General features: G+C 71.3%; 49 protein-coding genes (2 of these 49 cut by a window edge). 29 read left to right on the top strand and 20 right to left on the bottom strand.

Features of this window, described 5'->3' with window-relative positions:
• The 5 genes from PV734_RS08455 to PV734_RS08435 form a co-directional block, all read left to right on the top strand.
• Positions 1 to 603: the 3' portion of a glycosyltransferase gene (locus tag PV734_RS08455; protein ID WP_319289126.1), read on the top strand. 708 nt of this gene lie to the left of the window's left edge; 603 of the gene's 1,311 nt are visible here — the last part of the coding sequence; its start codon lies beyond the left edge, outside the window; its stop codon occupies positions 601 to 603.
• Positions 600 to 2,807 (top strand): ArnT family glycosyltransferase, encoded by a 2,208-nt coding sequence (locus PV734_RS08450; protein WP_319289125.1) that lies wholly within the window; start codon positions 600 to 602, stop codon positions 2,805 to 2,807. Before PV734_RS08455 ends, PV734_RS08450 begins: the two co-directional genes overlap by 4 nt.
• Positions 2,808 to 2,878: 71 nt before the next feature.
• On the top strand, positions 2,879 to 3,622 hold the full coding sequence (locus tag PV734_RS08445) for a response regulator transcription factor (protein WP_319097341.1): 744 nt from the start codon (positions 2,879 to 2,881) through the stop codon (positions 3,620 to 3,622).
• Positions 3,619 to 5,157 (top strand): HAMP domain-containing sensor histidine kinase, encoded by a 1,539-nt coding sequence (locus PV734_RS08440; RefSeq protein WP_319289124.1) that lies wholly within the window; start codon positions 3,619 to 3,621, stop codon positions 5,155 to 5,157. Before PV734_RS08445 ends, PV734_RS08440 begins: the two co-directional genes overlap by 4 nt.
• A gap of 334 nt (positions 5,158 to 5,491) precedes the next feature.
• A complete protein-coding gene (locus tag PV734_RS08435; protein WP_319097339.1) occupies positions 5,492 to 6,730 on the top strand; it encodes a winged helix DNA-binding domain-containing protein in 1,239 nt (412 codons plus the stop codon).
• A 128-nt stretch (positions 6,731 to 6,858) separates the two neighbouring features.
• Here PV734_RS08435 and PV734_RS08430 read toward each other — a convergent pair whose 3' ends face one another.
• From PV734_RS08430 to PV734_RS08420, 3 genes are all read right to left on the bottom strand, one after another.
• Entirely contained in the window at positions 6,859 to 7,650 is a 792-nt protein-coding gene (locus PV734_RS08430; protein WP_319097338.1) for a serine protease, read from the bottom strand.
• A gap of 263 nt (positions 7,651 to 7,913) precedes the next feature.
• A complete protein-coding gene (locus tag PV734_RS08425) occupies positions 7,914 to 10,742 on the bottom strand; it encodes a helix-turn-helix transcriptional regulator (RefSeq protein ID WP_319097337.1) in 2,829 nt (942 codons plus the stop codon).
• 164 nt (positions 10,743 to 10,906) lie between these two features.
• A complete protein-coding gene (locus tag PV734_RS08420; RefSeq protein ID WP_319097336.1) occupies positions 10,907 to 11,743 on the bottom strand; it encodes a response regulator transcription factor in 837 nt (278 codons plus the stop codon).
• 145 nt (positions 11,744 to 11,888) lie between these two features.
• Here PV734_RS08420 and PV734_RS08415 point away from each other — a divergent pair, with 145 nt between their 5' ends.
• Together PV734_RS08415 and PV734_RS08410 are read left to right on the top strand one after the other, a co-directional pair.
• Complete coding sequence (locus PV734_RS08415) at positions 11,889 to 13,559, top strand: AMP-binding protein (protein WP_319289123.1); 1,671 nt, start codon at positions 11,889 to 11,891, stop codon at positions 13,557 to 13,559.
• 5 nt (positions 13,560 to 13,564) lie between these two features.
• Positions 13,565 to 15,148 carry an AMP-binding protein gene (locus PV734_RS08410; protein ID WP_319097417.1) on the top strand — a complete coding sequence of 528 codons (1,584 nt, stop codon included), beginning with the start codon at positions 13,565 to 13,567 and terminating at the stop codon, positions 15,146 to 15,148.
• Between the two features lie 30 nt (positions 15,149 to 15,178).
• On the opposite strand, the gene PV734_RS08405 is transcribed toward PV734_RS08410, so the two are convergent.
• Entirely contained in the window at positions 15,179 to 15,943 is a 765-nt protein-coding gene (locus PV734_RS08405) for a hypothetical protein (protein WP_319289122.1), read from the bottom strand.
• A gap of 233 nt (positions 15,944 to 16,176) precedes the next feature.
• On the opposite strand from PV734_RS08405, the gene gcl reads away from it, so the two are divergent.
• Entirely contained in the window at positions 16,177 to 17,961 is a 1,785-nt protein-coding gene (gcl, locus tag PV734_RS08400; protein ID WP_319097332.1) for a glyoxylate carboligase, read from the top strand.
• A gap of 238 nt (positions 17,962 to 18,199) precedes the next feature.
• On the opposite strand, the gene PV734_RS08395 is transcribed toward gcl, so the two are convergent.
• Together PV734_RS08395 and PV734_RS08390 are read right to left on the bottom strand one after the other, a co-directional pair.
• Positions 18,200 to 19,090 carry a 2-hydroxy-3-oxopropionate reductase gene (locus PV734_RS08395; protein ID WP_319289121.1) on the bottom strand — a complete coding sequence of 297 codons (891 nt, stop codon included), beginning with the start codon at positions 19,088 to 19,090 and terminating at the stop codon, positions 18,200 to 18,202.
• A 31-nt stretch (positions 19,091 to 19,121) separates the two neighbouring features.
• Positions 19,122 to 19,961: a TIM barrel protein gene (locus tag PV734_RS08390; protein ID WP_319289120.1), complete on the bottom strand. Its 840-nt coding sequence runs from the start codon at positions 19,959 to 19,961 to the stop codon at positions 19,122 to 19,124.
• A gap of 272 nt (positions 19,962 to 20,233) precedes the next feature.
• On the opposite strand from PV734_RS08390, the gene PV734_RS08385 reads away from it, so the two are divergent.
• The 7 genes from PV734_RS08385 (at position 20,234) to PV734_RS08355 (ending at position 25,324) form a co-directional block, all read left to right on the top strand.
• Positions 20,234 to 21,154 (top strand): hypothetical protein, encoded by a 921-nt coding sequence (locus tag PV734_RS08385; protein WP_319289119.1) that lies wholly within the window; start codon positions 20,234 to 20,236, stop codon positions 21,152 to 21,154.
• A gap of 124 nt (positions 21,155 to 21,278) precedes the next feature.
• Positions 21,279 to 21,533, top strand: a complete 255-nt coding sequence (locus PV734_RS08380; RefSeq protein WP_164415567.1) for a hypothetical protein — start codon at positions 21,279 to 21,281, stop codon at positions 21,531 to 21,533.
• Between the two features lie 65 nt (positions 21,534 to 21,598).
• Positions 21,599 to 21,910 carry a helix-turn-helix domain-containing protein gene (locus PV734_RS08375; RefSeq protein ID WP_319097415.1) on the top strand — a complete coding sequence of 104 codons (312 nt, stop codon included), beginning with the start codon at positions 21,599 to 21,601 and terminating at the stop codon, positions 21,908 to 21,910.
• A gap of 155 nt (positions 21,911 to 22,065) precedes the next feature.
• Positions 22,066 to 22,578, top strand: a complete 513-nt coding sequence (uraD, locus tag PV734_RS08370) for a 2-oxo-4-hydroxy-4-carboxy-5-ureidoimidazoline decarboxylase (RefSeq protein WP_319097325.1) — start codon at positions 22,066 to 22,068, stop codon at positions 22,576 to 22,578.
• A gap of 5 nt (positions 22,579 to 22,583) precedes the next feature.
• Complete coding sequence (gene uraH / locus PV734_RS08365; protein ID WP_319097324.1) at positions 22,584 to 23,000, top strand: hydroxyisourate hydrolase; 417 nt, start codon at positions 22,584 to 22,586, stop codon at positions 22,998 to 23,000.
• Positions 23,001 to 23,007: 7 nt separating this feature from the next.
• Positions 23,008 to 23,937, top strand: a complete 930-nt coding sequence (pucL, locus tag PV734_RS08360) for a factor-independent urate hydroxylase (protein ID WP_319097323.1) — start codon at positions 23,008 to 23,010, stop codon at positions 23,935 to 23,937.
• Between the two features lie 13 nt (positions 23,938 to 23,950).
• Positions 23,951 to 25,324 carry an 8-oxoguanine deaminase gene (locus tag PV734_RS08355; protein WP_319289118.1) on the top strand — a complete coding sequence of 458 codons (1,374 nt, stop codon included), beginning with the start codon at positions 23,951 to 23,953 and terminating at the stop codon, positions 25,322 to 25,324.
• Between the two features lie 124 nt (positions 25,325 to 25,448).
• Here PV734_RS08355 and PV734_RS08350 read toward each other — a convergent pair whose 3' ends face one another.
• The 4 genes from PV734_RS08350 to PV734_RS08335 all read right to left on the bottom strand — a co-directional run bounded on the left by PV734_RS08350 (position 25,449) and on the right by PV734_RS08335 (position 28,504).
• Positions 25,449 to 25,871, bottom strand: coding sequence for an acyl-CoA thioesterase (locus PV734_RS08350; protein WP_319289116.1), 423 nt, complete (start codon positions 25,869 to 25,871; stop codon positions 25,449 to 25,451).
• Between the two features lie 122 nt (positions 25,872 to 25,993).
• Positions 25,994 to 26,641: a hypothetical protein gene (locus PV734_RS08345; protein WP_319097320.1), complete on the bottom strand. Its 648-nt coding sequence runs from the start codon at positions 26,639 to 26,641 to the stop codon at positions 25,994 to 25,996.
• A 60-nt stretch (positions 26,642 to 26,701) separates the two neighbouring features.
• Positions 26,702 to 27,247: an HAD domain-containing protein gene (locus tag PV734_RS08340; protein WP_319097318.1), complete on the bottom strand. Its 546-nt coding sequence runs from the start codon at positions 27,245 to 27,247 to the stop codon at positions 26,702 to 26,704.
• 48 nt (positions 27,248 to 27,295) lie between these two features.
• A complete protein-coding gene (locus PV734_RS08335) occupies positions 27,296 to 28,504 on the bottom strand; it encodes a pyridoxal phosphate-dependent aminotransferase (protein WP_319097316.1) in 1,209 nt (402 codons plus the stop codon).
• An 86-nt stretch (positions 28,505 to 28,590) separates the two neighbouring features.
• On the opposite strand from PV734_RS08335, the gene PV734_RS08330 reads away from it, so the two are divergent.
• On the top strand, positions 28,591 to 29,235 hold the full coding sequence (locus PV734_RS08330) for a helix-turn-helix domain-containing protein (protein ID WP_319289115.1): 645 nt from the start codon (positions 28,591 to 28,593) through the stop codon (positions 29,233 to 29,235).
• 61 nt (positions 29,236 to 29,296) lie between these two features.
• On the opposite strand, the gene PV734_RS08325 is transcribed toward PV734_RS08330, so the two are convergent.
• From PV734_RS08325 to PV734_RS08315, 3 genes are read right to left on the bottom strand one after another with little or no spacing between them, the layout of a single operon-like run.
• The gene (locus PV734_RS08325; protein ID WP_319289114.1) at positions 29,297 to 30,124 is read right to left on the bottom strand and encodes a hypothetical protein; all 828 of its coding nucleotides are present in this window, start codon (positions 30,122 to 30,124) and stop codon (positions 29,297 to 29,299) included.
• A 26-nt stretch (positions 30,125 to 30,150) separates the two neighbouring features.
• Entirely contained in the window at positions 30,151 to 31,419 is a 1,269-nt protein-coding gene (locus PV734_RS08320) for a VWA domain-containing protein (RefSeq protein ID WP_319097311.1), read from the bottom strand.
• A 47-nt stretch (positions 31,420 to 31,466) separates the two neighbouring features.
• Entirely contained in the window at positions 31,467 to 32,984 is a 1,518-nt protein-coding gene (locus tag PV734_RS08315; RefSeq protein ID WP_319289113.1) for an IucA/IucC family protein, read from the bottom strand.
• 137 nt (positions 32,985 to 33,121) lie between these two features.
• Between PV734_RS08315 and PV734_RS08310 the strand changes: the two genes are divergently transcribed.
• From PV734_RS08310 to PV734_RS08295, 4 genes are all read left to right on the top strand, one after another.
• Positions 33,122 to 34,636, top strand: a complete 1,515-nt coding sequence (locus PV734_RS08310; protein WP_319289112.1) for an IucA/IucC family protein — start codon at positions 33,122 to 33,124, stop codon at positions 34,634 to 34,636.
• A gap of 169 nt (positions 34,637 to 34,805) precedes the next feature.
• Entirely contained in the window at positions 34,806 to 37,055 is a 2,250-nt protein-coding gene (locus PV734_RS08305) for a protein kinase domain-containing protein (protein ID WP_319289111.1), read from the top strand.
• A gap of 44 nt (positions 37,056 to 37,099) precedes the next feature.
• A complete protein-coding gene (locus PV734_RS08300) occupies positions 37,100 to 38,011 on the top strand; it encodes a HipA family kinase (RefSeq protein ID WP_319289110.1) in 912 nt (303 codons plus the stop codon).
• 5 nt (positions 38,012 to 38,016) lie between these two features.
• Positions 38,017 to 38,304, top strand: coding sequence for a SelT/SelW/SelH family protein (locus PV734_RS08295; protein WP_319097305.1), 288 nt, complete (start codon positions 38,017 to 38,019; stop codon positions 38,302 to 38,304).
• A 4-nt stretch (positions 38,305 to 38,308) separates the two neighbouring features.
• On the opposite strand, the gene aceB is transcribed toward PV734_RS08295, so the two are convergent.
• Together aceB and PV734_RS08285 are read right to left on the bottom strand one after the other, a co-directional pair.
• Positions 38,309 to 39,940 carry a malate synthase A gene (gene aceB, locus PV734_RS08290; RefSeq protein WP_319289109.1) on the bottom strand — a complete coding sequence of 544 codons (1,632 nt, stop codon included), beginning with the start codon at positions 39,938 to 39,940 and terminating at the stop codon, positions 38,309 to 38,311.
• Positions 39,941 to 40,071: 131 nt separating this feature from the next.
• Positions 40,072 to 40,671: a nucleotidyltransferase family protein gene (locus PV734_RS08285; RefSeq protein WP_319097302.1), complete on the bottom strand. Its 600-nt coding sequence runs from the start codon at positions 40,669 to 40,671 to the stop codon at positions 40,072 to 40,074.
• 195 nt (positions 40,672 to 40,866) lie between these two features.
• Here PV734_RS08285 and PV734_RS08280 point away from each other — a divergent pair, with 195 nt between their 5' ends.
• Positions 40,867 to 41,154 (top strand): DUF5955 family protein, encoded by a 288-nt coding sequence (locus PV734_RS08280; protein WP_319097301.1) that lies wholly within the window; start codon positions 40,867 to 40,869, stop codon positions 41,152 to 41,154.
• Positions 41,155 to 41,425: 271 nt separating this feature from the next.
• Here the strand turns inward: PV734_RS08280 and PV734_RS08275 are convergent, their stop codons facing one another.
• Entirely contained in the window at positions 41,426 to 42,232 is an 807-nt protein-coding gene (locus PV734_RS08275) for an IclR family transcriptional regulator (protein WP_319097300.1), read from the bottom strand.
• A 282-nt stretch (positions 42,233 to 42,514) separates the two neighbouring features.
• Here PV734_RS08275 and allB point away from each other — a divergent pair, with 282 nt between their 5' ends.
• Positions 42,515 to 43,855 (top strand): allantoinase AllB, encoded by a 1,341-nt coding sequence (gene allB, locus PV734_RS08270; RefSeq protein ID WP_319097299.1) that lies wholly within the window; start codon positions 42,515 to 42,517, stop codon positions 43,853 to 43,855.
• 78 nt (positions 43,856 to 43,933) lie between these two features.
• The gene (gene alc, locus PV734_RS08265) at positions 43,934 to 45,073 is read left to right on the top strand and encodes an allantoicase (protein ID WP_319289107.1); all 1,140 of its coding nucleotides are present in this window, start codon (positions 43,934 to 43,936) and stop codon (positions 45,071 to 45,073) included.
• Positions 45,074 to 45,618: 545 nt separating this feature from the next.
• Here the strand turns inward: alc and PV734_RS08260 are convergent.
• Complete coding sequence (locus PV734_RS08260) at positions 45,619 to 46,014, bottom strand: ribonuclease domain-containing protein (protein WP_319097295.1); 396 nt, start codon at positions 46,012 to 46,014, stop codon at positions 45,619 to 45,621.
• A 399-nt stretch (positions 46,015 to 46,413) separates the two neighbouring features.
• Here PV734_RS08260 and PV734_RS08255 point away from each other — a divergent pair, with 399 nt between their 5' ends.
• Together PV734_RS08255 and PV734_RS08250 are read left to right on the top strand one after the other, a co-directional pair.
• Positions 46,414 to 47,115, top strand: coding sequence for an SDR family oxidoreductase (locus tag PV734_RS08255; protein WP_319097293.1), 702 nt, complete (start codon positions 46,414 to 46,416; stop codon positions 47,113 to 47,115).
• 75 nt (positions 47,116 to 47,190) lie between these two features.
• Positions 47,191 to 48,069 carry an alpha/beta hydrolase gene (locus tag PV734_RS08250; RefSeq protein ID WP_319289106.1) on the top strand — a complete coding sequence of 293 codons (879 nt, stop codon included), beginning with the start codon at positions 47,191 to 47,193 and terminating at the stop codon, positions 48,067 to 48,069.
• Positions 48,070 to 48,122: 53 nt separating this feature from the next.
• Here PV734_RS08250 and PV734_RS08245 read toward each other — a convergent pair whose 3' ends face one another.
• Positions 48,123 to 50,786, bottom strand: coding sequence for a discoidin domain-containing protein (locus PV734_RS08245; RefSeq protein ID WP_319289105.1), 2,664 nt, complete (start codon positions 50,784 to 50,786; stop codon positions 48,123 to 48,125).
• A gap of 330 nt (positions 50,787 to 51,116) precedes the next feature.
• Between PV734_RS08245 and PV734_RS08240 the strand changes: the two genes are divergently transcribed.
• Both PV734_RS08240 and PV734_RS08235 read left to right on the top strand, forming a co-directional pair.
• On the top strand, positions 51,117 to 52,793 hold the full coding sequence (locus tag PV734_RS08240) for a glycosyl hydrolase family 28-related protein (protein WP_319289103.1): 1,677 nt from the start codon (positions 51,117 to 51,119) through the stop codon (positions 52,791 to 52,793).
• A 98-nt stretch (positions 52,794 to 52,891) separates the two neighbouring features.
• The gene (locus PV734_RS08235; protein WP_319289102.1) at positions 52,892 to 54,181 is read left to right on the top strand and encodes an alginate lyase family protein; all 1,290 of its coding nucleotides are present in this window, start codon (positions 52,892 to 52,894) and stop codon (positions 54,179 to 54,181) included.
• A 35-nt stretch (positions 54,182 to 54,216) separates the two neighbouring features.
• On the opposite strand, the gene PV734_RS08230 is transcribed toward PV734_RS08235, so the two are convergent.
• A complete protein-coding gene (locus PV734_RS08230; protein WP_319097287.1) occupies positions 54,217 to 54,417 on the bottom strand; it encodes a hypothetical protein in 201 nt (66 codons plus the stop codon).
• A 169-nt stretch (positions 54,418 to 54,586) separates the two neighbouring features.
• On the opposite strand from PV734_RS08230, the gene PV734_RS08225 reads away from it, so the two are divergent.
• The gene (locus PV734_RS08225) at positions 54,587 to 55,915 is read left to right on the top strand and encodes a histidine kinase (protein ID WP_415924171.1); all 1,329 of its coding nucleotides are present in this window, start codon (positions 54,587 to 54,589) and stop codon (positions 55,913 to 55,915) included.
• Positions 55,916 to 55,962: 47 nt separating this feature from the next.
• Here PV734_RS08225 and PV734_RS08220 read toward each other — a convergent pair whose 3' ends face one another.
• On the bottom strand, positions 55,963 to 56,997 hold the full coding sequence (locus tag PV734_RS08220) for an aldo/keto reductase (RefSeq protein WP_319097284.1): 1,035 nt from the start codon (positions 56,995 to 56,997) through the stop codon (positions 55,963 to 55,965).
• A 97-nt stretch (positions 56,998 to 57,094) separates the two neighbouring features.
• Between PV734_RS08220 and PV734_RS08215 the strand changes: the two genes are divergently transcribed.
• On the top strand, positions 57,095 to 57,671 hold the 5' portion of the coding sequence (locus PV734_RS08215) for a response regulator transcription factor (RefSeq protein WP_319289100.1). 104 nt of this gene lie beyond the right edge of the window; only the first 577 of its 681 coding nucleotides appear in the window; it begins with the start codon at positions 57,095 to 57,097; the stop codon falls past the right edge of the window.

Below are 57,671 nucleotides of genomic sequence, written 5' to 3'. Positions count from 1 at the left end.
TGGGTCGAGGACGTCGACACCCGGGTGGACGTGGTGAGCACCGCCACCGACGACCTGCGGGGCCTGTGGCGCATGGCGCGCCTCAAGGCCTCCGGCGGCGCCCGCGTCGACATCCGACCGCGCCCCGCACCCTCCGCCGAGCACCCCGACGCGGTCCTCGCACCCCCCACGGGGCGTGGCGTGCTGTCGTGGGAGGTCGGTTGCTTCATCGCGATCGGCGTCGTCTCCACGGTCGGGCAGGCCCTCCTGTACTGGCTGGCGCGCGGCTGGTGGACTCCCGCCGTCGCCAACCTGGTCTCGCTGTCCGTCCTCACCGTCCTCAACACCGAGGCGAACCGGCGCCTCACCTTCCGGCACTCCTCCACCGCTCCGGCTCGCGCCCATCTCGGTGCCGGAGGCCTGTTCGTCCTCGGCTACCTGGTGACCTCCGGGGCGGTGCTGTGGTTCAAGTGGCTCGATCCCGGTGCCGCACCGGCCGCCGAGACCGCCGTCCTCGCCGCGGCTTCCGTCGCCGTCACCGGCGTGCGCTTCGCCGCCCTGCGGCTGGCCGTCTTCGCCGGCCCCCGCAGCCGTACCAGCCGACGAGAGCGAAACGAGACATGAGCAACTACGCACACATCACGTCCGTACCGGCGGCCTCGGAGCACGCCGGGAGACGTACGTCCGTCCGCTCGCTGCCCGCCTGGGCGGCACCCGCGGCACTCGGGGCCGTCATGGTGCTCGCGGCGGTCCTGTACGGATGGGCACTGGGTTCCCTGGGCTGGGGCAACAGCTACTACTCGGCGGCCGTGAAGTCGATGGGGAAGAGCTGGACGAACCTCCTTTTCGGCTCCTTCGACCCGGTCGGCGTGGTCACGGTCGACAAGCCGCCGGCCGCGCTGTGGCCGCAGGTGATCAGCAGCAGGATCTTCGGGATGCACGGGTGGGCGCTGATCCTGCCGCAGATGCTCGAAGGAGTGGCCGCGGTGCTGGTGCTGCACCGCACCGTGCGCCGCTGGGCGGGGGAGGGCGCGGCGCTGGTGGCCGCCCTGGTCCTGACCCTCACACCCATCACCGTGGCCATCAACCGGGACAACAACCCCGACACACTGCTGGTCCTGCTGCTGGTGTCGGCGGCGTACGCGCTCACCCGGGCGCTGCAGGCGGAGGGCAGGGCCGCGACCTGGTGGCTGTCCGCGAGCGGCTTCCTGATCGGGTGCGGATTCACCACCAAGATGCTCGCCGCCTGGATGGTCGTCCCCGCGTTCGCCGTCGCCTGGCTCGTGGGAGCGAGCGGCCCCTGGATACCGCGGGTGCGGCGTCTGCTGGGCGCGGGAGCCGTCCTGGCGGCGTCCTCCCTGTGGTGGGTCGCCATGGTCGCCCTGTGGCCGGGCGACCGCCCGTACATCGGCGGCAGCGAGGACGGCTCGGCCTGGGACCTCGTGATCGGCTACAACGGCCTCGGGCGGGTCTTCGGCTCCAGCGACGGAGCACCCCAGGGAATGGGGGGCGGTGGCGGTGGCGGGTTCGCCGGCGGGTTCGGCGGTGAGTCCGGCCCGACCCGGATGTTCGACACACAGGTGGGCGGTCAGATCAGCTGGCTGCTGCCCCTCTGCGGGCTGGCTCTGGCCGGCGCGGTCGTCGTGGCGGTGCTGCACCGTCGCGGGAAGCTGCCCGCCTCCGTCCCGCTGCCGGCCTCCGGCTGGCTGCTGTGGGGAACCTGGCTGGTGGTCTGTGCGGCCGTGTACTCGACCCAGAAGGGCATCTTCCACCCCTACTACACCACCCAGCTCGCCCCGGCCGTCGCCGCCCTGTGCGGCGGGCTGACGGCCGGCCTGGTCCGCCTGCACCGTGCGGGCCTCCGCTGGGCGCCACTGGCCGGCGCGGCCGGGGTCGTGGTGAGCGTGGTCTGGGCTGTGGTGCTGGTTCGTCGTGCACCCGACTGGAACGGCTGGCTGGTCTGGCCGGTGCTGCTCGTCGGCTGCGCCGCCGTACTCCTGCTGGTGCTGGCACGACGGAACGCCCGGCTGCTGACGGCCGCCGTCGGCGCGGCGGTGGCCTCGGTCCTGGTGGCTCCGGGAGCCTGGGCGCTGACCGTGCCCGCCTCCACCGGCATGGGCGGCTCCAACCCGACGGCAGGTCCGACGACGATGGGCTTCGGCGGAGGCGGCGGCATACCCCGACAGGGTGGGAACGGCGGAGGCCTTCCGTCGGGCATGCCGTCCGGGATGCCGTCGAACATGCCGGGCCTCCCCGGCGCCGGCGGGTCCTCGAACGGATCCGGTGCGCCCTCGTCCGGCGGACTGCCGTCCGGGATGCCTTCCGGCATGCCCACGGGTGGCGCGGGCGGCATGCCCGGCACCGGCTCGGGCGGTGTCCCGGGTGGGCGAGGCGGTCCCGGCGGCGGTGGGGAACTCACCGCTGACCAGCGCAAGATCCTCCAGTACGCCGTCAAGCACGCACCCGAAGCGCGCATCAAGCTCGCCGTCGAGGGCGGCGCCCTGTCCGCCGGCGGCTTCATCCTGGGCACCGACGAGAACGTCATCGGCATGGGCGGCTTCACGAACAGCGACAACGCGCCGTCGGTGGCCCAGCTGAAGAAGTGGACCAAGAACGGGGAACTGCGCTACATCCTGGGTTCCGGCACCAACGGCGGCGGGCCGGGCGGCCTGTCCGGCGGATACGCCGAGCAGCGCTCCGACTGGATCGCCGACAACTGCACGAAGGTGCCGGCGTCGTCCTACGGCGGCACGTCCTCGGAGGAGGACAGCGGCGGTGTGATGGGATTCGGGGGAGCCGGCGTGCTCTACGACTGCGCCGCCGAGTAACCCGGTCCGGAGCGAGCACCGCCGGACACCAGGCACCGGACACCGGACGGCAGAACGGATCCGCAGACGTCATGACCGACAGGCCCCCAGCGGCGAGGCCGGGACATCGGCTCCTCGTGGTCGAGGACGAACCCAGCATCCGTACGCTGCTGGAGGCGACGCTCCGCCTGACCGGATACGAGGTGAGCAGCACCGACACCGGGCGGTCGGCCCTCCTGGAGGTCGAACGCCTGGAACCGCACCTGGTGCTGCTCGACGTGATGCTGCCCGACCTGGACGGCTTCGAGGTGACCCGCAGGCTGCGGGCGGCGGGGAACGACTGCCCGATCCTGTTCCTCACCGCCCGCACCGGCACCCACGACCGCGTCAGCGGCCTGCGCGCGGGCGGAGACGACTACGTCTCCAAACCGTTCAGCATCGAGGAGGTCCTGCTGCGCATCGAGGCCATCCTGCGCCGGACGGCTCCGGCCGTCACGGCTCGGGTGCTGCCGAGCGTCCTGAGCTACGCCGACCTGGAACTCGACGAGGGCGCCCACGAGGTGCACCGCGCGGGCGAGTACATCGCGCTGTCACCCACCGAGTTCAAGCTCCTGTCCTACCTCCTGGCGAACGCCGGACAGGTGGTCAGCAAGATGCAGATCCTCGATCACGTCTGGAGCTACGACTTCGCGGGCGACGTCCGGATCATCGAGACGTACGTCCGCTACCTGCGCAGGAAGGTCGACCGCTTCGATCCGCCGCTCATCCAGACCGTGCGCGGGGTCGGCTACAGCCTCCGGCTCTCCCGCGACCACGGAGGGACGCCGGAGCCGTGACCCGCTTCCTGCCGCGGCCGTCCGGATCACTGAGACGACGTCTCGTCCTCGGCGTCACCGTCCTCGCCACCGCGGCCGTCCTGGCCTCCCAGGCCCTCGGCTTCGTGGTGATCCGCTCCTGGCTGCTGGACCGCGTCGACGAGCAGCTCGTCGAGTTCCACCCACCGGCGCCGGCCTTCTACGACGCTCTCGACGGGACACTGCCTGCGCCGGCGGAACAACCGGACATACTGCCCTCGGACTTCCACGTCTACTTCTACGACGGCTCCGGGCGCCTCCTGAACGGCTCGCTGGGCTCCGAAACGAGGCCAGGGCCCCGGTTGACCGACGACGTGCGGGACCTCGGTCTGCGGGACGGGCATCCGGAGACCGTGCCCGCCGCCAGTGGTGACGGCCGCTGGCGAGTGATGCTGAACCCCGGCCCCGGGGGTATGAACGCCGTGGTCACCCTGCCGCTCGACACCGTCGACGGTGCCGCCTCGAAGATCCTGTGGCTGAACGCGGTCCTGCTCGCCGTCACGATCGTCGCCCTGGTCGCGCTGGGCCGGTGGGTGGTCCGGCTGGGGCTGATGCCTCTGACCAGGATGGAACGCACCGCCCAGGACATCACCGAGGGCCGGCTCGACCTGCGCCTGCCCGACACCGATCCGCGCACCGAGATCGGACGCCTCGGCCGGGTCCTGAACTCCATGCTCGACCGCCTCCAGAAGGCGCTGCTGGCCCGTGAGGCGTCCGAGGCCCGGCTGCGTCGGTTCGTCGCCGACGCGGGGCACGAACTGCGCACCCCGCTCACCGTCATCCACGGCTACGCCCAGCTCGCCCTTCGCCCGGAGCGACGCCCGGCGCGGGACGTGCGGGAGGCCAACCGGTTCATCGCGCAGAACGCGGAACGCATGAGCCTGCTCGTCGACGACCTCCAACTGCTCGCCACCCTGGACAAGGAGCCCTCCTACCGGAGGGAACGGGTCGACCTGCTGTCCCTGGCGGCGGACGCGGTCACCGCGACCGTCGGCCACAGCGCCTCCCACCCCGTCGACCTCGGCCCGCTGCACACCCCGGCCGATCCCACCGGAGCCGAGGAACTCGACATCGCGGAGACCGTCGGTGACCCGCACCGGTTGCGTCAGATCCTCGAGAACCTGCTCTCCAACGCCCGCATCCACACCCCGCCGGGCACCCGTGTCCATGTCCGCGTCGGCAGGACCGAGGCTGCTCCGGGAGCCGGCGGCACGGACCGGCCCGGACGCAGCACCGCCTCGCCGCCCCTGCCGGAGGGCCTGCCGATCAGCGTGATCGAGGTCGCGGACGAAGGGCCCGGCCTCGAACCCGTCGACGCCGAGCTCGTCTTCGAGCGCTTCTACCGGGCCGACCCCGCCCGCTCCCGCCTCCACGGCGGCAGCGGCCTCGGCCTGGCCATCGCCGCGACGATCGCCGAGGGCCACGGAGGCCGCCTCGAACTCGACACGGCCCCTGGCGGCGGCTGCACCTTCCGTCTGGTCCTGCCCGCCGCCGACTCCGGTCAGGAACCTCGCTGATCCCGTACGCACCGCCGGCCCGTCGCCGGGAGGGCGTCGACACCGAACGGATCCGCCTCCGCAGACGGCGGGGCTGCTCAGGCCGAACCATGCGAAGTCGGCCGTGGGGATCAGTGCCGTCGGGCTGCCCGACGCGGAGGGGAGAACAGGTGCAGGCCGCATCGTCACCGGTCGAGCCTGTGGACGTGCGTTCAGATGCGACCGGGTGGATCACGGAGCAGGATGTACGGGGCAATCGGCACCCACCCCGAGCCCGGGCCAACTTCCCGGGGCGGGGTCCGGCGGCAGGAATCGCGGACCGAAACTGTCCGCAAGTGGAGCTAGCGTGCGGAGCATGCAGAACACGGCGAAGCAGAACAAGGCGACGACGGTCTCGGCGAAGACGAAGACGGCTTCGGCGAATGCGACCGCGTCAGCCACCCCGACGACGAGCACCGGGCCGGCGTCGACAGCCGTGCCCGCGCCCGCGCCCGCAGCCGCCGCCGCGGCTCCCGTCCTCGGCCCCCGCGCCCTCAACCGCGCGACTCTCGCCCGGCAACTGCTCCTCACCAGGTCGCCGATGTCCGCCAAGGACGCACTCACTCACCTTCTCGGTCTCCAGGCGCAGAACGTGAAGCCCCCGTACTACGCCCTCGCCGCCCGCCTCGACGGGTTCGTCCCCGAGGACCTGTCCCGGCTCATGGCCGACCGGGAGGCCGTCCGCATCGTCACCATGCGCTCGACCATCCACACCCACACCGCCGACGACTGCCTCACCCTGCGCCCGCTCGTCCAGCCCGCCCGGGACCGCGAACTCACCTATTTCCGCAAGGGACTCGTGGGCGTCGACCTCGACCGGCTCACCGCTCTCGCCCGTGACCTCGTCGAGGAAGCGCCACGCACGATGGGGCAACTGCGCGAGGCGCTCCTCGTGGAGTGGCCGGACGCCGACCCGCAGTCCCTGTCCGTCGCCGCCCGCTGCCGGCTCCCGCTCGTCCAGGTCACGCCGCGCGGCCTGTGGGGCCGCAGCGGCCAGGTCGCCCTCACCACCGCCGAGCACTGGCTCGGCCGGGCAGCCGAACCGGACCCGGCCGCGCCGCTGGACACGACCGTGCTCCGCTATCTCGCCGCCTTCGGACCGGCCTCCGTGAAGGACATGCAGACCTGGGCCGGGCTGACCCGGTTGCGCGACGCCTTCGAACGCCTCCGCCCGCGGCTGCTCACCTTTCGGGACGAGCACGGCACCGAGCTCTTCGACCTCCCCGACGCTCCCCGCCCCGACCAGGACACCCCGGCGCCACCGCGTTTCCTGCCCGAGTTCGACAACCTGCTGCTCTCGCACGCGGACCGCACCCGGGTCGTCCCCGCCGACCTCAAGGGCCGTAGCTGGTCCGGCAATCAGGCGCACCGCGTCCTGCTCGTCGACGGTTTCCTCGCGGGCCTGTGGCACCTCACGGACGGCACGCTCACCGTCGAGCCCTTCGGCGACTTCACGAAGGACCAGCGGGCGGCGGTGGCCGAGGAGGGCGAGCGGATGCTCGCGGTGCTCCACGAGGGAACGGCGTACGACATCCGGTTCGCCCCCGCCTCGTAGGGCCTGTCGTAGGCAGCCGGGAGAACGTGGATAGAGGGCGCTGCGGACCGCTCGTGGCCGGTCCGCAACGCCCCCTGGCACTCACCCGAGGGGTACTCGGGAGACTGTGGTGGCTGTACCGCTGGTGGTTACGACGCGACCTGCGTCGCCACCAGGCTGGAGAAGGTGGTCAGCCGGGTGTAGACCCCGGGGTAGCCGGCCTCCGCGCAGCCCTCACCCCAGGAAGTAATACCTGCCAGGACGCCGCCGATCATCAGCGGGCCGCCGCTGTCGCCCTGGCAGGTGTCAACGCCACCGGACGTGTATCCGGCGCAGACCATGTCGCTCGCGATGTAGCTGGAGCCGTACGAGCTGGAGCAGCTGGAGTTGGAGACGGTCGGGACCGTCGCCGTGCGCAGCTGGTTGGAGGAACTGCCGTTCTCGGAGGTGGTGCCCCAGCCGATGATGCGGGCGGTGGTGCCGGCCGCGTACACGCTGGTCTGGGACGAGGTGACGTACGACGCCGTGGTGTACGGCATCGAGGTCGCGAGGGTCAGCACGGCCACGTCGTCGCCGTTGGTGGCGTCCGTGTAGCTCGGGTGGATCCAGATCTTGGTGACCTTGCTGACGGTGCCGTTCGTGCCGTTGAGGTAGGTACGGCCGCCGACGACTCTGACGCTGCTCGTCGTCTCGCCGACCATACAGTGGGCGGCGGTCACGACCTTGGTCGCCGAGACGAGGGTGCCACCGCAGAACTGGTTCTGCGAGGCGTCCGTGATCTGCATGACGTACGGGTAGGCCGACGCGGTGGTGGTCGTACCGCCCACGATGGGCTGGGGTGCGGCGACCGCTGTGGGGGCGGCGATCAGCGCGGTAGAGGCGGCAGCAGCGGTGGCCACCAGAACTGCGGCGGCCTTCTTGGCACGGGCGAGCCCGAACATGGGTTCTCCTCTTGTGGGGATTGCCGGTGGGGGACGCGCGGGTGTGGGGGGTGGTGAACGGAGCGTTGGGGGCTGCTCCGTATGCCCGGCGAGCGGCACATCCACAAGGTAGGAGCCGGATAAGGCCCGTCCCAATGAGGGAACCCCCTAGGGGAGTTGGGGGAGGGAAAACCCTCGGTGGTACGCGGTCGACGGCACGGTACGGTGAGAGCGCAAGGATGGATCGCGCACAGGCACACGACCGTACGGCGGGTACGCGGGCGTCAGTTGGTGTGGCGTCCCGCCGCCAGCCGGACGATGTCCACCCGGGACCGGATCCCCAGCTTCCGGTACACCCGGGTGAGGGTCGCCTCGACGGTCTTGACGCTGATGAACAGGCGTCCGGCGATCTCGCGGTTGGTCGCGCCCTCCATGACGAGCGCCGCGACCTGACGTTCCATCGCGGCGAGCCCGTCGAGCGCGGCGACGGCCTGCGGCTGCTGTACGAGGGGCTGCGGGGCGGGATTCGGCACGGTGGCCGCGTCCACCCGGCGCAGCCAGGGCAGCGCGCGGGACCGTCTGAACAGACGCGCCGCCTCGTCGTACGAGGTAGGGGCGGGGGTGAGCCCGGGCCCCGGTGGTCCGGTGCGCAGCTCCGCCAGGGCGAGGGCGGCCCGCGCCTCCTCAAGTCCGTAGCCCAACTTGGCGAGTCGGTCCTTCGAAGACGTCAACTGGGCCAGAGCCGCATCGCGTTCACCGCGTGCCGCCCGCACCAGCGCCTCCGACCGGTCGAGCACCGCGAGTACGCTCTCGCGCCCCAGCCGCAGCGCGTGGGCGCGCGACACGTCGATGACCTCCTGCGCCTCGTCCAGCTCGCCGACGCCGACCAGCGCCTCCGCGAGGTCGCCCTGCCAGCGTCCGCGCGCCGGGTCGTCGACGCCGAGATCGTGCTCCAACTCCCTTGCCCGGCGCAGCGACTGCACCGCGCCCGGCGCGTCCCCGGCCACCAGCCGGGCGTATCCCAGGGCCGCCTGGGCCCGGGACAGGTACATCAGGTCGCCGTTCTCCTCGGCGTGCTCGACCGACTCCCGGGCCAGTGCCAGCGCCCGGTCCACGTCACCGCCGGACGCCTCCGCCAGCGCGGCGAGCATCCCGGAGGCGACCTCGCCGATGCCGGTGTCCCGGGCCAGCCGCAGGCTCTCCCGGGCCAGGTCGAGCGCCCGGCCGCAGTGCCCGCAGCGCAGTTCGGTCTCGGCGAGGCAGCGCAGGAAGTGCACCTCGCTCTCGACCGATCCGCGTCGGCGCACCTCGCGCAGCAGGGTGGTGATGGTCGCTCGCGCCTCGGGCAGCTGGTCGCTCATCATCAGCCAGCGGAACCGGGCCGAGCCGATGCCGTTGTGATGGACGGTCACCTGCGGGTCCTGGGGCTCCTTGAGGGCGCGTTTGATCGTCGCGGGTGCGTCCGGGTGGCCCATCAGGGTCTCGGTCTGGGCCTGGAAGGAGAGCGCCATCAGCTCCGTGTGCCGGTCGCCGCCGCGTGCGGCGAGCTCCGCCGCGCGTGCGGCCTCCTCGCGGCACTCGGCGAAGTCGCCCTCCACGAGCAGCGCCCGCCAGGCCAGTTGATAGTGGATCAGGGCGAGCAGCCGCGGGTCGTCGCCCGCGTCGGCCAGTGCCTGCGGGAAGACGGAGTCGACCTCCGTCATGGCGTGGCCCGCGGTGTCGATCACGGTGATCCAGGCCCGCACCCGTTCCGCGGGCACCGTGCTCCGGGCGAGCACCTGGCGGGCGACGTCCCGCGCGAGATCCAGCTCACCGGCGGTGATCGAGTCCTCGGCGGCCCGCAGCCGGTGCTCGTCGGGGTTCGGCACACTGTCGGCGGGGGCGTACCGGGCAGCGAGCAGGCCGAGCGAGGAGGCCACCGAGGGCGCCCCGCGGTCCCGGGCCAGCGCGGCGGCCTCGGCGAGGCGTGCGGCCACCTCCGGATCCGTGCCGTCGGTGGCCAGGGCGAGGTGCCGGGCCCGCTCGATGGGGTCGGAGGCGGCCGTGGACAGCGCGGCGTGCGCGGCCCGGCGCTCCTGGGCGCTCGCCTCCGCGTACAGCGCGGCCGAGACGAGGGGATGCGCGAACCGTACGGCCGGACCCTCGGGCTCCGTCGCCAGCAGCCCGAGGGCGGCGGCCTGCGCCGTCTCGGCCTCGGCGTTCTCCCGGCCGGCCGCGTGCAGCAGGGCCAGGGTCGGGCGGGCGCCGGCGCTCACCACGAGAAGGGTGCGACGGGCGTCGTCGGACAGCATCTCCAGGCGGCTGAGCACCAGCGCGCGCAGCGAGGTCGGCACCGGCAGCGGCTCGCCCGGACGCGGGGGCGTGGGGTTCTCGGCCAGGGCGCGGCCCAGTTCGAGGGCGTACAGCGGGTTGCCGGCGCTGGTGCGGTGGATCTCCCGCACGGTCGAGCGCGGGAGGTCGTAGCCCCGGTGTTCCAGGAGGGCCTCCACCTGGGCGCGGGTCAGCGGGTTCACCCGGACCGCCAGGGTGTCCGGTGTGGACGCGCGTAGATAGCGGTCGTACTCCTGTCCGTCCGTCCGCCCCGCGAACACCATCCGGACCGGGTCGTCGCCCAGTCGGCGGGCGGCGAACCCGAGGAGTTCGGTGCTGGCGGTGTCCAGCCACTGGAGATCGTCCGCGACGACGAGAACGGGACCCTTGGCGGCCAGCGCGCGCAGTGCCGACAGCACCGCGAGCCGCAGAGCGAGGCCGTCGCGCTGGAGTGTGGACTCGCCACGGCCGGTGAGCGCCGACTCCAGGGCGACACGCTGGGCGACGGGCAACTGGCCGGCCACCTCGTCGAGCGCGAGACCGAGAAGATCGGCGAGTGCGAGGAACGGGAGATGCGATTCGGACTCCGTGGCGGAGCAACGCAACACGGTCCGTGCCGATTCGCCATATTCCGCGGCCAATGTCCGCAGGACGGTCGACTTTCCTATTCCGGCCGGTCCGTGCAGCAGCACGCTGCCGCCGCGCGACAGCTGCTCGCGCGCCCCGACAAGTGCCTCTTCCCGGCCGATGAGCAGGTCAGAGCGGCATCGGCCAGGCTCCTGGAAGTCCCGTCGCACGGTCACCGCTCCCCTCCTGTGTCGTGTGGGCCCCAATATTAGGCAACAGATCTTTGAATTTCGGACCGGCGGCGTGGTGAGCCGAATAACAGGACGGTTGAGGTATCGGAAAATTCAAGTCACATGTGAATGAATACTCCGTATGCGTGTGCGGAGCGTGACCGCCGACCTCAGGGCAGCAGTCCCGCCCGCCGCGCCGCCACGACCGCCTCCCCACGCGAATGGACGCCGAGTCTGCGCATCGCCGAGCGCAGATACCCCTTCACCGTCTCCGGGCGCAGCCCCAGTCGCTCCGCGGTGACCGCGTTGGACGCCCCCGAGGCGACACACGCCAGGACGTCCAGCTCGCGCGGCGCGAGCTCGACCCCGTCCACCGGCCGCCCCGGGGCCAGCAGACCGCACGCGTCGAGCAGCGCGTCCCGCAACTCCGGATCGGTGATCCGCGGAGCCAGCGCACGCAACGCCGTGTGCGCCTCCCGCACCTGCTCCCACGCCCCGTCGCCCGGCCCCCGGACACCGGTGGGCTCCGGCCGCGCCGCCGCCAGCAGCTCCCGCGCCTGGTCCCGTACGACGAGCGCCTGCTCCACGTCCCGGGCCGCCTCGACCGTCGCGCCGATCATGCGGTCGCCCAGGGGCAGGGCGGTGCGCAGGGCGCCGTACAGGACTCCGCGGACCCGGCGCCGTACGACCACCGGGACCGCCACCACGGAGCGCAGGCCCTCGGCGGCCACCGGGATGTCGTACTCGTGGCTGATCTGCCGGGAGGCGGAGTAGTCCGTCACCGCGCACGGGCGGGCCAGGGCCACGGCCTTGCCGCCCAAACCGTTCCCCGCGGTCACCGCGAGTGCGCGCAGCGCCTGGGTGGAGGTGCCGCTCAGTTCGCTGATGCGCATGTGCCGGCGCCCCGTCTCCACCAGCCCGCCGAAGGCCACCGGCAGCCCGGTCACCCGCCGCAGCCGGGCCAGCGCCCGCTGCACCTCAGTCGCCTCGGCCGTGTCTGCTGCCACGTCATCGCCCCTTCGTCGCGGCTCGCTCGTGGTGTTCGCCGGTCATACGTCGCACTCACCCCCGTTCGGGGGTAGTGAGACCTGCGTCACGGATTACACGATGTCAGAGTGTCGCCCGGCAATGGTCCGGGATCGAGGAGGAGTGATGACGACGGTGACCGAGCGCTTCCGCGAGGCACGGGACTTCCTGCTGGCCCATCGCGAGGACTACGCCACCGCGTACGAGGGTTTCAGCTGGCCGCGCCCCGAGCTCTTCAACTGGGCCCTGGACTGGTTCGACGTCATCGCGGACGGGAACGACCGCACCGCCCTGCACATCGTCGAGGAGGACGGCTCCGAGGCCACGGTGTCCTTCGCCGAGATGTCCGCCCGCTCCCACCGGGTCGCGAACTGGCTGCGCGGACTCGGTATCCGCCCCGAGGACCGGGTCCTGGTCATGCTCGGCAACCAGACGGAGCTGTGGGAGACGGCCCTCGCCGCGATGAAGATCGGCGCCGTCGTCATCCCCGCGACCCCGCTGCTCGGCCCCGCCGACCTGCGTGACCGGGTGGACCGCGGCCGGGTCTCCCACGTCCTGGTCCGCGCCGAGGACACGGGCAAGTTCGACGAGGTCCCCGGCCGCTACACCCGGATCGCGGTGGGCGGCGCCCCCGAGGGCTGGCAGCGGTACGAGGACGCGTACGACGCGCCCGCCGAGTTCACGCCGGACGGGCCGACACACACCGACGACCCCCTGATGCTGTACTTCACCTCCGGCACGACCGCCCGGCCCAAACTCGTCGAGCACACCCACGCCTCGTACCCGATCGGGCACCTCGCGACCATGTACTGGATCGGCCTCAAGCCCGGCGACGTGCATCTGAACATCTCCTCGCCCGGCTGGGCCAAGCACGCCTGGTCCAACCTCTTCGCGCCCTGGAACGCCGAGGCCACCGTCTTCGTCCACAACTACACGCGCTTCGACGCCGCCCGGCTGATGGCGGAGATGGACCGCGCGGGCGTCACCTCCTTCTGCGCCCCGCCGACCGTCTGGCGCATGCTCATCCAGGCCGACCTGACCCAGCTGCGCACCCCGCCGCGTGAGGTCGTGGCCGCCGGCGAGCCGCTCAACCCCGAGGTCATCGAACAGGTGCGCCGCTTCTGGGGCGTCACCATCAGGGACGGCTTCGGCCAGACGGAGACCGCCGTCCAGGTCTCCAACAGCCCCGGCCAGCCCCTGAAGACGGGCTCCATGGGCCGCCCGAGCCCCGGCTACCGGGTCGTTCTCCTCGATCCCGTCTCGGGTGAACCGGGCGCCCCCGAGGGGGAGATCGCGCTCGACCTCGCCACCCGACCGGTCGGTGTGATGACCGGCTACCACGGCGACGCCGACCTCACGGCGGAGGCGATGGCCGGCGGCTTCTACCGCACCGGGGACATCGGCTCGCGCGACGCGGACGGCTACATCACCTACGTCGGCCGCGCCGACGACGTCTTCAAGGCATCCGACTACAAGATCTCCCCCTTCGAGCTGGAGAGCGCGCTGCTTGAGCACGAGGCGGTCGCGGAGGCCGCCGTGGTCCCCGCGCCGGACGAACTGCGCCTGGCCGTACCGAAGGCGTACGTCGTGCTCGCGGCGGGCTGGGAGCCGGGGCCCGACACCGCGAAGGTGCTGTTCGAGCACAGCCGCGAGGTCCTCGCCCCCTACAAGCGGCTGCGCCGACTGGAGTTCGCGGACCTGCCCAAGACCGTGTCCGGCAAGATCCGCCGGATCGAACTGCGCGAGGCGACGGCGGCGGGTTCGGAGAACGAGTACCGCGAGGAGGACTTCCGGTGACTTCGATGACTTCCTACACCCACGGGATCAGCGACACTCCGCTGCTGGGAGACACGATCGGCGCCAACCTGGACCGGGCCGTCGCGAGGTGGCCCGACCGTGAGGTGCTGGTCGACGTGCCCTCAGGACGGCGCTGGACGTACGCCCGGTTCGCGGCGGACGTCGACGAGTTGGCGTACGCGCTGATCGCGAGCGGGATCGCCGCGGGCGACCGGGTGGGGATCTGGGCGGTGAACTGCCCCGAGTGGGTGCTGGTCCAGTACGCCACCGCGCGGATCGGCGCGGTCATGGTGAACATCAACCCGGCCTACCGCACCCATGAGGTCGAGTACGTCCTCAAGCAGGCCGGGATCTCGCTGCTCTTCGCCTCTCTCAGCCACAAGGCGAGCGACTACCGGGCGATGGTCGAGCAAGTGCGGGGCGGGTGCCCGCAGTTGCGGGAGACCGTGTACATCGGGGACCCGAGCTGGGACGCGCTGATCGCGCGCGGCACCCCGGTGCCGTTCCCGGAGCTGTCCTGCGACGACCCGATCAACATCCAGTACACCTCGGGCACGACAGGCTTCCCCAAGGGGGCCACGCTCTCCCACCACAACATCCTCAACAACGGTTATTTCGTCGGGGAGTTGATCGCCTACACGGAGCAGGACCGGGTGTGCGTCCCGGTGCCGTTCTACCACTGCTTCGGCATGGTGATGGGCAACCTCGCGGCCACCTCGCACGGTGCGTGCGTGGTGATCCCCGCCCCCTCCTTCGAACCGGCGGCGACCCTGCGGGCGGTGGCCCAGGAGCGCTGCACCTCGCTGTACGGCGTACCGACCATGTTCATCGCGGAGCTGAACCTCTCCGACTTCGCGACGTACGACCTGTCGTCCCTGCGCACCGGCATCATGGCGGGCTCGCCCTGCCCGGTCGAGGTGATGAAACGGGTGGTCGCCGAGATGCACATGGCCGAGGTGTCCATCTGCTACGGCATGACGGAGACCTCCCCCGTGTCCCTCCAGACGCGCCGGGACGACGACCTGGAACACCGCACCGGCACGGTCGGCAGGGTCCTGCCGCACATCGAGGTCAAGGTCGTCGACCCGGCGAACGGGACGACCCAACCCCGTGGCACGGCAGGGGAGTTGTGCACGCGCGGCTACAGCGTGATGCTCGGCTACTGGCAGGAGCCCGAGAAGACCGCCGAGTCGGTCGACCCCGGCCGCTGGATGCACACCGGCGACCTCGCGACGATGCGCGAGGACGGCTACGTCGAGATCGTCGGCCGCATCAAGGACATGATCATCCGGGGTGGCGAGAACATCTACCCGCGCGAGATCGAGGAGTTCCTGTACGGCCATCCGAAGATCGCCGACGTCCAGGTGGTCGGAGTGCCGCACGAGCGGTACGGCGAGGAGGTCCTCGCCTGTGTCATCCCGCACGGGGACACCGAACCGCTCACCCTCGCCGAGCTACGGGCCTTCTGCGAGGGGCGGTTGGCCCACTACAAGATCCCGAGCCGGCTGCGGGTGCTGGACGCCTTCCCGATGACGGTGTCGGGGAAGGTGCGCAAGGTGGAGCTGCGCGAGAGGTACGCCGGGGAGTGAGTTCGCCGCAGGGGGGGCGCCGGACGCGCCTCAGACTCCCGTGGCGTCGAGGTCGTCGGCCGGGCTGTTGACCGGCTGCGGGGTGCCGGTCAGGTCGAGGACGAAGAGGGGGACGCCGAGGTTCTCGGCACCGGCGCGGGCCTCGTCCTCGTACCCGGCGAGGGAGAAGTAGACGCAGTCCGAGGACTCCGTCATGGCCGTCAGCCACAGGCACTCGATGTCCCGCAGCGATGCCGGGCTCACCGTCGGGTCGACCTGCGCCAGGACTCCGCGGGCGGCGAGCCCCACGCCTGACGGGGGGCGCTGGTCCGCGCGGCGGATGTCCTGGTAGCCGAGCCAGCGCAGATAGAGGGCGGCGGCGGTGACGGCGTCACGCGCGGTGCGGATGGTGACCGGCTGGAAGGCGCGCCGGGGGCGGGCGGAAGGCTGGGGTGCGCGCAGGGCGCCCGGGAGTTTGGCGGTGCCGGGCGGCGGCTGGACGTCCCTCGCCCGCGAGTCCGCCGCACGGGCGGCCGTCGGCCGGGTGTCCGCGGCGGACCGCGCCACCGGGATACGCAGAACCGTGCCGCAGGGGCAGCCCAGTTCGGGATGCGGCCACTGGTCCCGCCGACCGCAGGCCGTACAGTCCACGGTGATCCACTGCTCGTCCCAGACGCGGTGGGTGACGGCCGTCGCCGTCGCCCGCGGGTCGAGCGACGGTCTGACCGGCGCACCGCACGCGCACGGGTAGGACGGCGCCGCGTACAGATGCTCGCGCAGGCAGGCCGGACACCGCACCGGCATGCTCTCGGCCATGGCCAACTCCACTACGTGACGTCGGGGTCAGAGCCCCATCGTGCTCCACCGGACCCCCGCTTGTCCGTCTCTTGACGGCCTTGGCGAGCACACTTACATTGTTTCCAGATAGCAGAAAACTAATTCCACAATGCGGAAGCAGTGTGGAGGCGGTACGGAAGGTCCGAACAAGGTCACGGAAGCTTTCTCTCTCCGCGGGGCGCGACGGGAGTACGAATCCGAGGAGTTGCTCAATGGCTCGTATGACCGCTGCCCGCGCGGCAGTCGAGATCCTCAAGCGAGAGGGCGTCACGCACGCGTTCGGTGTTCCGGGCGCGGCGATCAACCCCTTCTACGCGGCACTCGGCGCCGTCGGCGGGATCAGTCACACCCTCGCCCGTCATGTCGAGGGCGCCTCGCACATGGCCGAGGGCTACACTCGCACCCACCCCGGCAACATCGGTGTCTGCGTGGGCACTTCGGGTCCGGCGGGCACAGACATGATCACCGGGCTGTACTCCGCGACGGGTGACTCTATCCCGATCCTCTGCATCACGGGGCAGGCACCCACGGCGGTGATCCACAAGGAGGACTTCCAGGCGGTCGACATCGCCTCCATCGCCCGGCCGGTCACGAAGACGGCCACCACCGTGCTGGAGGCGGGCCAGGTCCCCGGCGTTCTCCAGCAGGCCTTCCATCTGATGCGCTCGGGCCGCCCCGGGCCGGTCCTGGTCGACCTGCCGGTCGACGTCCAGCAGACGGAGATCGAGTTCGACCCGGAGACCTACGCACCGCTGCCCGTCCACAAGCCGGCCGCGACCCGCGCCCAGATCGAGAAGGCGCTCACACTGCTGAACGCGTCGAGCCGGCCGCTGATCGTGGCCGGGGGCGGCATCATCAACGCCGACGCGGCCGAACTCCTCGTGGAGTTCGCCGAGTTGACGGGCGTGCCGGTCGTCCCCACCCTCATGGGCTGGGGCGCGCTGCCGGACGACCACGACCTGAACGCCGGGATGGTCGGCCTCCAGACCTCGCACCGCTACGGCAACGCCACCTTCCTGGAGTCCGACTTCGTCCTCGGGATCGGCAACCGCTGGGCCAACCGCCACACCGGCCGGCTCGACGTCTACACAGCCGGCCGCACCTTCGTCCACGTGGACATCGAACCCACCCAGATCGGCCGCATCTTCGCCCCCGACTACGGCATCGCCTCCGACGCGAAGGCCGCGCTGGAGCTGTTCGTCACGGTGGCACGGGAGTTGAGGGACGCGGGCGGCCTCCCCGACCGCTCCGAGTGGGCGGCGGCGGCCCAGGAACGCAGGGCCCGCCTCCAGCGGCGTACGCACTTCGACGACATCCCGATCAAGCCGCAGCGCGTGTACGAGGAGATGAACAGGGTCTTCGGCCCCGAGACGCGGTACGTGACGACGATCGGCCTGTCCCAGATCGCCGGCGCCCAGCTGCTGCACGTCTACCGGCCCCGTCACTGGATCAACTGCGGCCAGGCGGGCCCCCTCGGCTGGACGATCCCGGCGGCGCTGGGTGTCGCCGTCGCCGACCCGGAGGCGTCCGTGGTGGCCCTCTCCGGCGACTACGACTTCCAGTTCATGATCGAGGAGCTGGCGGTCGGCGCCCAGCACCGCATCCCGTACGTCCATGTCCTGGTGAACAACTCCTACCTGGGCCTGATCCGGCAGGCGCAGCGGGCCTTCGGCATCGACTTCCAGGTCAACCTGGAGTTCGACAACCTCAACTCGCCCGAACTGGGCGCCTACGGTGTCGACCACGTCAAGGTCGCCGAGGGGCTCGGCTGCAAGGCGATCCGGGTGACGGACCCGGCGGAACTGGCCACCGCGTTCGAGCAGGCCAGGAAGCTCGCGGCGGAGCACCGGGTGCCGGTGGTCGTCGAGGTGATCCTGGAGCGCGTCACGAACATCTCCATGTCGACGACCAACGACATAGGAAACGTGGTGGAGTTCGAGGACATCGCGACCGAGCCGGGCCATGCGCCGACCTCGATACGGACGCTCCGGATCTGACGCCGAGCATGGAAGAAGGGGGTGCCCATGGGCACCCCCTCTGCGTTTCCCCCGTTGTTCCCCCGTGCGTCGTTCCCCGTGCTGTTCCCCTTGTTCCCCCGTGCTGACACCAATGTGCCCGGTCCCGGGGGAAGTTGCAGCCCCCAGGGCCGGGTTCAGAGCTGGATTTGAGGTTTCCGGGCGGCGCCGACGCCTGGGCGCGACAGGACAGTTGTCAGCGGCGGCGCCACCCGGAAGATCAGAGGTCGGCTCCGGACAGCCGCTCCACGCCCCGCAGCAGGGCCGAGTGGTCCAGGCCCCCGTCACCCTGCGCACGCAGGGACGCGACGAGCTGGGCGACCACCGCGCCGACGGGCAGCGCGGCGCCGACCGTACGGGCCGCGTCCGTCACGATGCCCATGTCCTTGTGGTGGAGGTCGATACGGAAGCCCGGCGTGAAGTCCCGGTTCAGGAAGTTGTCCTTCTTGCGGGTCAGCACGGTGGAGCCGGCGAGACCGCCGCCCAGCACCTCCAGCGCCGCCCTCAGGTCCACGCCCGACTTCTCCAGGAAGACCACGGCCTCGGCGCACGCCTGGATGTTGACGGCGACGATCAGCTGGTTCGCCGCCTTCACCGTCTGGCCCGAGCCGTGCGGACCACAGAGCACGACGGTCCTGCCCAGGGCCTCGAAAAGAGGCCTCGCGCTGTCGAAGTCGGCCTGTTCGCCGCCGACCATGATGGACAGCACGGCCTCGACCGCGCCGGCCTCGCCGCCCGAGACGGGCGCGTCCAGGACCCGCACGCCCTTCCGGGCCGCCGCCTGCGCCAGGTCCACCGACGTCCGCGGGGTGATCGACGACATGTCGACGAGCAGGGCGCCGGGCCGCACGTTCGCCAGGATGCCCTCCGGGCCGTACGCGATGGCCTCGACCTGCGGTGACGCGGGCACCATCGTGATCACCACGTCGGCGTCACGCACGGCCTCGGCGATCGACGCCGCCGCCGTGCCGCCGGCGGCGGTGAGACGGTCGAGCTTGTCCTGTTCCAGGGTGAAGCCGGTGACGTCGTAACCCGCCTTGATCAGGTTCTCGGACATGGGGGAGCCCATGATGCCGAGGCCTATCCAGGCGACCTTGGGGAGATCACTCATTTCGGGGGCGCCTCTCTGCTGCTCGGTGATGTCAGGGGGTGCGGCGTGCCACGTGCGGCAGCCAGCCGAACGCCTCGGCGCTCGGCCGGTCGCCCGGCTTGTACTCCAGGCCCACCCAGCCCTCGTAACCGGCCTTGCGCAGCTGGTCGAGATGGTCCGCGAGGGGGAGCGTGCCGGTGCCGGGAGCACCCCGGCCGGGGTTGTCGGCGATCTGGACATGGCCCGTCTTCGCGGCGAACCGGTCGATCACCGAGGGGAGGTCCTCACCGTTCATGGACAGGTGGTAGAGGTCCATCAGGAAACGGGCGTTGCCGAGCCCGGTCGCCTCGTTGACCCTGTCGACGACCTCCACGGCGGCCGGGGCACTCACCAGCGGGTACCGGGGGGACTCCGGCCTGTTGAGCGCCTCGACGAGGAGGATCGCACCGATCCGGTTCGCCGCCCGGGCCGCGAGCACCAGGTTCTCCAGCGCCAGCGCGTCCTGCGCGGCCGGGTCCACGCCGTCGATCCGGTTGCCGTACAGCGCGTTGAGCGCGCCGCAGCCGAGCGACTCGGCCAGATCCGCGGCGACCTCGATGTTGGCGCGGAACCGCTCGGACTCCTCGCCCGGCACCGACAGGGCGCCCCGGTCCGGGCCCGGCAGCTGTCCGGCGTAGAAGTTCAGGCCGGTGAGCCGGACGCCGGCGTCCTCGATCGCGAACCGCAGGGAGTCCAGCTCGGACCGGGCCGGGGTCGGGGAGTCGAGCCATGGCCACCACAGCTCGACCGCGGTGAAGCCGGCGGCCCGGGCCGCCGCCGGACGCTCCAGGAGCGGGAGCTCCGTGAAGAGGATCGACAGGTTGACGTTGAAGCGCTGCTCTGTGAATCCCATGGCCGTCGGCGCCTCCGTTGATTCCGTGTGTCGAATTCCGTATCGTGGAAATGACTTTCTATCTAGTGGAAGATTGCCGCCGAACGTCGAGGCTTGTCAAGGGGCTCTCCCGAGTGGCGGGGTGGTAAGCGGGCGGTTACACAGGGTTCAACGTTCATATGAGCGGGGCGCACGTTTCCCGTGTGCCGGTGCACTGAAGTTGAGAGGCGAACATGGCCGTCGAGCCGTTCCCCGCCCGCCCGGGGAATCCCGGACCGGGCGAAATCCGTCCCGTGACCCGTATACGCACGGACGACCTGGTGCGAACCCTGGTCGTCGCCAGGCCGCTGGACGACGTCGTCCAGCTCGTCACCCTCCTGGAGCAGTCGCCCGACGGTCTACCGACCGCGGCGACCGTCCTGCGGGTGGCGGCCGTCGCGCGCTCCGTGGAGGACGTCTCGCGCCTCGTGGAACTGCTGGGTCCGCCGGAACACGGCGTCGACCGGATGGACGAGGCGATCCGGACAGCCGCCGAGCAGCGGCCGGTCGCCGAGGTCGGCCGTCTGGTCGCGCTCCTGCACGCGGCCCCGTACGCCGCTCACGCGGAGGCCCAGGCGGTGCACGCCGCCGCCACCAGCAGGCCCGTCGAGGACCTCGTGCAGCTGATCGGGCGCATCGGCGACGCCCAGGACGACGACGCGGAACCCGCCACTGCCCCGCGCACCCTGCCGCACACCGCACCGCGCGCCGAGGAGCCGACGGTTGTCGCGGCTGCCCGGCGCGGCGACGTCCCTTGGCTCCGCCGCGCAGTCGCCGTCCTCGTCATGCTCTGCGGCGCGGCCCACTTCCCCCTCGACTGGGTCGACGCGCCGAGGCACGGACTGACCGCCTCGCTCGGTGTCTCCGCGCTCTGCCTGCTGGCCGGCGCGGCGCTGTGGTTCGGCCGGTCGCCGGTCGTGGCCGGCGCGGCCGTCCTCGTCTCGGGAGCCCTGGCCGCCGCGCATCTGCTGGGCGCGCACCTCGACTCGGAGACCCTCGCCTACGTACGGCAGGCGGGCGGAGCCGCTTCCCCGCTGCCCGCTCTGGCGGCCTGTGTCGCCACGCTCGCCGCGCTGACGGCACTGGCCGTGTCCCTCGCTCGCAGATGGCGCGTCACCGGTGCGCGGGACAGCGCCCCCGACCCTGTCCTGAAGGTGAACTCCCTGCGCCTGTAAGTCAGTTCAGGATGAGGGGTGTCCGCCGCCGCGTGTGGGTGCACATCCCCGCTGATTTCGCGGAGGAGTCCGTTAGGGTCGTGTCCGAGTGGCCGGGACACGACCTGACGGAAGAATGTGCACAGTGCGACTGCGAGTGGAGTTCACGACCGAGCCCTTCGATCTCGACGAGGCGCCCGCACACGCGCTGGTCGCCCGTGAGGTCATCGAGGCGGCCGAACTGGACGCGGTGGACGTCGGCCCGTTCGGCAACACCGCCGAGGGGCGCGCCGACGCCGTACTGACCGCCCTGGACGCGCTGCTGCGCAGGACCCTGGAGGCGGGCGCCACCCGGATCTCGCTCCAGGTCAACGTGATCGACGGCGAGGGTGGCCGGTGACCGGCGCCGGGGACGGGTCCGCCGACGCGGCCTTCGTCGCGGCCGTGAAACCGCTGGTGGACGCCATGGGGGGCGAGCTGCTCGCGCCCGGCCGGGCCGGGCCGGACGACGTCGTGCTCGCCTGGGAGGGCGCCGACGTGATCGCCGTACGCCTGCCCCAGCTCGCCGACTCGCTCGATCACATCCTGGCCGCGCTGGAACGAGGCCACGGCAAGCCGCTGGCCGAACTGGACCGCAAGGCCAAGCAGGAGATCGTACGGATACTGGAGGCGCGCGGCGCCTTCTCCGTGCGGCACGGTGTCGAGACCGTCGCGGGCGCCCTCGGGGTCAGCCGGTTCACGGTCTACAACTACCTGAACCGCGAGAAACAGGCCTGACGAGCCCGGTGCGAAGGGCGCCGTCATCCCTGATTTTCAACAAAGTGTTGACGTCTCGTCGCCGGAAGGCGTTAGCTGTGCGCAGCCGGCCCGTCGTGCCTCACCGCACGCACCCCCCGGCACACCCAGCACGCACAAGGCCACGGAGGCTCGCCGTGACGTCGAGTACGACCCCTGGCGGTCTCGCCCGGTTCAACGCCCTGGAGGAGTCCGCGGCCCGCGCCGCCCTCCACGAGGCCTGTGCCTCGACGGCCTGGGGACGCCATCTGCTCGCGAAGCGGCCGTACGCCACCGCCGAGGACCTGTACACCGCGAGCGACACCGCGACGGCCGAACTGACCGCCGACGACCTCGCCGAGGCGATGGCCGGGCACCCGCCCATCGGCCGCCCCAGGCCCGGTGACCCGACCTCCGCCCGCGAACAGCGCGGTATGGCCGGCGCCTCGGAGGAGCTGAAGGCGGAGATGCTCGAACTGAACCTCGCCTACCAGGAGCGCTTCGGCCATGTCTTCCTGATCTGCGCGACCGGCCGGACCGGCGAGCAGATGCGCGACGCGGCGCGGGAACGGCTCGGGAACACGCCGGAGCGGGAGCGGGAGATCGTCCGCGTCGAACTGGGGAAGATCAACCGCATCCGGCTGGGCAGTCTCGTAGAGGAAGAGCGGTAACAGACATGAGCACCGACGCCGTCGATCCACCTACCCCTGTCGCCTCCGTGTCCACGCACATCCTGGACACCAGCGTCGGCCGCCCCGCCGCCGACGTCGCCGTCCGGCTCGCCGCGCGTGGCGGGCGCGACGCGGCGTGGCGGGCGCTCGGCGGCAGCGCGACCGACGCCGACGGACGGTGCAAGGACCTGCCGGCGCTGCCGGAGGGCACCACCCACGTACGGCTCGACTTCGAGGTCGAGCCGTACCTGGAGAAGAAACAGGCCGATGCGCAGCAGGACGCCCCCGCGAATCGGGACAGCGGTGCGGCGGGAGCGTTCTTCCCGGAGGTGGCGATCACGTTCGCCGTCGTGCCGGGCGAGCACTACCACGTACCGCTGCTGCTCAACCCGTTCGGCTACTCCGTATACCGAGGGAGTTAGCAGCACCATGACCGATTCAGCAGCCAAGGCCCGCCCCGTGTTCCTCGGGCAGAACCAGTACGGCAAGGCCGAGAACCGCGTCGTGCGCGTCACCCGCGACGGCGCCACCCACCACGTCAAGGACCTCAACGTCTCCGTGTCGCTCTCCGGCGACATGGACGAGGTCCACCTCTCCGGCTCGAACGCGAACGTCCTGCCGACGGACACCACCAAGAACACGGTGTACGCCTTCGCCAAGGAGTACGGCATCGACTCCGCCGAGCAGTTCGGCATCCATCTGGCCCGGCACTTCGTGACCAGCCAGGAGCCGATCGAGAAGGCGCGCATCCGGATCGAGGAGTACTCCTGGGAGCGGATCGGGACGCCGGGCGAGGGCGAGCACTCCTTCGCCCGGCAGGGCCAGGAGACCCGGCTGACCCAGATCACCTACGACGGCTCGTCGTGGGAGGTCGTCTCCGGGCTCAAGGACCTGGTCGTGATGAACACGACCGACTCCGAGTTCTGGGGCTACGTCAAGGACAGGTACACGACGCTCCCCGAGGCGTACGACCGCATCCTGGCGACCCAGGTGTCCGCGCGCTGGCGCTTCAACTGGTCCGACGAGGAACGGGAGATGCCCGACTGGGAGGAGTCCTACGCGAGCACCCGCGGGCATCTGCTCTCGGCCTTCGCGGAGACCTACTCGCTCTCGCTCCAGCAGACCCTGTTCCAGATGGGCGCGCGGATCATCGAGCACCGCGAGGAGATCGACGAGGTGCGTTTCGCCCTTCCCAACAAGCACCACTTCCTGGTGGACCTGAAGCCGTTCGGGCTGACGAACGACACCGCCGACGGAGCTGTCTACCTCGCCGCCGACCGGCCGTACGGCCTGATCGAGGGCACGATCCTGCGTGACGGCGCCGAGCCGCGCATCCCCGCCGACCTCACCAACCTGTAAGGACGTCTGAGCGATGGTTCAGCGCATCGTCATCGAGAACTGCGCGGTCGCGACCGTGGACGCCACCGACACCGAGTACGCCTCCGGCCATGTGGTGATCGCCGGCAACCGCATCGAGTCGGTCGGCCCGGGCAAGGCCCCCGAGGGCCTCGCGGACGTGGTCCGGCGCATCGACGCGAGCGGGCATCTCGTCACCCCCGGCCTGGTCAACACCCACCACCACTACTACCAGTGGATCACCCGCGGACTGGCCACCGACCACAACCTCTTCAACTGGCTGGTGGCGCTGTACCCGACCTGGGCGCGCATCGACGAGCCGATGGTCCGCGCGGCGGCGCGGGGCTCGCTCGCCATGATGGCCCGCGGCGGGGTCACCACCGCCATGGACCACCACTACGTCTTCCCGAAGGACTCCGGCGACCTGTCCGGCGCGATCATCGGCGCCGCCCGCGAGATGGGCGTCCGGTTCACCCTCGCGCGCGGCTCGATGGACCGCAGCGAGAAGGACGGCGGCCTGCCCCCGGACTTCGCCGTCGAGACCCTGGAGGGCGCGCTCGCCGCCACCGAGGCCACCGTCGACGAGCACCACGACCCCTCCTTCGACGCCATGACCCAGGTCGCGGTCGCCCCCTGCTCACCGTTCTCCGTCTCGACCGAACTGCTGCGCGAGGGCGCGGAGTTGGCGCGACGCAAGGGCGTACGGCTCCACACCCACGGCTCGGAGACGGTCGAGGAGGAGCAGTTCTGCAAGGAACTGTTCGGCATGGGACCGACCGACTACTTCGAGTCCACGGGCTGGCTCGGCGAGGACGTGTGGATGGCGCACTGCGTCCACATGAACGACTCGGACATCGCCGCCTTCGCCCGTACGAAGACGGGTGTGGCCCACTGTCCGTCCTCCAACGCCCGGCTGGCGGCGGGCATCGCGCGCGTCCCCGACATGCTCGCGGCCGGCGTCCCGGTCGGCCTCGGCGTCGACGGCACCGCGTCCAACGAGTCCGGCGAACTCCACACCGAACTGCGCAACGCCCTCCTCATCAACCGCCTCGGGGCGCACCGGGAGGCGGCTCTGAACGCCCGTCAGGCCCTGCGCCTCGGTACGTACGGGGGTGCTCAAGTCCTGGGCCGGGCACGGGAGACGGGGTCCCTGGAGCCGGGCAAGCTCGCCGACCTGGTGCTGTGGAACCTGGACACCCTGGCCCACGCGTCGATCGCGGACCCGGTCACCGCCCTCGTCTTCGGTGCGGCGGCCCCGGTCACGGCGTCGTTCGTGAACGGCGAACAGATCGTCGAGAACGGGCGGTTGCTGCACGTCGACGAGGACGAGATCGCCCGCTCGACGCGCGCCGAGGCCCGGCGGCTGGCGGCCATCGCGGCGGGCGCCTGAGGTGCCGGGCGCGTCCTGAACGGGCCGCCCGCCCAGACCTCCGGCCGAGGGGGACGGCCCTCGGCCGGAGTCCAACCGTCGCACCACCGGTCGGCCGATGCCAGGAAGCCGCGGTGAGTACCGCTCAGAGACCGAACAGCCGCGGCTCGGACGCCAGCGCGCGGAAGTACTTCTTCGGGTCGGCGACCAGCTTGCGTGCCCTGAGGTCCATCAGCCCGCCGACCGCCGTGACCTCCGCCGCGATCGTGCCGTCGGCCTTGCGGATCGTCTGCCGGATACGGAAGGTCCTGCCCTCACCCCAGACGAAGTCACAGGTCACCTCCACCTCGTCGCCCGCCAGCAGCTCCCGCTGAAAGCGGATGGTGGTCTCCAGGGCCACCGGTCCCACACCTTTGCCCATCAGCTCCGCCTGGCTGATCCCGGCCGCGTGGAGTAACGACCAGCGGGCGTGTTCCGCGTAGTTGAGGTACACGCTCTGGTTGACGTGACCCTGCATGTCGGTCTCGTACCCGCGCACGGTCACCGGGACGGAAAACGGTTCGGCCACGACTTCCCCTTCAGGGTGCTCTACGGCTCTGCGGCTAGGTTCTACAGCTCGGCTTCACGACGAGGGCGCAAGCGTACTGAGCGGTCGCTCGCCGCCGTCAACCGCCTTGGCGTATCCGGCCGTTACTTCCGGCGGGGTGACGCCAGCAGATAGCGCGCGCCCGTGCGCGGTTCGGTGTGCTCGCCGACCTGCCAGCCCGTCTGCTCCAGGGTGGCCGCGCAGGCCCGCAGCGCGTCACCGTCGCTCTCGCGCACGGCGACGGCCTCCGGCTGCGGAGTCGCCCGCACGCGGTAGCCGCCACCGGCCGGGCCGCCGTCCTCGGGGTGGTGGCCCGCCGCCTCCAGTGCCAGCGCGGCGGCCTGCACCAGATGCGTACGCTCCCAGCCGCACGGACGGTCCGTGGCGCCGTCCGTGTTGGTCATCCGGCGCAGCTCCAGCAGCCCCTGCCAGGCACTGTGCACCTCACGGGTCCGGGCGGGCCCGGCGGCCGGTATCTCCTCCTCGCCGCCCACCCGGGCGGCGAACACCCCCGGGGCCCCGGAAGCGGGGACGGCCTCGGCCGGGGCCGGCGTGTCGGTGTGCCGGGCCTCCTCGCGTACGCGATGGCCGGACGGTGTCAGGAAGTGGGCGTGCGGTGGCCGCGGGTGCCGGAAGGCGAGCCCTCGACTCACCAGCGCGGCGAGCTGGAACTCCGTACCCCGCAGCCGTCCGGTGACGGGGTCGGCGGCGTCGATGACGCGTCGCTGGGCGGGGGTCGGTGGACGGGGCATGGCGCACTCCTCCCTGGTCGTCGGCCGATGAGGTCGAACGGTCGTCGACCCTTTCGAAGACTACGACCCGGGTCTGACATCGCGAGCCCAGCGCTCCAGCTCGGCGAACTCGCGCTCCCCGAGACCCCGGCGCGGGTCGACCCGCAGCAGAAGCGCCGGCCCGGCGTGGTGTTCGGCCACATGGCGGACGTCGAGGTCGGTGATCAGGTCGTCGACCCAGACGAAAGGGCGACCGTCGGCCCACTCCACCACGCGCCGTGTCTTCCAGTACAGGCCGTCGGGGTCCTCGGCGAACAGGTTGGTGAACTCGATCACCGGGAGGGCCGTCGGCAGGCCGATCACCGGGCCGATCATCTCGTTCGCCTCGTGCATCCAGGTCGTGGCCCACGCCAGGTCGTACGGCAGGGCGAGCAGCCGGGCACCGTGTCCCGGATGCAGCCGTATCCGCAGGCCCCGCCGGAGCCGGCGCGAGCCCGGCTTCTGCCGTGCGGACCAGTTGGCGGGGTGCATCCGGCGGGTCACGTATCCCCGGTGGCGCAGCAGCCGGGCGCGGAACGGGTTGAGGGGGCCGTCGACATCGAGGAGGAGCAGCGGTCGGTCCGTCATGGGGAAGGGCTACCCAGGGCGGACGCCGGTCGACCGCCCCGGTCGGCGTTACTGCCGATAGCCGCTCAGGAACCGCCCGATCCGGCTGATCGCCACGTCAAGGTCGTCCGCGTACGGGAGCGTGAGGATGCGGAAGTGGTCGGGGGAGGGCCAGTTGAAGCCGGTCCCCTGCACGACCTGGATCTTCTCCTGGAGAAGCAGGTCCAGGACGAACCTCTCGTCGTCGTGGATCTTGTGCACGGCCGGGTCGAGACGCGGGAACGCGTACAGCGCGCCCTTCGGCTTGACGCACGAGACGCCCGGGATCTCGTTGAGGCGTTCCCACGCGCGGTCTCGCTGTTCGCGCAACCTGCCGCCGGGGGCGGTGAGTTCGTGGATGGACTGCCGGCCGCCGAGCGCGGCCTGGATGGCGTACTGCGCGGGCGCGTTGGGGCACAGGCGCATCGAGGCCAGCATGGTGAGGCCTTCGAGGTAGCTGCGGGCGTGCTGTTTCGGGCCGGTCACCACGAGCCAGCCCGAGCGGAAGCCGGCCACGCGGTACGTCTTCGACAGGCCGCAGAAGGTGAGGACGACCAGGTCGGGGGCGAGTGCGGCGGCCGAGTGGTGCACCTCGTCGTCGTACAGGATCTGGTCGTAGATCTCGTCGGCGAAGACCATCAGGCCGTGGCGGCGGGCCAGGTCGAGGATGCCCTCGATGATCTCCTTCGGGTAGACCGCGCCGGTGGGGTTGTTCGGGTTGATGATGACCACCGCCTTGGTGCGGTCGGTGATCTTCGCGGCCATGTCGTCCAGGTCCGGGTACCAGTCGGCCTGTTCGTCGCAGAGGTAGTGGACCGCCTTGCCGCCGGCGAGGGTCGTGACCGCCGTCCAGAGGGGGAAGTCGGGGGCGGGGATGAGGACTTCGTCGCCGTCCTCGACGAGGGCCTGGACGGCCATCGAGACCAGTTCCGAGACGCCGTTGCCGAGGAAGACGTCGTCGACGTCGACCTCCAGACCGCGTTCCTGGTAGCGCTGGGCGACGGCCCGGCGGGCGGAGAGGATGCCGCGCGAGTCGGTGTAGCCGTGGGCCTGGGGCAGCATGCGGATCATGTCCTGGAGGATCTCCGGCGGTGCCTCGAAGCCGAAGAGCGCGGGGTTGCCGGTGTTGAGGCGAAGGACGCTGTGGCCCGCCTCCTCCAGTGCGTTGGCGTGCTCGATCACCGGTCCGCGGATCTCGTAGCAGACCTCACTGAGCTTGCTCGACTGCCGGAACTCCATGCGCTTACGCCCCTCCGGTTCGTGTGTTGCTTGGTTTTACCAAGTTTCAGCTTGGAAAGTCCAACAACATGTCTAGACTGCGTCGCATGTCACCTCGCCGAAGCTACGACCAGCACTGTTCCGTCGCTCGCGCCCTCGATGTCGTCGGCGACCGCTGGACTCTCCTGATCGTCCGGGAGCTGCTGGCCGGTCCGCGCCGCTACACCGACCTGCACACGGACCTGCCGGGCGTCAGCACGGACGTACTGGCCTCGCGGCTCAAGGACATGGAGCGGGACGGCCTCACCACCCGACGCAGGCTGCCCCCGCCGGGGGCCGCATTCGTGTACGAACTCACCCGCCGGGGAAGCCAGTTGCTGCCCGTGTTGCAGGCGCTGGGGGAGTGGGGCGGGCCCGAGCTGGGCGAGCGGCGCGCCACGGACGCCGTACGGGCCCACTGGTTCGCGCTGCCCCTGCTGCGCGGGCTGGACGCGGTGGACGGGGTGAACGGCGGAGGGCTCGTCGAAGTCCGGCTGGAGGAGGGCGAGTTCCATCTGCACGTGGGTGCCCGGGATGTTCCGGTGTACGGGGCCGGCCCCGCGCCTGAGGAGCCCGACGCCCGCCTGTCGATGGACACCGGCACCTGTGCGGCGGTCGGCCGGGGAGACCTGAGCGTGCTGGGCGCCGTACGGGACGGACGTATCGAGGTGACCGGCGACGGGACGCTCGCCAAGGCCCTGCGCGAGGCCTGAGGCACGGCATGCCCGCCGCGACCGTGCGCGGCGGGCATGTCGACGTACCGTCAGCTGCGGGTCAGGCGCCCGGCGGAACCTGCCTCGGTCGGCCCGAGCCGCGCGTCAGGGCGTAGCCGCCGACGCCCGCCAGAGCGGCCAGCGCACCGCCGATCGCCGTCCAGACCCAGCGGTCGGACCACCAGCCGGACGACCAGCCGTCGTCGGGCTCGATGCTGGACAGCACGGCGGACGCCGCCGAACTGTCCTCCTTCTCCTCGGACTTGACCGCGATGCCGGGAACCAGCGGCTCGGCCAGCGAGCCGTCCACGGCCGCCGCACCGCCGATGTCCTTGGAATCCACCCGCACTTCGGCGCCGACCGGGAGGCCGAGGTCCGAAGTCGGAAGGTTCACGGCCGTCAGCCGGACGTAGTACGTGCCCGGCAGCGGGTCGTTGGCCCACTGCTCCGACCAGGCGCGGACCGTGCGCAGGACGCACGCCAGCTCCACCGACGCCGTGCCCGAGGCGGCGGTGCGCGTCTGGGCGCCGTACTGGCAGGCCTGGCGGCGCCGCAGTCCGTCGTACACGTCGAGCTGCCAGGTCTCCGAGGCGTGCGTGTCCGGCAGCTTCACCGTCGCTTTGACAGTGGGGCGTTGACCGGAGTCCGCGGGGAACGACCAGTACAGGTAGTCGCCCGCGGAACCGTTCGCGGTGGCCTGCTGCCCCTGGTCGATCTCCGTCGCCGTACGGAACGACGTGCCCGCCGAGGTGGGGGCCGAACTGCCGTCAGAGGGGCTCGGGGAGGGCGAGGCGTCGGCGACGGCCGGCGTCGCGGCCAGCCCGAGCAGCAGCACGGCCGAGCCCAACACGCGTACAGCGCGCAGCAGTTGTCTTCCCGGAACTCGCATCACTCGCACAACTCGCACAACTCGCATCAGTTGGTCCTCCATACCGCGACCCGCCAACGCGAGATCCAGCCCCACAGAACACCCGTGAGGAAACCGAACAGGACGAGCGCGCCCAGCAGCCACCAGCCGCGGCCGAGACCGAAGGAGGCCACGTCGCTCGCCTGGCTCGGACCGTCGACGACGTCCACGGTCAGTTCGAGCGGCAGCCCGGGTGCGGACTTCACACCACCGGCCGCCGAGAAGGAGTTGGTGACCTGGAGACACACGGTCTCGGCCGCCGGCTTGTCCGCGTCGTCGTCGGTATCCGCCTTCGCATAACGCAGGCCGGTCGAGATGACGTCGGTACGACCGGTGCCGTTGCCCTCGCCGCGGACGATCTCACGGCCGTGCGTGGTCACCGCCCGCAGCAGCACCCCGTAGTCCGGGTTGACGGCACGGTCCGCCGAGACGCTCACCGAGGCGCGCAGTTCCTTCCCCGGGTAGACCTCCACGCGGTACCAGCGCTGCTGGCCGAACTCCTCGCGGTCCGTGTAGAGACCGGACTTCACCGCCGGAGCGTCTCCGCAGCCCGCCGCGCCCTCGACGGCCACCGGCGTCACCACCGGGTCGGCGGCGCGGACGACCAACTGGTTGACCTTGTCGGTGAGTTCCTCGGTGTGCTCCACCGACGTGTACGTCCCGCCGGTCGCCTCCGCGATACAGCTGAGCTGCTGCCGCATCTTGGTGTTCGGGACCAGACCGAGGGTGTCGATGGTGAGACCGATGCCCTTGGCCGCGATCTCCCGGGCCACCTCGCACGGGTCGAGCGGCGCGCAGGTGTCCTCGCCGTCGCTGATGAGCACGATGCGCTTGGTGCCCTCACCGCCGTTCAGGTCGTCGGCGGCCTTCAGCAGCGAGGGGCCGATCGGCGTCCAGCCGGTGGGTGTGAGCGTCGCGACCGCGGCCTTGGCCTCCGTGCGGTCGAGCGGGCCCACCGGGTAGAGCTGCGCGGTGTCCTTGCAGCCCTCCTTGCGGTCGTCGCCCGGGTAGTTGGCGCCCAGCGTGCGGATGCCGAGCTGGACCTCCTCGGGTGTCGCGTCCAGTACCTCGTTGAACGCCTGCTTCGCCGCGGCCATCCGCGACTGGCCGTCGATGTCGCGCGCCCGCATCGAACCGCTGACATCGAGAAGGAGATTGACCTTGGGTGCGAGTGCGGTGGTTTCGTCGGCGACGGCTTCGGCCGGGACCGCGATCCCGGCCGCCAGGGCGGTGAGCAGGGCGCAGGCGCCCGCCGCCAGCCGTTGTCTTGTGATCATCGACGGATCCTATTGACCCCGGGCGACCCGCTTCAAAACGGGTCCCGTCAGCTGCCCTCTTTCGTCACCTCTCCCAGCGGGTTGGGCAGTTGGGTCCACAGGTCTCCGGGCGAGCCCGGTGACAGCCGCATCAGGGTCAACGCCTTGGTGGGCAGCGGCTGTTCGAGCAGCGCGAGGAGATCGGGCGTGCGCGGCAGCCCTCGTACGGCTGTCTCCAGCGCCTCCCGCAGCGCCACCTGGGAACCGGCGGTCGAACCCAGCGCCCCCGCCACCAGCGAACCGAACAGCTTGCGACGCAGGGCGGGTTCGTCGTCGGTGACGATCCGTCCGGTCAACTCCGGCGCCGCGATGCCATGGCGGGCCAGCCGGGCCGGGCTGACCCGGATGTCGGCGAGGTCGCGGTAGACCAGCCGCAGCGGATCGCCGGTCGCCGACAGTACGACCAGGAGATTCTGACCGTGGGCCTCCAGAGCGACGCCCAGATCGAGCAGACGCAGACCGACGGTGAGGGCGAGACGGGTGAACTCGGCCAGCCAGGAGCGAGATTGTGGAAAACCCGTGGCGGCGAGGGCGCCCACGGGAACGACGTACTCGCCGGCCCCCGGGTCCGCGTACAGGTCCGGCGGCTCCCTGAGCACCGCCGCCAGATCGGGGGAGTCGGCGGTGACCGCGCCGAGGGTGCGGGTGATGTGCAGCAGCCCGTCGAGCCGTGCGGCCATGGACTCCATGAACGCCGACACCGTCGCCGCCGTCTCGATCGAGTACGGCGAGATGTCCCGCACCGAGGAGGTGAGCCGGGCGCTCAACGCCGTCTTGACGTGCGGTCCGCCCTCCGGGAGCGCCAGACCGCGCAGGGACATCAGCGGATGCGCCGACAGCCCACCCCGGGTGGGGAGCTGGAGAACATGTTCCGCCTGCCAGGGATGCACCGGGATCAGCGGACGCCCACCGTCCCACAGCCACTCGGGCCACTCGCCCCGCACGGCGCAGTCGCCCGCAGCCACCAGCGCCAGTTCCACGACCGGGCGGTGCTCGGGCCCGTACGCGAACTGCTCGGCCACCGAGAACCCGGGCCGGGAACGGCAGTTGGGGTGGAAGGGATGCCCGTCGACGACCCGCTGCTCCCACTCCCAGCCGGTCACGGGGGCCCGCGGACCGGGCTCCTGGTCGGCGCGGGACAGGGCCAACGAGGCCACGCTGTTGCCGAGTTCGACCGCGAAAGCGGGTCCGTGCGGCACGTCCAGGTCCGTCATCATCCGCGCCGGGTCCTCGTACGACACCGCCCCGCGCCCTGTCCCGAGCCGTACGGCGGTGACCCGGCCGTCGACGGCGTACGGATCGGCGTACGGGCCCTCAAGCCGGCGGCCGTCCGCCAGCAGGAGACCGGCACCGCTCTCACGGCCGACGATCCACGGCAGCGGCTCATGGACGAGCGCCCGCCACAACCGCGTCAGGACGGCGGCCCGCGCGCCGGGCAGCTCGGCCGCGTACCGGGGGACGAGGTCGGGCCGCACGGCGGCCAGTTCGTCGGCGACCTCGGCCTCTGCGCTGGAGGGACGGTGCACGGGCGGGCTCCTCGGGTGCGGGTTTGGCTGCGGGTATGTGCTGGTGAGCGGGCGTGGACGACGACAGACATACTGATCGCCGGTCCAGCGCGGGAAACCGCAACCGTAGGAAAGCACCGTAAGAAACGAGGGAACGCGTGGACCCCACCAGGCCCCCCACCGCACCCCCGGCGACGCCCGCCACCCCCGAAGGCACCGGAGCGCGTGCCGACGCGTACGCGACCGCGCCCCTGATCAACTGCCTGCTCCGGGAGGTGGCGCAGCCGCTCCCCGGCCCGGGCGAGCAGCGTGTGTACCGACTGCCGAGCGGGGAGCGCCTGCTGCGGGTGCGCGGGGGACGGCGGCCCGCCGCACCCGAGGTGAACACCGGCGACGGCACCTGGCACCCGGTCGGCCACGCCGAACTCGTCAAGCTCGTGGCCGAGGAACTCCAGGCGTACACCGGCGTGTCCAACCCCGAACTGCCCGCCGAGATGGCCGACAGCCGCGACGCGCTCGCCGCGCTGCTCACCGCCCGCGCCGCCGCCAGTCCGCCCGACGACCCGTACCGGCGCTCCGAGCAGTCCCTCCTCACCGGGCACCCCTACCACCCGGCGCCCAAGGCACGCGGTGGCGGCCCCGTCGCGGGCTGGCTGCCGTACGCGCCCGAGGCGTACGCCGCGTTCCCGCTGGTGCTGCTCGGCGTGCGCGAGGACACGGTCGCCGAGGAGGGCGACGTATCGGCCCTGGACGCCTTCGGTACGGCCCCGCCCGGCTACCGGCTGCTGCCCGCCCACCCCTGGCAGCTCGACCTCGTCGGCCCGAGCCTGACGGACGCCTTCGCCGACGGCCGGCTGATCAGGCTGGGCACGACCGCGTCCGACACCTGGCCCACGGCGGCTATCCGCACGCTGTACGCGCCCGAGCACGACCTCTTCGTCAAGTTCAGCCTCGACGTCCGCATCACCAACGACGTACGCCGGCTCTGGCGCCACGACCTGCTGACTCTGCGCCGCACGGACGCGGCGGTCGTCGCCGCCACCGAGGGCCGACCGGTCTGGCTCGGCGACCGGGGCTACCGCACCGCCGACTTCGCCTTCGAGGAACTGGCGGTCCTGGTCCGCGACGGACTGCGCGACCATGTCGTACCGGGCGCCACCCCGCTGCTCGCCGCCGCGCTGGTCGAGGGCTTCGACGGCAACCCGCTGGACGGGCTCGCCGACCCGGGCGCCTGGTGGACGGCGTATCTGCGCTGTGCCGTACCACCGGTCGTCGAACTGTTCGCACGTTCCGGCGTCGTCATCGAAGCCCACCTCCAGAACTGCCTGATCGCGGTCGACGCTCACGGAATGCCGGTGCAGGCCCTGTACCGGGACGCGGAGGGCGTGAAGCTGCTGCCGGACGTGACGCGGGCGGCGGGCTGGGAGCGGCTCGTGTACTGCCTGGTCGTCAACCACCTCACGGAGGTCGCGGAGGTGCTGCGGGAACGCCACCCGGGCTTCGACCCCTGGCCGGCCGTACGCCGGGAACTGTCCCGCCACGACCTTCCCGAGGTCGCCGAACTCCTCGCCTCGCCCACCCTGCCCGGCAAGACCAACCTGCTGCTGCGCTGGACCGGAGCCGACGGCGCCGACGCCCGATATCTTCCACTGCGGAATCCGCTGGCCGAGTGAACCGGCGGGCGACGGGGAACCGTTCCGGACCCGATGACGTCATGAGCGGCACATCTAGACTGATGGCCGGTAGTGGGGAGCATCGTGGCTGATTACGGCCGCACGACGGGGACGGGGGCCGGGGAGATGAGTTCCCACAGCCGGACCGGACAGGTGAGATGGGGGAGTCATGAAACCGCTCGGAGCAGGTGATCCCGCCTCTGTCGGGGAGGGCAGGTACCGGCTGGTCGGACGGCTCGGCCAGGGCGGAATGGGCGTCGTCTACTTCGGCCGGTCGCGGTCGGGCCGGGCGGTGGCCGTCAAGGTCGTACGGCCCGAACTGAGTACGGAACCGGGCTTCCGGCGCAGATTCGCCGACGAGGTGGCCGCTGCCCGCCGCGTCGGCGGTTTCCACACCGCGCCGGTCGTGGACGCCGACCCCGAGGGCGAGCCGGCCTGGCTGGTGACGGCCTACATTCCGGGCCCCACCCTGCGGGACGTGCTCGACCAGGTGGGTCCCCTTCCCGCGGACACGCTCACCGTGCTGGCCGCCGGGCTCGCCGAGGCGCTGACCGCCATTCATCAGGCCGGGGTCATCCACCGGGACCTGAAACCCGCCAACATCATCGTCGCGGAGGACGGGCCGCGGGTCATCGACTTCGGCATCGCGCGGGCTCTCGACGGCGCGGCCCTCACCCAGACCGGGTTCCAGATCGGCACGCTCGGCTTCCTCGCGCCCGAGCAGCTCGTCGGTGGCACGCTCACTCCCGCGGTGGACATGTTCGCCCTGGGAGTGGTGCTCAGCCAGGCGGCGGGCCGCGCCCCGTTCGGCGACGGGGGGTCGGCCGCCTGGGCCTACCGCGTGGTCCACGAGCAGCCGGATCTCACGGGCGTGCCCGACCCGCTGCGTGGACTGATCGCGGCCTGTCTGGCAAAGGACCCGCTCGACCGCCCCGGCCCGTCGGAGTTCCTCGACCAGCTCACGGTCCGGCATCCGTCGGACACCTGGCTGCCCGCCGAGGCGACCGCACTCATCCGCAGGCAGGCCCCCGCGGCGTACCTCTCGGCAGCGGACCGCCCCTCGGCGACGCCCACCGATCCGCGTGCGACCTTGTCCGGGCCACCGCCGGCCACCGACAGGCAGGCTCTGGCCACCGATCCACGTACGGCCGTGTCCGGGCCGCCGCCTGTTGCCGGGGAGCAGGCTTCGGGCAGGGATCAGCGTGCGACCTTGTCCGGGCCGCCGCCGGTCGCCGACGGTCGGGCGCCGGCCACCGACCCCCGCCCCACGGACGCCCCGTGGACGGCCGCCGAGGGCCGGACCGTGGCCTCCCACCCCCAGACCGTCCGGTCGTCGCCCGGCCCCGGCTTCGGGCCCCCGCCGGTCCTCTCACCGGACCCGGTCCCGTCCGGCGGGTCCGTCCCGCCCGGCGGTGCCGGACAGGTGGACGGGACCGGGGCCCGGCGCGGGCGCCGAGGGACGGTCGCCGTAGCGGCGCTGCTGGTCGCGGCGGCCGTCGCGGGGCTGTTCGTGTGGCATCCCTGGACCGGTTCCGGCGACCCCGGAGCCGACAAGGCCGGCGGAACCTCATCACCGTCGCCCCGGCGATCGACCCCCGCCAAGTTCCCCGACGACCCGCTGCTGGTCCGGCTGGACACGGACCCGGGATCGCCGGAATGCCACAGCGTGATCGCCCTCCGCGACTCCACCACGGACAACCCCAAACAACTGATCGACGGAACCTGCGACGCCCTCCCGCAGTGGTCGCCCGACCACAAGTCGTTCGCGTTCACCCGCAAGACGGCGCAAGGGGCGGCCGTGTGGACGGCGAACGCGGACGGCACCGGCGTCCGGCGGATCGCCGCCATCGCGGGCGGCCGGGTCTCCTGGTCCCCGGACGGCAAGCGACTGGCCGTCCTGCGCCGCGCGGACGGTGTGCAGCAGCTGTTCGCCGTGACCGTCTCGGACGGCTCCGCGCAGCAGCTGACAACCGGCTCCGGAAAGGTCGAGGACCCGGCCTGGTCCCCCAACGGCAAGCTGATCGCCGTCTGTCTGCAGAAGACGTCGGGCTGGCAGGTCCACGTCGTCGATCCGGCACAGCCGGGCGCCGAACCCCGGCAGGTGACCCACCAGTCCCGGCGGGCGCTGGACGCCGTCTGGTCCCCGGACAGCCGCTACTTCGCGTACACCGCCGGAGCACCCGGCGAGGGGACGGGAGGAGACATCCGTATCGCCAGGGCCGACGGCAGCGACGACAGGTCACTGGTGCGGACGGCCGCCCAGGAGATGGACCCGGTCTGGTCGCGGGACGGCAAGTGGGTGGCCTTCGTCCGGGGGCCCTTCGACCGGCCGGCGATCTGGGCGATCCGCGCGGACGGCACCGGTGCCCGGAAACTCACCACGGGGAGCACGCCGGAGGGCCATCCCTCCTGGCGCTGAGAAATGCCCTCTCGGCTGTCACATTCGATCACTATGCTCGCGTCATGAGAGAGGTCACGGCAACCCGCTACATCGAGCCCCTGAGATCGGGCGGTTCCGTCCCCGGGGTGGTCGAGGCCGATGATCTCGGCACCTACGTCGTCAAGTTCACCGGCTCCGCGCAGGGCCGCAAGGCACTGGTCGCCGAGGTGATCGTCGGCGAGCTGGCCCGCGCCCTCGGACTGCGCTTCCCCGAACTCGTCCTCGTCCACTTCGACCCGGCGATCGCCGACGACGAACCCCACCAGGAAGTACGGGACCTGCACAGCGCCAGCTCCGGCCTGAACCTCGGTATGGACTATCTGCCGGGCGCACGGGACTTCACCCCGGAGGTCGCCGCGAGCTGCACGGTCGACCGGCTGGAGGCCGGGAAGGTCATCTGGCTCGACGCGCTGACCGTCAACGTGGACCGTACGGTCCACAGCTCCAACCTGATGATCTGGCCGACGCTCGGCATCGCGCCCCCGCGCCTCTGGCTCATCGACCACGGCGCCGCCCTCGTCTTCCACCACCGCTGGGACGGCGCCGACCCCGCCAAGGCCTACGACTTCCGCCACCACGCCCTCGGCCACTACACCCCCGACACCCGGGCCGCCGACGCCGAACTCGCTCCCCGGGTGACCGAGGACCTGCTGCGCGGCATCGCGGCCGAGGTGCCTGACGCCTGGCTGGCCGGCGAACCGGGCTTCGCGACACCGGACGACGTCAGGGAGGCGTACGTCGGCTATCTGCACGCGCGCGTGCGGGCCTCGGCCGCCTGGCTGCCCACCGACTTCCCCACCCGGGAGGAACTCGCCGTCGAGGAGACCCTCCGGGCGGCGAAGACACAGCGAGGCCGCCCGAGTTGGCTCAAACAGGTCCCCGACCTGCACGGCAAACCGGCGGCGGAACAGGATTGGTCGGTACACCTCGGATGAACCACGTGGGACCGGTAGTACAGATCGAGTACTGCACCCAGTGCCGTTGGCTGCCCCGCGCGGCCTGGCTGGCACAGGAGTTGCTCACCACCTTCGAGACGGAGCTGGGCGAACTGTCGCTCAGGCCCGGCACCGGCGGCGTGTTCGTCGTCCGGGTCGACGGCGAGGTGGTCTGGGACCGCAGGGAACAGGGCTTCCCGGAGCCCACGGCCGTGAAGCGGGCCGTACGCGACCGAGTGGCCCCGGGAAAGTCCCTGGGCCACTCGGACCGGCCGGACACGTCGGCTCCCTGAACGATCAGCCCCTGAGCTGCTCGTACGCCGGCAGGGTCAGGAAGTCCGCGTAGTCGTCGTCGAGGGCGACGGTCAGCAGCAGGTCGTGGGCCCGCTGCCAGTTGCCGGCCGTGAAGGCATCCTCGCCGATCTCGGCGCGGACGGCCGCGAGTTCGTCGGCGGCGATCTCGCGGGCCAGCTCCGGGGTGGCCTTCACGGTTTCTCCCGCGTGCTCGAACTCGACGCCCGCGTTGATCCACTGCCAGATCTGCGAGCGGGAGATCTCGGCGGTGGCCGCGTCCTCCATGAGGTTGAAGATGGCGACCGCGCCGAGCCCGCGCAGCCACGCCTCGATGTAACGGATGCCGACCTGTACGGCGTTGACGAGTCCGTCGTACGTCGGCTCGGCCTTGAGGGAGTCGACGGCGATCAGGTCGGCGGCCTCGACATGGACGTCCTCGCGGAGACGGTCCTTCTGGTTGGGCCGGTCGCCGAGCACCGCGTCGAAGGAGGCCATGGCGATCGGGACCAGGTCGGGGTGGGCGACCCACGAACCGTCGAAACCGTCGCCGGCCTCCCGGTCCTTGTCGGCCTTGACCTTCTCGAAGGCCACCTTGTTGACCTCTTCGTCGCGCCGCGACGGGATGAACGCCGCCATGCCGCCGATCGCGTGCGCCCCGCGCTTGTGGCAGGTACGGACGAGGAGTTCGGTGTAGGCGCGCATGAACGGAGCTGTCATCGTCACGGCGTTGCGGTCCGGGAGGACGAACTTGGGGCCGCCGTCACGGAAGTTCTTGACGATCGAGAAGAGATAGTCCCAGCGGCCCGCGTTCAACCCCGAGGCGTGGTCGCGGAGTTCGTAGAGGATCTCCTCCATCTCGTACGCGGCCGTGATCGTCTCGATGAGGACGGTGGCGCGGACGGTGCCCTGCGGGATGCCCACGTAGTCCTGTGCGAAGACGAACACGTCGTTCCACAGCCGGGCTTCGAGGTGCGACTCGGTCTTGGGAAGGTAGAAGTACGGGCCCTTGCCGAGGTCGAGCAGCCGCCGCGCGTTGTGGAAGAAGTACAGGCCGAAGTCGACGAGCGCGCCGGGCACCTTCTCACCGTCGAGCTGGAGATGGCGCTCGTCGAGGTGCCAGCCGCGGGGCCGCATGACGACGGTGGCGAGTTCGCCGGCCGCCTTCAGGGCGTACGTCTTGCCGCTCTTCGGGTCGGTGAAGTCGATGTTGCGGGTGTAGGCGTCAGCCAGGTTGACCTGCCCGAGGACCACGTTCTCCCAGGTCGGCGCGGAGGCGTCCTCGAAGTCCGCGAGCCAGATCTTCGCGCCCGAGTTGAGGGCGTTGATCGTCATCTTGCGGTCGGTCGGGCCGGTGATCTCGACGCGCCGGTCGTTCAGGGCCTCCGGAGAGGGGGCGACCCGCCAGGAGTCGTCGGCGCGGATCGCGGCGGTCTCGGGGAGGAAGTCGAGGGTCGAGGTACGGGCGATCTCGGCGCGGCGCTCCGCACGGCGCGCGAGGAGTTCGTCACGCCGGGGCGTGAACCGCCGGTGCAGCTCGGCCACGAAGGCGAGTGCCGCGTCGGTGAGCACCTCCTCCTGCCGGGGCAGGGGCTCGGCGTCGACGATGGCCAGCGGGGACGGCGCTGGTGCGGACATGAGCGGTCACTTCCTTCAGCGGTTTGCTGTGAGCTGCTGGGAACGAATGTTTCTGATCAGTGGATGCTAGTTTCCTCATCGTGGAAGTTCAATCATTTGTTGACGTCGAGAATCTTGGCGGCGAGCGGCCGTCACCCCAGACGGTCCAGGTCGGCCGGTGTGTCGATGTCGTAGGGCTCCGCCACGTCACCGCACTCCACGAGGGTGATCGTGTCCTCGTGCGCCCCGAGATAGTCGCGGGCGCCACGGTCGCCGACCGCTGACGCCGCGACGCCCGCCCAGTGGGCGGCGCCGAACAGCACCGGATGCCCCCGCGTGCCGCCGTACAAGGCCGCCACGAGGGACTCCCCGGACGTGTACGCGGCGAGTACGCGGGCCATGGCCTCCGGCCCGACGGCCGGCTGGTCGACCAGCGAGACAAGGGCCGCGCCGGCCCCGGTGCCGCGCAGCGAGGCCAGCCCGGCCCGCAGCGAGGACCCCATGCCCCCCTCCCACTCCGGGTTGTCCACCAGCACGCACCCGGGCAGGACCGCCCGCTTCCGTACGTCGTCGGCCCGGGCCCCGAGGACGACATGGACCGGGGTGCAGCCCGCCGCGCGCAGGGCGTCGGCCGCGCGTTCGACGAGAAGGTGCCCGCGGTGTTCGAGCAGGGCCTTGGGCCGTCCGCCGAGGCGTCGTCCCCCGCCCGCCGCGAGCAACAGCCCTGCCACCTGGTCCGCTTTCTCCGTCATGCCTCCTGCATACCTGACCCGGCGCCGGACCGCCGGTGTTCAAGGGCTGAATTTCGGTCCATGGTGTGGCGCCTGTCGCGTGGTTGGCGTTTACTGTCCCGCGTCCCCGGCGCCCGACCAACGCCACGGGGGCGGGCGGGGCGCACGTGCGGCCAGTGGGGGAGAGCTGTGTTGCGGAGCTTGGGGCAGAGGTCGGTGACCGGCAGCGACGAGGATCCGAGGGTGGCGGAGTTGCGGACCGCGGTGTCCCGGCTGCGCCGTGAACTCGCCGCGCACCCGGCCGAGTTCCCCGACCGCGGCATCGCCGAGGACGAACTGGCGTGCCTGGCCGCGATGGCGATCACGGGCAGCCCCGAAATCCCGCGCCTGCGACGCTCGTTACTCCTGATCGCCGGCGCGATCGGCTCGGTCAGCGCACTCGCCCGTGGCCTGTCCGACGTCCGCGCGGCGGTGGAACTGTTCGGCGGCCCGCCCCGCCACTGACGGCTCCGCCGGACACGCCGCGGGCCGCCGGGGGCTGGTCGCGCGGTTCCCCATGCCCCTGGGGGGTGCGGGCCGCTGGGACGGAGATCAGTGGGTGGGGCTGCCCGGACCGGCGGGGGTCGCCGACAGGTCGGCTGTGACCTGCTTGGGCGCGGGCATTGAGCCGCTCCGTCGGATACGCGCGTTCGAGTGCCGCGGGCCGGTGGGGGCTGGTCGCGCGGTTCCCCGCGCCCCTGTCGGGGGCGCTGTGCCGCCGACAGGTGGCCGGAAATCAGGAGGTCGGGCTGCCCGAGCTGGCAAGGGTCACCGACAGTTCGGCCGCGACCTGCTTCAGCACGGGCACGATCCGCTCCGTCGCCTCCTCGGTGACCCGGCCCGCCGGGCCCGAGATCGAGATCGCGGCGGCCGTGGGGGAGTCGGGGACGGAGACCGCGAGACAGCGGACGCCGATCTCCTGCTCGTTGTCGTCGACCGCGTAGCCGAGGCGGCGCACGTCCTCCAGGGCGGCCAGGAAGCCGTCCGGGGTCGTGAGCGTCTTCTCCGTCGCGGCCGGCATGCCCGTACGGGCGAGCAGGGAACGCACCTCGTCCGGCGGGAAACCGGCGAGCAGGGCCTTGCCGACGCCGGTGGAGTGCGGCAGGACACGCCGGCCCACCTCCGTGAACATGCGCATCGAGTGCTTGGACGGAACCTGCGCCACGTAGACGATCTCGTCGCCGTCCAGGAGCGCCATGTTGGCCGTCTCGCCGGTCTCCTCGACCAGCCGGGCCAGATAGGGGCGCGCCCAGGTGCCGAGCAGCCGGGACGCGGACTCGCCGAGGCGGATCAGGCGCGGGCCGAGCGCGTACCGGCGGTTGGGCTGCTGCCGTACGTAACCGCAGGCCACGAGCGTGCGCATGAGCCGGTGGATGGTGGGCAGCGGCAGCCCGCTGCTCACGGACAGCTCACTGAGGCCGACTTCACCGCCCGCGTCCGCCATGCGCTCCAGCAGATCGAAGGCGCGCTCCAGGGACTGGACACCACCGCCGGCGGAGGTGGGTTTGGCGGCGTCGGTGGAGCTGGCGCTGGGCGTCGGCACGGCGCGTTCCTTTCACGGCTGACAGGCGATGGTGCAGCCTACCGGTCGGTTGCTTGACGGCCTGCTGGTGTGTGGCTACGTTCTGTTTTCCGGAAGTCTAATTCCGTCTTGTGGAAACAACCAGGTCGCCGCTCCGGTTGGCATCGGGCCGGGCGGGTCGGCAGGGTGACTCTTGACGGTGTGGGGCGGTCGGTGAAGACTCCTTCAACAGAAAGTTGAATTCCGTTACGTGGAAGTTAACGGCGGGATTCACGGTGCAGAGGTGACAGAGAGGGGTCCGGCGTGTCCGACGTCGAACTGGTGTTGCGCTCGACGCGCGTCATCACGCCCGAGGGGACGCGCGCGGCCACCGTCGCGGTCGCCGACGGCCGGATCGTGGCGGTACTCCCGTACGAGGCCGACGTACCGTCAGGCGCGCACCTGGAGGACTTCGGTGACGACGTCCTGCTGCCCGGGCTGGTGGACACCCACGTCCATGTCAACGACCCCGGACGCACCGAGTGGGAGGGCTTCTGGACCGCCACGCGTGCCGCGGCGGCCGGCGGCATCACCACCCTCGTCGACATGCCCCTCAACTCCCTCCCGCCGACGACGACGGTCGACCACCTCCGTACGAAGCGGGAAGTGGCCGCGGACAAGGCGCACATCGACGTCGGTTTCTGGGGCGGCGCGCTGCCCGACAACGTCAAGGACCTGCGCCCGCTGCACGACGCGGGCGTCTTCGGCTTCAAGGCGTTCCTGTCACCGTCCGGGGTGGACGAGTTCCCGCACCTCGACCAGGAGCGACTCGCCCTGTCGATGGCCGAGATCGCCGGCTTCGACGGACTGCTCATCGTGCACGCCGAGGACCCGCACCACCTCGACACGGCCCCGCAGCGGGGCGGCCCCGAGTACACGCACTTCCTCGCCTCGCGCCCGCGCGGCGCCGAGGACCGGGCGATCGCCGGGCTGATCGAGCAGGCGAAGCGTCTGCACGCGCGCGTGCACGTCCTGCATCTGTCGTCGAGCGACGCGCTGCCGCTGATCGCCGCCGCCAAGGCGGAGGGGGTGCGGATCACCGTGGAGACGTGCCCGCACTACCTGACCCTCACCGCCGAGGAGGTCCCGGACGGGGCGAGCGAGTTCAAGTGCTGCCCGCCCATCCGCGAGGCCGCCAACCAGGACCTGCTGTGGCAGGCGCTGGCCGACGGCACGATCGACTGCGTGGTCACCGACCACTCGCCGTCCACCGCGGACCTCAAGACCGCCGACTTCGCGACGGCGTGGGGCGGCATCTCGGGGCTCCAGCTGAGCCTCGCGGCGGTGTGGACCGAGGCCCGGCGCAGGGGCCACTCCCTGGACGACGTCGTGCGCTGGATGTCCACCCGCACGGCCGCGCTCGTCGGCCTCGACGGGCGCAAGGGCGCGATCGAGGCGGGCCGGGACGCCGACTTCGCGGTGTTGGCGCCGGACGAGACGTTCACCGTGGACCCGGCCGCGCTGCAGCACCGCAACCGCGTGACGGCGTACGCGGGCAGAACCCTCAGCGGTGTCGTCCGCTCGACCTGGCTGCGCGGCCGACGCATCGTGGCGGAGGGCGAGTTCACCGACCCGAAGGGCCAACTCCTCACCCGTACCCCCTGATCGGATCCCCCTGACCGGATCCCCCTCCCGGCACCCGCAACGGCCGACCTCGAAGTCCGAAAGGCAGAACTGATCACCGTGACCGCGACTGTGAGCTTCACCGGCGACGCGAACCCCTACGGAGGCGGCGACCCGTACGCGGACTACCGCACCGCGGACTTCCCCTTCACCCAGTACGCCAACCTCGCCGACCGCCGCCTCGGGGCCGGAGTGATCGCCGCCAACGACGAGTTCTTCGCCGACCGCGAGAACATGCTCGTGCCCGAGCCCGCCGAGTTCGTGCCCGAGCACTTCGGCCACAAGGGCAAGATCATGGACGGCTGGGAGACACGGCGCAGGCGCGGCACGTCGGCCGAGCACCCGTGGCCGACGGCACAGGACCACGACTGGGCCCTCGTACGGCTCGGCGCGCCGGGCGTCGTACGCGGCATCGTGGTCGACACCGCCCACTTCCGCGGCAACTATCCGCAGGCCGTGTCGGTGGAGGGCGTGTCGGTGCCCGGCTCCCCGTCCCCCGAGGAACTGCTGGCGGACGACGTGAAGTGGACGACGCTTGTGCCGCGCACGAAGGTGGGCGGTCACGCGGCGAACGGGTTCGAGGTGTCGCTCGAACAGCGCTTCACGCACCTGCGGGTCAACCAGCATCCGGACGGCGGCATCGCGCGCCTGCGGGTGTACGGCGAGGTCGCCCCCGACCCCGCCTGGCTGGCGGCGCTGGGCACCTTCGACGTGGTCGCCCTGGAGAACGGCGGCCGGGCCGAGGACGCGTCCGACCGCTTCTACTCACCGGCGTCGAACACCATCCAGCCGGGGCGCTCCCGCAAGATGGACGACGGCTGGGAGACGCGCCGCCGCCGCGACCAGGGCAATGACTGGATCAGCTACCGACTGGTGGCCCGGTCGGAGATCAGGGCCGTCGAGATCGACACGGCGTATCTGAAGGGGAACAGCGCGGGCTGGGCGACGGTGTCGCTCCGGGACGGCGACGGCGGGAACGGCGAGCCCGGCGAGGAAACCGAGTGGACGGAGATCCTTCCGCGCACCCGCCTCCAGCCCGACACGAACCACCGCTTCGTCCTGCCGGCCCCGGTGGCGGGCACGCACGCGCGCGTGGACATCTACCCCGACGGTGGGATCTCGCGCCTACGCCTGTTCGGCTCCCTGACGGAGGAGGGATCGGCGGAACTGACGGCCCGGCACCGGGAACTCGGGGGCTGACACGACGGACGGTCACATGCCAAGAGGGGTCCACGCGCGCGCGTGGACCCCTCTTGGCATGTAGCGGCACGACTGCCGTCGACCGAGACCGAGTCGCACGATCCCTCGCCCCGCGACCAACTCCCGTGGGGGGGGGTTGGAGCTGCTCGCGAAGGAGTAAGTGCAAGGTCGGATTACCTCGATCGTGTGATCGTCTGTGTGCGGGCTTGTGGTGGTCTGGGCTGTTCGGGCTAACGTGGTGGTGCGACCTGGGACACCGGGTACGGCGTCAGCGTGCGGGGCCCCTGCTCCACCAGAGGATGGTTCAGGGCCTCCCCGTCGCCTCCGGCCGTACCCACCTGGCCAGGTCGCGCAGGGAACTGGCCTCCCGGGCCCGGACCACGCACGCGATGCGTGTCGCCACCCGGGGTCGAGTACGCCGGGGACCAGCTCGCCCAAGACCGTTCGGGGCGCGCGGCTGAACGGACTCACTCTCCCTCAGTCCACAGGAACGGTACGCGGGGTGAGGAGTCGTGCCGCAGGGGCCGTGCTGAGCCGTGGGGGACTCAGCAGCCGTAGTCGATCAGGTCGAACGTGGCGTAGTGGTCGGCGGTGTAGTAGTCCTCCTGGTTCTGCTCACCGGTGATGACGCGGCGCGCACCGCGGGTGGAGGAGCCAGGAGTTTTGACGGTGTACTCGTGGTAGTAGCCGGTGGTCCGGGCGGGCAGGACTCGCTCGCGGTTCTGGAAGACGCTGCCGTCCTGCGAGTACGGGTAGGGGCCGCCCTTCGCGATCAGGTTGAGCGTGGTGTGGGCCTGCGAGGGCAGATCGTCGTAGCAGATGCTGCCGACCGACGAGGTGGCGGCGCCGGCCGTGCCGACGGTGACGGCACCGCCGACCAGAAGAGCGGACAGGACGGTGGCCGCGGCGCCGATGCGAGTGATCCGTGGGGGGAATCTCATGCCCTCATGATGACGCGCGTAGACAGTGGCATGTCAATGACAACTCCGGAGAATTTCCTGCCAAGTCCGATGATTTAGCACGGAGTTAACCTGCGGCCCGATCGCTTCACGAAGTCCGCACCCCGACCCACCGGGAGCTGCCGCTCGCGCGGGGGAAACTGATCTGTTTCTCTCGTGAAAACGGATCGGTTTCCAGTCGATGGGGCCCGCCGTGGCCGCGATGCTCGACGCGAGCCACATGTGCTGACGTGCGGGTCCGGCCCTGCGGGGCGCGTCGCTGGGTCCAGTCGAGGGTGGCGTGAATGCCACCTTCAAGATCCGCACGTTGGGGCCTTGCGTTCGGAAACCGATCGGTTTACAGTTACTGAGACCGATCGGTTTCTCGTTGTGGAGGCAGTAATGACATCACTCAAGGGCGCGAGCGTCTTCGTCACCGGCGGCAGCCGCGGGATAGGCAAGGCCCTGGTGGAGGAGCTCTACCTGCGTGGAGCCGGCAAGGTCTACGCCACGGCCCGCGACCCGCGCACGGTGACGCATCCCGACGCCGTCCCGGTGGCACTGGAGGTCACCGACCCGGCGTCCGTGGCGGCGGCCGCCGCGCAGGCGCAGGACGTCACCGTGCTGATCAACAACGCCGGGGCCTCGGTCGGCGCGTCCTTCCTCGACTCCCCGCTCGACGACGTGCGCCGGGAGTTCGAGACCAACTTCTACGGCCCGCTGCTGGTCGCCAGGGCCTTCGTGCCGGTCATCGAACGCAACGGCGGCGGCCACATCCTCAATGTGCACTCGGTGCTGTCCTGGATCGCCCTCGGCGGCTCCTACAGCGCCTCCAAGGCCGCTCTGTGGTCACAGACCAACTCCCTGCGCCTGGAGCTCCGGCCGCGCGGCATCTCTGTCACCGGACTGCACGTGGGATACGTGGACACGGACCTCGCGGCGGGCGCCGACGGTCCCAAGGCCGACCCGCGCGACGTCGCCGCACGCGCCCTCGACGGCATCGAGGCGGGAGCGCACGAGGTACTCGCCGACGACATCTCGCGGCAGGTCAAGGCAGGCCTCGCCGGAGACCTCGCAGGGCTGTATCCCCAGCTGGCGCAGTAGACCACGAACCGGAACACGCCCCGCCGCCCCGAACCCCCTGTCATCTGCCCACAGTTCACACACAAGGAGCCCGAGATGCCCGACACCACGTCACGTCCCACGATCACCATTCCGGGGACCACCAGTCACACCATCGCCCCGCGCGGGGGACGCCGCAGCCACGAGGGGACCCTGCGTTACCTCAGAGCGGGCACCGGCGCTCCGCTGGTCCTGCTGCACACCGTGCGTACCCAGGCCGAGCACTTCCGCCACCTCATCCCGCTGATCGCGGACCACTACACCGTGTACGCCCTGGACCTGCCGGGGATGGGCTACTCCGAGATCGTGCCCGGTGCGTCGTACGACGAGCCGGCGATGCGTGCGGGCGTCGAGCGGCTGCTGACCGAACTCGACCTCCACGACGTCACGTTGGTCGGGGAGTCCATGGGTGCGGTGCTCGCCCTGACCGCAGCGGCCGATCTCCCGGAGCGGGTCCGGCGCGTCGTCGCGGTGAACACCTACGACTTCCCCGGCGGGATCACCCGGTCCAGTCTCCTCGCCCGTGTGGTGGTCGCCGGTGTTCTCACTCCGGGGGTGGGCCCGGTGGCCGCCGGGGTGGAGCCCAAGCCCGTCGTCCGCAGGATCCTGCAGGGCGGGGTGGTCGACAAGACCGCGCTGCGGGAGGACTACCTCGACGAACTCCTCCTGGTGGGCAGCCGCCCCGGCTACCCGACCGTCGCCCGGGCCGTGTACCAGAACATGCCCAGCCTCATCGCCGCCCGCTCGCGCTACGCCGAGGTCAAGGCGCCCGTCCACCTCGTCTACGGAGAGAAGGACTGGTCCCGCCCCTCGGACCGGGAAGCCAACAAGAAGCTGCTGCCGGCCGCCGAGTTCACACAGGTGCGGGGAGCGGGTCACTTCATCGCACTGGAGCGGCCCGACGTCGTGGCCGACCTGGTGAACGCCGTGGCCTGACCGCCCCGAGACCGTCGGCAGGCGGTGCGCTGGACCGCGGGCGAGGAAGCCGGTCAGGGGCGGATCGTCAGCCAGTCGAGCGCGGCGACCCGGACCCCGCCCTTCGCCACCAGGTACAGGTCGTGGGTGCCGGTGACCTCGCGACGCAGAGCCACGGACCGTTCCCGCCATTCACCGCCGGTGTCCGTGAGGGGCACCACCGCGGCCACCGGGCCGTGCGGTGAGTCCAGCCGCAACCCGAGCGAACAGCCCCGCGCGCAGGTGGAGGCGAGACGCACGGTGAGGTGTCCGCCCCGGACGTTCACCGCGTCGAAGCCCAGCGCGTCGCCCGAGCCGAGGATGCCGGTGGCCGCCGGGCCGTGCGCCACTCCCCTTACGGAGGTGGCCTGTTCGGCCTGGAGCGTCGAGGCGGCGTCGGGCCCGTCCCCGTACAGCCTGATGTCGTTGACGACCCAGGGCGTCGGCCCGTTCGCGGTCAGTGTGACGCGCACGTAGCGGGCGTCGGTCTGCCGGGGGAACACCGCGTCCTGGGTGAAGGAGCGGCCCGAGACCCGGGCGAGGGGCTCACCCCAGCGCGTACCGTCGCGGCTCACGGAGACCGCGAAGCCGTACGGCTGCCCGCTGGTGTCACGGCCCGCGTCGAGGGAGAGCCGGCCGAAGGTCTTGCTCGCGCCGAGGTCGACGGTCAGGGACTGGCCCACGGTCTGTGCGGCGGCGCCCGTCCAGCGGGTGTTGATGTCGCCGTCGACGCCGGCCCGGGCGTTGGTGCCGTCGCTCGCCGTGGCGGTCCAGTCGCCATGGCGCACCCGCTGCCGGCAGCCGGGCAGATCGCAGCCGGTCGACCAGACGGGAGCGCCGTACTCGTAGGCGCCCTGGTCGGGAGCCGTGCCCACGGTGTCGGTCGTGACGCCGTCGACCACCTCGCCCGCGTCGATGGCGGGCGAACCCGGCGTCAGCCACAGCTCACCGTTGACGGCGTCCGAGTAGCCGGGCTTCTCGCCGATCAGGTTGGAGCGGACGACAGGTGGCGGATTTCCGGTCTGCGTCGCGGTGACCGGCTTGGGCCCGACGATGTTGCTGAAGTACGAACCCGACGCGTCCGTCGCGCCGCCGAGGGCGACCGAGGCGACGTCGACGCCCACTCCGTAACTGGAGTTGTGGTCCTCGTTGGCGATGCTCGGGCCGGTGTGCCCGTTGAAGAAGACGCCTCGACTGCCGGTGTTCCAGGCGACGTTGTGATGGAGCCTGAAGTGGCCGGAGTAGTTGTCGACGTAGTAGCCGTTCTGGCCGTCGGCGTCGTGCGCGGTGTTGTGGTCCACGGAGGTGCCCGAGCCGTTCAGGCTGCAGCACACGTAGAAGGGGGAGCCGTCGCGGGAGGTGCGCATCGCCTCGGACAGGTCGTTGTAGGCGATGCGGTTGCCGTGGAACTCGGTGCCGTTGAGCTGCCACGCCGTGTCGATGGACGCCCGCCCGGTGCGCCGGATCGTGCTGTGGGTGACCGTGTGGCCGTTGCCGTTGATCTCGATGCCGGGGGTGTAACTGCCCATCCAGCCGACGTCGTGGATGTAGTTGCCGGTGACCGTGTTGCCGGTTCCGCGGACCAGGACTCCGTCACCGGCCGACCGCGCGATCTCGCTGTTCCGCAGGGTGTTGCCGGTGCCGAGGATCTGTACGCCCGAGTCGAGGATGCGGGAGGCGACGATATGGCCCTCGAACGGCTCGACCGCGAGATCACCGTCCGGCGGCATGGGCAGGGTGGAGAACTCGGAGATGTACGTGGCGTGCAGCCCGTCGACCACAACTCCCGTACTCGACTTGCCCGTTCGGAGGGAAGTGCCCCAGAGGCTCAGACCGCGCACGGTGACGTGGGAACTGTCGCTCAGGTCGACGCCCCACAGCCGGTGCTTGGCGGTCACCGTGTGTCCGGCGATGCCGCCCTTCGGGGGGACCATGAACAGCCGGTGCGCGGTCCTGTCGAAGTACCACTCGCCGGGCTGGTCGAGGGCGGCCTTCGATCCGACGAGGTAGTAGTTGCGGTAGGTCCGGTCGCCCATGCACAGGGGCGGGCAGCGGTGGTTGCCGCCCCGGAAGTCCAGCTTGCCCGCCGACGCGTCGGTGACCGTGCCGGTCTGCTGGGCCCACGGGTTGGAGCCCGCCCACAGGTGCACGGTGGCGCCGGTCCAGTCGGCGTCGGGCAGGTCGGTGTCGTCGATGTGCTGGTCGGTGGAGGTGGTGTCGGCCTCGGCCCAGGTGGCGTTCAGCGGATCGGCGCCGGAGTTGGGCCAACGGCCCTCAGCGGCACGGGCGTTGTCCACAAACACCGCGTTGAGGTCCGGGTCGGGCGGCAGATCGGTGTCGGTGGCGATGAGTCCGCCGCCGGCGTCCTTCCAGCCGGTCACCCGCTCCGTTCCGTCCACGGTCACCGGACCGTCCCCGTACGCGGCGATCGTGATCGGAGCACCCTCGGTGCCGGAGGGAGGGGTGAGCTGCTCACGGTAGGTGCCCTGGTGGACCAGGCAGGTGTCGCCGGGCCGGGCTCGTCCGAGGCAGGCGCCGATGGTGCGCAGCGGGCCCGCCCGTGTGCCGGGTGCGTGGTCGCTGCCGCGAGGGGCGACGTGGTAAGCGCGGCCGGACTGCGGCGCGTCCGCGTGAGCCTGGACCGGGGAGGCCAGCAACGCCGTCACGACGGCCAGTACGGAGAGGTGTCCGCGTCCCATGTCCTGTCTCCACTCGTCGGATGTGTGGCGGCACAGCCCAGCCATGCCCCCGACCGCACGGCAACGTAGGAGATTCATCCGATGACGTCAACGGCTCGGACGGGATGTGACTCCACATCGGCTGGTTCACCCATCTGAATCGGTGTGCAGGCCATCTCTCTGAAGGTCCAAACCAATAAAGCGCGCACGAGCCCTTTCGTCCTCAAGTGTGGCGTGGCATGCTCGCCGCTCAGCGCAGATCTGAACGTCGTTCACATCCATGAAAGACCATGGAAAGGGCGAACGGACATGAGAGACGCACGCGAAGTAGTCGCCGCAACATCAAATGTCATGCGCATGAACCAAAACTCGACCAGGCGTGCCGTCCTGGGCGGCGCCGTCGCGGTTGCGGCCGGTGCCGTAGTGGCCGGTGCCGGCATCGCGACGGCGGCTGGACCGGGATCAGTGGCGACCGAAACCCCGCTTCTCTGGCGGGAGTTCACCCGCGCACCCTTCACGCACCCGCAGATCCCCTACGTCGGCCGCGCGGGCTGCTTCGGCGGGGCGGCCCACCGCCCATGCCGCCCCACTGTCGCCGACGTGCGCGATTTCGGCGCCGTGGCCGACGGCGTGACCGACTCCGCCCCCGCGATCAACCGTGCCATCGCCGCTGCCGGCCGGGCCGGCGGTGGCACGGTCACCATCCCGCCCGGCACCTTCCGCATCGACGACGTGATCCGCCTGGACCGGTCGAACGTGATCCTCAAGGGCGCCGGCAGCGGCCGTACGACCCTGTACGCGACCAGGAACCTCACCGAACTGATCGGCGTGTACGGCTCCCGCTACGGCGGAGACAAGTCGGGCTGGTCATGGGCGGGCGGCCTCGTCTGGCTTGCCCCCAGGGCTCGTTGGTCCTCGCTCGTCGCCGCGATCAGGGCGAAGTCGTGGCCCTTCGAGGGATGGACGGGCAACCTGCGCGACGAGTGGCGCCCGCTCACGAAGGTCGCCCCGGCCCGGCAGGGTTCGTGGACGATCACCGTGACGAACCCGACGTCACTGCGCCCCGGCGCGCTGGTCCTCCTCCGGCTGGCCGACGATGCGGGACACACACTCCTGGAGCACATGTGTGGCGGCGGCCCAGGGCCCGAGGCCTACTTCTGGGACGACAAGACGAAGCTGACGTCGTACGTCCCGTACGAGTGGCCCGTCCGTATCGCCCGGGTTCAGGGCCGCAGGGTCACCCTCGAACGTCCGCTGCCACTCGACGTACGCCCGGAATGGAACCCTCAACTGACCACGCATGTCGCGGAGTTGACGGGCTCCGGGGTGGAGGGCCTGACTCTTGAGGCCAGGGAGACCCCGCAGCAGCCGCATCTGCTGGACAAGGGGCACAACGGCGTCGTCCTGCAGTGCGCGTACGACTGCTGGGTGGACGACGTGACGGTCCGCCACGTCGACAACGGCTTCGGTCTCGTGTCCGCCTCCGCGTGCACCCTGCGACGGACACGTGTCACCGGCCGAGGCTCCCACCACCCCTACTTCTGCCGTGAGGGCTCGCACGACAACCTCGTCGAGGACTTCACCATCGAGGAGCGCACAGCTCCCGCCCCCTCCAACACCCAACTGCACGGCATCAACGTCGAGGGACTGTCCTCGTACAACGTCTGGTCGCGCGGCGACATGCGGATGGGCACCTTCGACAGCCACCGCGGACTGCCCTTCGCCAACGTCCGCACCGACATCACTCTGGACAACACCGGCCGGCACGGCGGTGACGCGAGCGCCGGCCCCCTGTTCGGTGCCCGCTTCACCCACTGGAACATCCGCGTCACCAACGCCCGCGCGGGACTCGTCAGGATCGACGGCCTGGCACCGTACTCCGCCACCGTCGGCATCGACGAGGTCAGGGAGTTCGACCAGATCGACGTCCCCGACCTCACCGGCGACCTCCATACCCGCCTGGAGCTGTACGGCAGCCCGCACGCGGTACGGCCGCGGAATCTGCACGCGGCACAGCGCGCGCTCTAGATGTGCTGTCCGCACTCCGTCCGTGTTCTGTCCTTGTTTGTTCCAGTCTGTCCCCGCGTCACCATTCCCACGTTCGCCCACCTGAACGGAGTGGATCGTTGAGTGCACCCTCGGCACTGTCACGACCGGTCGTCCTCCTGGTGGCCTTCATCGCGTTCGCCGTCGGCGCCGCCGTCCCCACCGCCTCGGCGCGGGTGACGGCGGGGTCGGCGCCCGAGGTCCCGCACACGGCCGTACTGGACGGCGCCCAGCTCCAGCGGACCAGGCTTCGCGTGATGAACGGCGACCGCCAACTGCGCCGCGCCGTCGACGCGTTGACCGCCCGAGCCGCCAAATGGCTGAGCCAGGGCCCCTGGACGGTCGTCGACAAACCACGCCCCGCACCCGGCGGCGACGTCCACGACTATCTGAGCCAGGCGCCCTACTGGTGGCCCTCCAAGCCCCCGACCAGCGACAACGCCTGGGGCTGCCCGTATGTGCAACGCGACGGCGAGCGCAACCCCGAGGTCGACACCGGCACCGACCGCCAGGACGTCGAGAAGACCTTCGACGCCGCGTACGACCTCTCTCTCGCCTGGTACTACACCGGCGAGAAGCGGTACGCCGAGAAGGCCGGGCAGGTGCTGCGCACCTGGTTCCTCGACCCGGCCACGAGGATGAACCCGAACCTGAACCACGCGCAGTTCATCCCGTGCAGGTACGACGGTCGAGCCATCGGCATCATCGACTTCTCGCAGTCCTTCACCAGCGTCCTCGACGCGCTCGCCCTGCTGGACACCGGCGCCCCGGGCTGGACCCGCAAGGACCGGGCCGGCATGACGAAGTGGAACCGCGACTTCCTCGGCTGGCTCAGGACCAGCGACTTCGGCAGCGAGGAGGCCGCCGCCACCAACAACCACGGCACCTTCTACGACATGCAGCTCGCCGCACTGGCCTACGCGACCGGCGACAGGGACCTGGCCCGGCGAACCGTCCTCACCGTCCGCGGCACACGCGTCGCGGCGCAGATCGCGTCCGACGGCAGCCAGCCACAGGAGCTGGCACGGACCAGGAGCTGGCACTACTCGACCTTCGCCCTGGTCGCCCACACCCGGCTCGCCGCCATCGGCCGGCACGTCGGCGTGAACCTGTGGGAGTACCGGGGCCCGGACGGGCAGAGCCTGTTCAAAGCGGTGGACTACCTGCTGCCCGCCGCGACAGGAGCGGCCGCCTGGCCCCATCAGGAACTCGGATTCCTGCGCTACGCCGCGGACGACATCGTCCACGCCGCCGCCGACGCGGGTGATGTACGGGCCCGGCGGGCGGTCCCTCTGCTGGAGGAGCCGCCGGACGGTGACCTCTGGGCCCTGCGCCCCGCGGCGGAACAACTCGACTCCATCGCGGGCTGATCCGTGGCCACCAGGCCATCAGGCTCCCACGTCGGTCACCCGGACCTACGGCTCTCGGCCGCGGCGAACAGTGCGAAGGACAGCACGAGCAGTGCGACACTCGCGTAGATCTCGTAGCCGTCGAGGAATCCGAGCTTCTGTACGAGACCCCAGTGCACGTCGGTGAATTCGTCCAGCAGACCCGCGACGCCCTGCGCCAGGGCGATAGAACCGGCGATTTCCAGCAACAGCCTCATGTCGGGATCCTCGCTCCGTGTACCTCCCGTCCGCATCGGCCGCGGGGCGAGGACGGCTCTTCCGAAGTCGGCGGTCGCTTCCGCGTGGCGCGCCGAAAGTCTGCGGTGGCGTGACTTTGGTCGACGATCACGGCTCGGCGCGGGTGGCACGGGCCATCACCCCATAGATTTGTCGACTGTGAGAGGTGACAGGTCGACATCCGATCCCGCGGCCGTTCCCGAGCCCGCGACGGCGTTCCCGGGGCGGCGATGGCTCTTCCCGTCGGCCGTGCTCGACGGCCTCGACCCCGGTCCCGACCCCGGTCCCAGCTCCGGCACCGCTCGGCAGCGCGCCCGGTGGTTCGGGGCGTCCGCACAGCCCCGGCGCACCGCCCGCGACTGGGTCGTCGACTTCACCTGCTTTCTGCTGGCCGTCCTCGTCGGCGTGCTGGGCGCGGTCGCCCTGGCCGACGACCCGAACACCCCGCACGCCGTCGCCGCCCTCGACCAGTGGGTCGGCGCCCTCTCCTGCGCCGCCGTGTGGCTGCGCCGCCGCTGGCCGCTCGGTCTGGCCGTCGCGATGCTCGCGGCCGGCCTCGTGTCGAGTACCGCGGGCGGCGCCGGTCTGGTCGCCCTCTTCTCCCTCGCCGTGCACCGCCCCTTCCGGTACGTCGGCCTGGTCAGTGGTGCCTCCGTCGTGGTGATCCCGTTGTTCTACTGGCTGCGCCCCGACCCGGACCTGCCCTACTTCGGCGCGGTGGTCCTCAGCGTCCTGCTGACCGCGACCGCGGTCGGCTGGGGCATGTTCGTACGGGCCAAGCGGCAGCTCATGGTGAGCCTGCGGGACCGGCTGCGGCGGGCCGAGACTGAGGCGGCGCTCCGGGCCGAACAGGCGCAGCGGCTCGCCCGCGAGGCCATCGCCCGTGAGATGCACGACGTGCTCGCCCACCGACTCACCCTGCTGAGCGTGCACGCCGGCGCGCTGGAGTTCCGGCCCGACGCACCCCACAAGGAGGTCGCGCGGGCCGCCGGGGTCATCCGGGAGAGCGCGCACGACGCCCTCCAGGACCTGCGGGAGATCATCGGCGTCCTGCGGGCGGGCGACCCGGAGGAGGCGGGGCGCCCGCAGCCGACGCTGGCCGCGCTCGACATCCTGGTGACCGAGTCCCGCGAGGCCGGTATGAAGATCGCACTGGATGGCCGGGTGGCGACCCCGGCCGCCGTACCGGCCTCCATCGGCCGCACCGCCTACCGGATCGTCCAGGAGTGCCTCACCAACGCCCGTAAGCACGCCCCGGGCGCCGAGGTCACGGTGTCCCTCACGGGCGCCCCGGGCGACGGCCTGGCCGTCTCCGTACGCAACCCCGCACCCCCGGGGGAGGTCCCGGAGGTCCCCGGCTCCGGACAGGGCCTGATCGGCCTGACCGAGCGCGCGACCCTGGCGGGCGGGCGGCTGGAACACGGCACGGAGCCGGGCGGGGGATTCGCCGTCAGGGCCTGGCTGCCGTGGGGTGCCTGACGACACCTCCTTCGTGTCAGCACCCCTCTTCGAGGAGGAGGGTGCTGTCAGCCGCGCGCCGTACGCGGTACCACCCGGCGTCCCGCCTCCCCGTACACCCAGGCAGAGGTCTCCTCGATGAACTCGGTCGGGAAACCGGGCCGGAATCCGGTGGTCTCCTCCAGCCCGGCCACCAGGTCGGCGGGGAGCGTCAGTTCGGCCGCGCCGAGGTTGTCGGTGAGCTGCTCGACCCGGCGCGCGCCCACGATCGGGTGCACGGCGGGGGAGTGCGCCATCGTCCAAGCGATGGCCACCTGAGCCGGGGACACGCCGAGTTCGTCGGCCGCCGACTGCACCGCCGCCGCCACCGCGTGCTCGCGCTCGCCGATCGCGTCCGCGGACAGCCGCACCGACTCGTCGGGGCCGATGCCACGCGCGCGGGTGTACTTGCCGGACAGAATGCCGTTCTGCAGCGGACTCCAGGCCGCCACCGACATCCCGAACGCCTCGGCCATGGGCAGCAGTTCACGTTCGACGTCCCGGTTGAGCAGGCTGTACGGCACCTGGAGTGCGGCGAACTGCGACCAACCCCGCCACTCCGCCAGGGTGTTGGCCCGGGACACCACCCAGGCCGGGGCGTCCGAGATGCCGACATACAGCACCTTCCCGGAGCGCACGGCGTCGTCGAGGGCGCGCATGGTCTCCTCGACGGGCGTGGCCCGGTCCCAGATGTGCACCCAGTACACGTCCACGTAGTCCGTGCCGAGCCGGCGCAGGCTCGTCTCCAGGGACAGCGTCAGATTCTTGCGATGGTTGCCCGCGGCGTTGGGGTCGGCGCCGTCGCGCGAGATCGTGTACTTCGTGGACAGCACGAGCCGGTCGCGCCGCCCCCTGAGGAGTTCGCCCAGGATCGTCTCGCTCGCACCGCCGCGGTAGTTGATCGCCGTGTCGACGACGTTCCCACCCGCGTTCTCGTACGCGTCGAGGATGCGCGCGCACTCGTCCTTGGGCGCCCCCACCCCGCCCTGCTCTCCGAAGGTCATGGCTCCGAGGAAGAGCTCGGAGACGCGTAGCCCCGTCCTGCCCAGCAGTCGGTAACGCACGAAAGGCCCCTCGTTTCACCGGAGTTCAGGTCGGCAATCTAGCCGGGCCCGCGCCCGCGCACCGCCGGACGCCGCACAACCGTGATTACGTGGGGCCATGACCGTGATCAGACTGCTCCTCGTCGACGACGACCCCCTGGTACGGGCAGGGCTGTCCCTCATGATGGGCGGCGCCGAGGACATCGAGATCGTCGGCGAGGCCGCCGACGGCAGCGAGGTGGAGGCCCTCGTCGGCCGCACCGGCCCGGACGTCGTGCTCATGGACATCCGGATGCCGACGGTGGACGGACTCACCGCCACCGAACGCCTGAGGTCCCGCGAGGACGCCCCGCAGGTCGTGGTCCTCACCACCTTCCACGCGGACGACCAGGTACTGCGCGCTCTGCGCGCGGGAGCCGCCGGCTTCGTCCTCAAGGACACCCCGCCCGCCGATATCCTCGCCGCGGTCCGCCGGGTCGCGGCCGGGGACCCCGTCCTTTCGCCCGCCGTGACCCGCCAGTTGATGGCGCACGCGGCCGGCGGCACGGCCGACACCCGGCGGGCCGACGCCCGGGACCGGACAGCCGCGCTGAACGACAGGGAACGCGAGGTCGCGGTCGCCGTCGGCCAGGGCCGGTCGAACGCCGAGATCGCCGCCGCGCTGTTCATGAGCGTGGCCACCGTCAAGACACACG

Source organism: Streptomyces sp. AK08-02 (assembly GCF_033795085.1).
GTDB classification, from domain to species: domain Bacteria; phylum Actinomycetota; class Actinomycetes; order Streptomycetales; family Streptomycetaceae; genus Streptomyces; species Streptomyces echiniscabiei.
This window is presented reverse-complemented; position numbering and strand designations above follow the sequence as displayed.

Coding starts and splice junctions, on each gene's coding strand:
- PV734_RS08305 (WP_319289111.1), top strand. CDS start 34,806: ATGAAACCGCTCGGAGCAGGTGATCCCGCCTCTGTCGGGGAGGGCAGG.
- PV734_RS08250 (WP_319289106.1), top strand. CDS start 47,191: ATGCCCGACACCACGTCACGTCCCACGATCACCATTCCGGGGACCACC.
- PV734_RS08410 (WP_319097417.1), top strand. CDS start 13,565: ATGACTTCCTACACCCACGGGATCAGCGACACTCCGCTGCTGGGAGAC.
- PV734_RS08435 (WP_319097339.1), top strand. CDS start 5,492: ATGCAGAACACGGCGAAGCAGAACAAGGCGACGACGGTCTCGGCGAAG.
- PV734_RS08300 (WP_319289110.1), top strand. CDS start 37,100: ATGAGAGAGGTCACGGCAACCCGCTACATCGAGCCCCTGAGATCGGGC.
- PV734_RS08395 (WP_319289121.1), bottom strand. CDS start 19,090: ATGAGTGATCTCCCCAAGGTCGCCTGGATAGGCCTCGGCATCATGGGC.
- PV734_RS08255 (WP_319097293.1), top strand. CDS start 46,414: ATGACATCACTCAAGGGCGCGAGCGTCTTCGTCACCGGCGGCAGCCGC.
- PV734_RS08230 (WP_319097287.1), bottom strand. CDS start 54,417: ATGAGGCTGTTGCTGGAAATCGCCGGTTCTATCGCCCTGGCGCAGGGC.
- PV734_RS08345 (WP_319097320.1), bottom strand. CDS start 26,641: ATGCCCCGTCCACCGACCCCCGCCCAGCGACGCGTCATCGACGCCGCC.
- uraH (WP_319097324.1), top strand. CDS start 22,584: ATGAGCACCGACGCCGTCGATCCACCTACCCCTGTCGCCTCCGTGTCC.
- PV734_RS08335 (WP_319097316.1), bottom strand. CDS start 28,504: ATGGAGTTCCGGCAGTCGAGCAAGCTCAGTGAGGTCTGCTACGAGATC.
- PV734_RS08445 (WP_319097341.1), top strand. CDS start 2,879: ATGACCGACAGGCCCCCAGCGGCGAGGCCGGGACATCGGCTCCTCGTG.
- PV734_RS08340 (WP_319097318.1), bottom strand. CDS start 27,247: ATGACGGACCGACCGCTGCTCCTCCTCGATGTCGACGGCCCCCTCAAC.
- PV734_RS08450 (WP_319289125.1), top strand. CDS start 600: ATGAGCAACTACGCACACATCACGTCCGTACCGGCGGCCTCGGAGCAC.
- PV734_RS08430 (WP_319097338.1), bottom strand. CDS start 7,650: ATGTTCGGGCTCGCCCGTGCCAAGAAGGCCGCCGCAGTTCTGGTGGCC.
- PV734_RS08375 (WP_319097415.1), top strand. CDS start 21,599: ATGGGGGGCGAGCTGCTCGCGCCCGGCCGGGCCGGGCCGGACGACGTC.
- PV734_RS08240 (WP_319289103.1), top strand. CDS start 51,117: ATGCGCATGAACCAAAACTCGACCAGGCGTGCCGTCCTGGGCGGCGCC.
- PV734_RS08405 (WP_319289122.1), bottom strand. CDS start 15,943: ATGGCCGAGAGCATGCCGGTGCGGTGTCCGGCCTGCCTGCGCGAGCAT.
- PV734_RS08260 (WP_319097295.1), bottom strand. CDS start 46,014: ATGAGATTCCCCCCACGGATCACTCGCATCGGCGCCGCGGCCACCGTC.
- PV734_RS08330 (WP_319289115.1), top strand. CDS start 28,591: ATGTCACCTCGCCGAAGCTACGACCAGCACTGTTCCGTCGCTCGCGCC.
- PV734_RS08415 (WP_319289123.1), top strand. CDS start 11,889: ATGACGACGGTGACCGAGCGCTTCCGCGAGGCACGGGACTTCCTGCTG.
- PV734_RS08320 (WP_319097311.1), bottom strand. CDS start 31,419: ATGATCACAAGACAACGGCTGGCGGCGGGCGCCTGCGCCCTGCTCACC.
- PV734_RS08355 (WP_319289118.1), top strand. CDS start 23,951: ATGGTTCAGCGCATCGTCATCGAGAACTGCGCGGTCGCGACCGTGGAC.
- PV734_RS08245 (WP_319289105.1), bottom strand. CDS start 50,786: ATGGGACGCGGACACCTCTCCGTACTGGCCGTCGTGACGGCGTTGCTG.
- PV734_RS08285 (WP_319097302.1), bottom strand. CDS start 40,671: ATGACGGAGAAAGCGGACCAGGTGGCAGGGCTGTTGCTCGCGGCGGGC.
- pucL (WP_319097323.1), top strand. CDS start 23,008: ATGACCGATTCAGCAGCCAAGGCCCGCCCCGTGTTCCTCGGGCAGAAC.
- PV734_RS08325 (WP_319289114.1), bottom strand. CDS start 30,124: ATGCGAGTTCCGGGAAGACAACTGCTGCGCGCTGTACGCGTGTTGGGC.
- PV734_RS08390 (WP_319289120.1), bottom strand. CDS start 19,961: ATGGGATTCACAGAGCAGCGCTTCAACGTCAACCTGTCGATCCTCTTC.
- aceB (WP_319289109.1), bottom strand. CDS start 39,940: ATGTCCGCACCAGCGCCGTCCCCGCTGGCCATCGTCGACGCCGAGCCC.
- gcl (WP_319097332.1), top strand. CDS start 16,177: ATGGCTCGTATGACCGCTGCCCGCGCGGCAGTCGAGATCCTCAAGCGA.